The sequence below is a fragment of the uncultured Desulfovibrio sp. genome (genome assembly GCF_944324505.1).
In the GTDB taxonomy this organism is placed as follows: domain Bacteria; phylum Desulfobacterota; class Desulfovibrionia; order Desulfovibrionales; family Desulfovibrionaceae; genus Desulfovibrio.
Window position 1 is genome coordinate 1 of sequence record NZ_CALUWO010000010.1, and the last position, 57,671, is coordinate 57,671.

Here is a 57,671-nt window from a genome sequence, read left to right on the forward strand (position 1 = left end):
CAGATGCTCGCGGCCAGTTTGGCGGCGGCCTGCCAGCGGCGGTTCTGCTCGGTTTCCTTGTGCGCTTTGATGGCCCGGATGCGTTCACGCAGGGCATCCCGTTCGGCGGCGGTCAGTTCTTTTTCTGGCTTGTATGTCCATGTACCTTCATCGCCGGTGCGCCAGTTTTTCCACCAGATAGAGGCCGGAGTATCCAGAAACGCCTTGTACGCGCCGTCCTTGCGATGGGGCCGGTCCGCTGTGCCACAGCGGTGCAGGAGGCCGTCGGCCTGCACGACCTCGATCTCCAGCCCCGCTGCACGCAGACACTCGGCAAAACTGTGCAGAATGTCGGCGCTCATTATCGCTTCCTCAATTGAGGGGCGGAATCTCTGGTGTGGACGCAGCGTGACGCAAACCAGTCTTCAAGGTCTTCTATGTCGTACATGACACGGCTGCCGAGCTTGGCGTAGCGCGGGCCAACTTTTTTACAGCGCCAGCGGGCCAGTGTGCATGTCTTCACGCCGTACATGTCGGCAACTTCTTGTGGTGATAATTTTTTGGTCGCCATCAGCATCTCCCTGTATTCAGGCTGAAGTGTGTGAATCCATCCAGAAGCATCTGGAGAGAACACACCCTATGCCCAGAGGAAAACGCTGAACAGACGGGGTGTTAGCAAAGGCGAAACAAAACCTCCCTTTCTTAGACCTAAGAAAGGGAGGTTGATAATTTTTATGTTATTTTACTATGTTATAACGGGGACAAGTTGAGGGTTGCGAACCTGAGCAGGTCAGGTTTCTTGCCTTTCAGGGATTTTGAATAGGCGCTCCGCCGTGGTTGATATACTCTTTCGGCATTGCCCTGCGAAAAATTTCTATGTAATTGCCCGGAGCGTTTTCAACCCCCAACGTCTTACCAATTTCCTTGTATTGGCGCGTGATTTCGTGTTTGGCGAGTGGGTGGGTGAATTCTCTGGTAACCTTATTTGCTAATGTGACAAGAATGTGTATATGTGCTTCCATTTGTTCAATTTCGTTTTTTAATTTGCCTTCTCGTCCCGCTGCGCTGGTATATTTCTCCGTCATTTCCTTGTATTTCTTTTTCAGCTCTTCAATCTCCCTGTTGAGTTTTGCGGCATCACAGCTTGGAGCTACACTGCTTTCGCCACACCAGCGCGTCTGATTTTCCTCCACAATCGCGGAAAGTTGTGTGGCATCGCAACAATATTCGGGCGAGCCGAGAGCAAAAAACTTATTGAACCCAAAGAGCATGGGAGAAAGAAAGTTGGAAACTTCGCGGCAATCCACGCCGAGTTTTCCTCCCGCCGGGATTGCTTCATGACTTTTGAACACCCGGATACGATAATGGCGAAGCGCTTCCAACTGTTCATGGTTCGTGGAAGCATGCAGCATGAGCATGGCTTCACTCAGACGGATTGCGTGATCAACGTGATGTTTGCGCCATGTTCCCACATAAAGCGCACAAAAGGCGCAGATGCTCCAAACAGCGGCCCCGCCGATCACGACGCACCAGAGCAGTATCAGCGCTACTCCTGCAAGTGAAACGCCTTGCGTAATTTTAATAACGGTAAACATGGTTGTCAGCCATGCCATGAGAAAGGCAAGGCCACAGCCCAGAACAGCAATCAGCAGAAATTTGATAATCGAACCGTTGGGAACAAACTTCATGGGAGAATCTCCCATTGTCCGCCCTTGCTGGGACCGATGCGGCGCAAGATGCCCTTTTTCTTGAGCATGGTTGTTCTGTAAAGAATCGTGCGTCGGCTCACGTTTAGAACAGTAGCGAGTTCGGTTGTGGTTATGCGCGGATTGGCGGAGATATGCTCAAGGAGCGCAAAAAGTTCTGGTGCAATTTCCGGTGCAATATCGCGCAGAGTTGCATCAGAAAGCCCTTGTTTCTGGTGCAAATTTTGTGTTTTTGATGCAAGTTCTGGTGCAAGTACCCCAGTGTTTTCCGCAGGCCGGTGGGTTCTGCGTACAATGGCCTTGAACAGCGAACTCTCCCGATCGTCTTCAAAATCAATATCCGGCCATGCCTTAAGAGCGCGCAGAATGCCGGAGCCGATGCCGTGGTAGGGCAAAAGCCCCTTGGCGGCGTAAGAAATCAGGATGGGGTTGCGGATATTGGAATTGCCGGCTTTGATATTGGCTATGGTCAGATTGTTCGGCAACGTGCCGGGGCTGATGATTTCCACGCGGTCATCAAAAATGAAAATGCGGATGGGCGCGCTGACAAGATAATCCCTGTGTACAAGGGCGTTGACCAGCAGTTCCTCAAAAACCTGTTCCGGTATTTCCGGCGTACCCGGTGAGTTGACGCCATTCTTGCCCTGTACCTTGTGCAGGTTGCGCATGACAAAAGCCAGGGCATCCTTGAAAAGTCTGCTCAACGGGCCTTCAAAATCTTCGGTGTCATCGTAGCTGTCGGCATGAACGGCAATTCCCGGAAAGCGGACGCCTTTTGCCACGAACTGCGGAAAAATCAGCTCCGGCTGTTCGGCAAAAAGCAGCACTCCGGCCAGATTGAGATTTCCATCGCCAGCGGCGAGGTTCAGATTTTGCAGCAGGCGCAGTTGTTCTGCGTGGATATCCGGGAAGTCACTGTCATACCGCTTTTTCAAAAAATCCCGGAACAGCAGCTTGTCCAGTTTGTTAATGCCCGCCTTTGTGGGCAATTCATCGGCATGGAATTGGCTGGTATACTGAAAAAGACGGCGCAGTTCCTCTTTTGAATTGATACGTCGCTTGTCCGCCCCGGCTTTCAGCCAGATAACGCCTTTCCTGTCAAAGTAGGGTTTGTCCATTCCCGCAGGAACGGTCAGGGCGATAACCACATTTCCATTTTCAAGAAGAATGTTCTGCGTCTGCACCACAAGCGGGCTGCGGACATGCTGGCTGGCGGCGTTGCCGATCAACTGGTTCGCATCATGCAATTCTCGGGATGTTATGCCGGACAGTGTTCCATCATCCTGCACGCCGATAAATATGACGCCGCCGTTGGCATTGGCGAAGGCGGCCATTTCCGCAGCCAGAGAATCCGCATTGTCGATTCGGGACTTGAACTGGCGTGTGCTGTCCTCGCCTGCGGCGGCCTGTTCCCTGAGCGTTTGAAGTGTGAATGCCATGCCTGCTCCTTACAATACTATCTTTTTCCTCACCATGTGTACACGATAATCGGAACAGCCGCAAAAGCTACCGTTGGCCGGAGAGAATGTCCGCCGCCGCGTTGCTGGCAGCGGCCAAGGTCTCCGGCAGGAATTGGGCATACTTCTTTTTGGTGAAATCCACATTTTTGTGTGTCAGCATTTCCGAGATCATGTCCATGCTGAATTTGCCGCTGTTGGCGAGGCTTACGGCAAAGTGATGCCGCAGCCCGTGGAAGGGCCGGAACTTGGGCGGCAGGCCCGCCGCCTTGCGGAAGCGGTCAACCGCTGTGCAGTCTTTGCGCATCTCGCCGTTTTTGCCGGGAAAAACATAGGGGCTGCCGGGGAAATGCTCGTCACGCCAAGCCATTTGTTCTTGCAACAGTTCTTCCACCAGAGAACTCATGCCGATGGAGAGGGTCTTTCTGCCCTTGGGATCGCGCAAACGAATGAGCTTGAGGTCAAAGGCCACGTCCTCATCTTGCAGCTTGAACATCTCCCCGCGCCGCATACCGGTAAAAAAGGCCAGCAAGAGCATATTGCCCACATCGCGGGCTGGCCATGTGCGGGCGCAATCCAGAAAGCGGCGAGTTTCTTCCGGCGTCAGATGCTCAATAACCTCATTGTCCTTGACGGGCATTTCGATCTGAAAGGCAAGATTGGGGCAGCGGTTGGTCTTGACGCCAAAGTTAATGATGCGCCGCAGAAGCTCAAGGGCATTCCAGAGTGTGGCCGGTTTGCGTTCGCTCAGGGATTTGCGCAGCTCTTCCACCATCTGGGGCGTGATTTCCGAGACGCTTCGCTTGCCGAACAGCGGTTTGAGGTGTTTGAGGTAACGGTTGCGATCCGTGGTCAGCCCTTTGAGGGTCGGCCCCTTGATGTCAAAATATGCATCCGCAATTTCGGCAAAGGGCTTGTCTTTCTCCGCCTGTTCGCGGCGGAGTTCTTTGGCGGTTTTGACTTCTTCGCCATGTCTGATGGCCTTTATTCGATCAGCGCGAATTTCCGCCGCCACGTCCGGCCCGTATCCTTCGGAAATTTTGCCTACCTTTTCCCAAATGAGGCGGCGGCCGGATTTAAACGTGATGTAGAAACACAGGTCAGGCGCGCCATTATACATTTCTGACGTTTCGTATACATAAACGCCAGCCCACTTCTTGGGGTGGTATCGCCGTTTTTGGGTAGCCATGAACTGCCTTGGGTTGTGGTTCATACGCGGGAGCAGGTTTTAACCGGCAAAATTTTTCTAACCTATTTCTAACCACGCCGTCAATTTCTAACCATTCAGGTCAATGCGCGGCAAAGTCTTATTTTTTGATAACTTATTGAAAATAAAAATAAATCAAAGTCTATCCATCTGCGTCTAACTCTTTCAAATTCTGTCAAAAAGGGCTCATAACCCGAAGGTCGTAGGTTCAAATCCTGCCCCCGCAACCAGAAAACATCAAAGGCTTACGATGTACGTCGTAAGCCTTTTTTTGTTGGCGGAGTTTTTCAGCCGTCCTGGAGCATTTTTCGTTTGAAACGCCTTGTGTTTCAAAGCATACGGCCTGTCGTTTCGCGGAAAATCCGCGTTTTTTTCCGCTCACTTTGAACCGGGCGGGCTGGGCGCCTCGCGTTTTACCTTTTGCAAAGCCAGAACGCTCTCATGGGCTGCTGCATGCTCCTGCATCCGTCTGAAAAAACGCGCCGGGGGAAGACTCCCCCTTGCGCGCCAGCCAAGGGGGGCCTTTCCCCGAAATTCTCGATTGTTGCCGCTGTTTACTCTTTACACAAATCCTCAACACGTTGCAGGGTAATGTTCAGCTCGGAGGCTGCCGTAAACGCTTCCTTTACCTTGTCAAGCGGCACAACAAAAAACATGTATTCGTCGCCGCCTTCATCCCACAGCAGAATCGTCAGGCCATAGCGCTCATGCAAAACGGCATTGCAATCACGGAGCACATCTTCGGGATAGGCGTTTTCGTCATACGCGTTTTCATCGTCGCAGGGGGGCAGGTATTCCTTTGCCCCTGGCGGCAGAAGCGCACACAGGGAGGCAAAAACTTCTGCCGGTGCTTCCTTCCAGTCCACCCAGTCCAGGCGGTTCCGGTCTCTCAGGGCCAGACGCATCAACGTGAAATGCCAGCCGGTTTCGGGGTCGTCCTGGTAGTCGAACTCTTCACAGAGCGCGGCGCATTCTGTCGGCTTTGTGGCTGCATCGTGGATTTTGTCCGCCAGCTCTTCGGCATCGGTTACGCCGATCAGGGTAAAGAAGGCAAGCAGGGCCTGACGCGATATGGGCACGGACTCCGGTATAACGGGCTTGTTCGCGTCCTTGAACATCACCAGCGTGCGCTCCATTTTTGCTATGATGGCGGGATCAGTGACTTCGGTATCCCGTCCCACCGTCTCATGCCACGTCCTGTCCCAGCGCAGATAGCGCAGTTCCACCTCATCGCCGCAAAGCACCACAAAGTAATAGTCAAAGGCCCAGCCGGATGCGACGACTTCGCCCATACAGATGCTTTTGGGAATATAGAAGGTTCCTTTATCGCACACATATTCGGAATCCGTATTTTCCCCCATATCTATGTCGCACTTTGGAAAGGCGCCGACAGCAAGCAGCGTTGCTTCAGAGGGAATGGTGTGCGAGCGTTTCCCCTGAAAGAAGGTGAACAGGTCTTTGTTTATGATGTCGCTGTGATAGGGCTTTCCGCGCACTCCTTTTGCGGGATAATAGATACGCATGCGTCGCTCCTTTCGTTCATACTCATGATGTCGATTCCCCGCAGAGCAGAAGCGGGGATGCTTGATCCATCAAGAATGACGGGTATCTGCGGGGTAAGCAGCATGTATTCGGCCATCCTGTTTCCAGGGGCCTGTCAAATACCATCAAATGCGCCAATTCCCTCCGGGGACGGGCGGCGTTATGTCTCTGCCTCGCCTTTTCCCTTTTCAAAGGGAAAACGCTCTACATCACCAGCGCATTATCTCGTACAGACTGGATAGCGGCAAGCAGTTTCTTCTGACGTATCTGGTCAAAATCAAGCAGTTTTGCCGGTTTATCAAATGGCGCCTTTGTCAGCATGGAAATATCTTCCATATAGCCGTTCTGTTCGATGTGCATGATGACCTTCTTGACAAATGCTATCTGGCGGGAGTTCAGCGACTGATCGTTGATGAATTCCGCAAATGCGGCAAGCGCGGCCTCATGATCCATTTTGGCAATCTTGCGTATCAGCAGGCCGAAGGGCGTGCTGCCGAAGGTTTTTTCGTAATCGTCCTTGCTGCCGAGTTCCTGCGTGAAGACACGTTCGAGTTCCTCATAGTCCTTTCTGGTCAGGGGGATGTTGTGCGTAAGGTTATAGATGGCCAGAGAGTTTCTGTGTTCCTCGATGTAGCGGTTAACCTTCATCCTGTAGCTGGCAAAGGGGTCTTCGGCAGGCAGGGGCGTTCCCCCGGACGATTGCAGCACGGGGTCGGTAAGAATGGTGATGATGTCCTTGCGTTTGCTGCCTTCATCCAGAAAGCAGATGAGGGCGCGCAGTTCCTGCCGGATATGCTCCAGTTTGTGGATGTCCACAGTTTTCCAGCATTCGGGGTCGCCTATCTGCCGGATCAGCGGCAGTTTTTCCGCCACCTGCGGTATGCCGGACTTTTTTTCAAGCAGTCTGGCCGTATTGACAAGTTGCGCCAGATCGTGCCTGCTCCGCGAGCGCTGCTCCAGAACGTCCAGCATGAAGCCGTAGATAAAATTATCAAAACGCAGTGCCATGGCATCGGGGTCATCATAATGCACCAGCGGGGCCAGGTGTTCCGCCAGTTCCTGCTGGTCCAGATCGGAAAGGTGGGCAAAGGCTTCCGGGCGCTTGAATTTTTCCACATACTTCAGGGCAAGCCGCACATGAAAAAGGTCCGTATTGAGGGCGGCAATCTGGCGGCAGCAGCCTTCCGCCAATGCGTTGCGCAAGAGCTGGCCGGCGTTGTCGGACTGTGCGCCGTCCTGCAATGCCGCCATCAGGCGGAGACATTTTGTGAATATCCTTTCCGAGAGCGAGGCCGGCGCTTCGCCTTCCATGATGTTTGTGGCCTGGCGAAAAAATTCGAAATTGCCGCAGTAATCGAAGATGAGAAAACGCTTTTTGCCGGCATATTCCCTGCCTTCGCTGCTGTCGGTGCACAGCAGCTCCGGGCAGAGGCGCGTGCCGCGCCCTATCATCTGCCAGAACTTGGTTTTGGAGCGGACCTTTTTGAAGAAGACAAGATTCACACATTCCGGCACATCGATGCCGGTATCCATCATGTCCACCGAAACCACGATATACGGCGTTTTGTCGGCCACCTTGAAATTGTCGATGACGGTCTGGGCATAGCTGTCGTCGCAGATGACGCGGCTGGCCCAGGTGCCGCGGTGCTCAGGATACAGGGCATTGAAGCGCTCCAGAATGAATTCGGCATGCTTCTTGTTCTGGGCAAAAATGATGGTTTTGCCGATGCGTTCTCCGCCATTTACCTTTATGCCGCGCTCCATGAGGTCCTGAAGCACGATGTCCACGGTTTTCTGATTGAACACAAAGTCGTTCAGCGCCTGCGAGGGGACAAAATCCGGCATAACGCCGTCTTCGGTAAAGTCGTCTTCGTACCGTTCCTTGTCTTCAGCGGAAAGTTCATCGTAGCTGATGCCCTCTGAAAGGAATTTTGTTGTGACCTCGTAATTGTAGTATGGCACCAGAACGTGATCCTGCTGCACGGCGGTTTCGTAGTCATAGGCATAGGTGGGAACGCCGTTTTCCAGCTCAAAGAATTCATAGGTATTTCTGGCCACCTCGGTTTTCGGCGTGGCGGTCAGGCCGAGAAGGATGGCATCAAAGTAGGCGAAAATGGCCCGGTATTTTTTGAAGATGCTGCGGTGGCTCTCGTCAATGATGATGAGATCAAAGTGCGCGGGGGTAAACAGCATGCCGCCGTTGGCGTCTGTGGCGCGGTCGATGGCGTTCATGATGGTGGGGTAGGTGGAAAAAACGATGCGTGCGGAAGCATCATCCTTGCTGGAACACAGATTACAGAGCGACATGTCCGGCAAATAGGTTTTGAAGTCATCCTTTGCCTGCGAAACCAGCGCCGTTCTGTCCGCCAGAAAGAGCACGTTGGTGATATGGTGGCCCCGGCTCAGCACATCAACCAGACTGGCGGCGGTTCTGGTTTTGCCGGTGCCGGTAGCCATGACGAGCAGGTGCTTGCGCACGCCGCGGCTGATTTCCTCGCATACGGCGCGGATGGCCGCCTGCTGGTAGTAACGGTCGGTGATGCGGCTGCTGATGCCGATGCCTGCCAGCGGCTTTCTGGCCGTGCGGCGCTCCATGATTTTTTCCAGATCGGCCTTGCTGAAAATGCCGCTGACCTGGCGCTGGGGACCATCGGCATCATCCCAGAAAAAGGTATCAAAGCCGTTGGTGGTAAACATGACGGGGCGCTGCCCGAAACGGCGTTGGAGGCAGTCGGCATAGAGCCGGGCCTGCGTTCTTCCGGTATTGGGGTCCTTGCTGGCCTTTTTGGCTTCCACCACGGCAAGCGGCTTGCCGTCCCTGCCCCAGAGCACATAATCCACATAGCCCTTCTGACCCGGAACGCCGGCCATGCCGTCCACTTCGTATTCCTGCGCCACATCGCTGTGCGGCCCTTCCAGCTCCCAGTCCATGCTCAGGAGCATGGCATCGATATAGAGTTTTCGGGTCCTGAATTCGGAAAGGTCGTCTACGCTGAAGGTGCGGTGCTGGCGGTTGTCTTTCTTCTTGCCGGTATATGTGTCCGCCAAGGTGGCAAGCTGCTGGCGGAGTCGTGCAATCTCTGCCTCTTTTTCGCCCAGCAGGCTTTCCTGCTCCCGGATTTTCTGCCTGTGGAGGCTGACGTGCTCCCTGGGAATCAGCTGTTCGTCAAAGGTGCGGGCCTGATAGTCCTGGCCATAGGCGTAATCAACCCATTGAATGAACGCAAAGAGGCTTTTCAATGCCTGCACGGCAAAGGCAGGGGGAACGGTCCTGCCGGTATGCACGGCCATGTTGCCGAACAGGACAATGCCTGTGATGCCATTGAACAAGGCTGGCGGGAGCTGTTTTTTGAAAGAGTGCTCGTGGATGAGCGCAGAGAGATTGTCCTTATAGGGAGCCTGTATGCTCTTGTCGACGGCATAGACCCACTTCACGGCCAGTTCCAGAGCCTTGCGGCAGCCGATGACGCACATGGCCGGCGACGTGGCAAAGACCTGTTCCGCCTCCACAGCGGCAGCGGCAAACAGGGAGAACTCCTTGCGGCCGTTGAGAAAGTCGAAGTTGGGCATACAGGAACTCCTTTAGCCAAAATACTCCTGCATCAGGGATTTTTTCAGCGTTTCCAGTGTTTCAAGGCTTTGTTTTATGGATGATTTTGCTTTGTCAATCTTATGTAGAAAATTAATAAAATTTTCTTGCATAGTTATAGGTAATAAGGGGACTTTTATGTTTGAAACAATGTTTACATTTAAATTAAGCATCGTGACACCAACAGCTTTATCTTCGATAAGTTTTCTATAACCAGGAGAAGATAAAATGCTTTGTATAAAATATGACTTCATTTTTTTATATGGACGAACAATTATACTTCCAGTTCCACAAATTAAGCCCGAACACTCAGCAACAGCACAACGTCCCATTTCTCCTCTTCTACCAAGAATAATATCGTCTTTTTGAAGATGGTAGGCTTTAAGTTCAATATATTTTTCTTCTGAAATCGTAAAATTATTATCCGGGTAAATTTTCCCTTCGACTATGTGTGATGGATTAATAAGAGCATGGCCGCCATAAATATAATCTTCCTTATGAAGTAATGTGCCAAATGGGCCAATAAAAATTTGTGCAACTTCACCTAACAAGACCAAAGGCCAATTCTTTTCATTGCGAATAGGGTCTCCAAACATCTCGACAAATCGGGATTTGACGAGCTGGTCGAGTTTGGAGAGCTGCTGTTTTCGAATAAAGTATAGAGCATTTACTTTGTCTAAGATATTTGAAATTTTTTGTTGTTCTATTAAAGAAAATTTTTTTATTTCTAGATTTTCTAAAATTTCTTTTTTGATTCCTTTAATTGTAGATCCTCTGGAAACATCATTTAAATATGTTTTTTTTGTTGATATGGCATGTACTAAATATTTTTTGTTCCATGTATTTTCATCTATATCTATTAATGCAAGAATGTCCTGATTAGTCGATATTGGTGTTGTATTTATTGCAATTTTCCCGATACCGACACGGGTTCCCACTAATATAGATTGAGCCGGAACTATTTTTGCAGCAGTTTCTTTTATAGCTGTAGACGTAATCCATGCGATAGCATCTTTTTCTGAAATAGTTGATCCATTAAGTGCAATAGTGGTAATCCAAGGAATATTTCCTCCATAATAAGAGGAAATATTTTTCGATGGCGTTCCCCCAGACTGAAAGCGGCAAATATCTCCAAGTTTCACCATCACAGCATCCCCTCCAGTTCGGCCAGCCCTGCGGCAATCTGCCTTTCCAGTTCGTGCAGTTCGGTCATGAGCTGCTGCGTGGGGGGATAGTCCACCGGGGTATATTCCACCTGCTTGTACTTGTTGAGGGAAAGGTCATAGCCGTTGGCCACGATTTCTTCTTTTGGCACAAAAAAGGACTGTTCCGTGCGGGCGCGGTCCTTTTCCTTTTCCAGGTCGGCAAAGCGGGCAAGGATGTCGGGAATGTCGTTCTGCGCCACGGGTGTGCGCTTGTCGTCCAGCGAAAAGCCGTCGGCCTGCATGTCGTAGAACCAGACATTGCCTGTGCCTCCTGAGCCGGTTTTCGTAAAGACAAGCACTGCGGTGGACACACCGGCATAGGGCTTGAACACGCCGGAGGGCATGGAAATGACGGCCCGCAGCTGATGCTGCTCCACCAGTTCCCGCCGTATGGCCTGATGCGCCCGACTGCTGCCAAAGAGCACCCCGTCAGGCACGATGCAGGCGCATTGCCCGCCCTTTTTCAGCATACGCAGGAAGAGCGCCAGAAAAAGCAGCTCCGTCTTCTTGGTATTGGTCACGGCTTTCAGGGAATCGCTGATGCTTTCGGCGTCGATGCTGCCCTTGAAAGGCGGATTTGCCAGGCACATGGTGAACGCGGCTTGCACGGTGTTTTCCTTGGACACGCTGTCCCGGTAGCGGACATCCGGGTGATGGATGGCGTGAAGCATGAGGTTCATGGCCGAAATGCGCAGCATGGTGGGGTCAGTATCGTAGCCGGTAAAGGCAGGTCCGGCAAAATGTTCCCACTGCGTCGCGGTCATGCTGTTTTCATAATGCGCGCGGATGTATTCGGCGGCAGAAATGAGAAATCCCGCTGTGCCGCAGGCCGGATCACAGATGATGTCGTCGGGCGTGGGGCGCAGCAGGGCGACCATCATGTCGCGGATGTGCCTGGGCGTGCGAAACTGCCCGTTGCGGCCCGCGGTGGAGAGCTTGCCAAGCATGTATTCGTAGAGGTCACCCTGCATGTCGAGGCCGGCTATATCGTGCTCATACAGTTCATCCAGACCGGTAACCACCTTTTGCAGCACCTGCGGCGTGGGCATGAGAAAGACGGCATCCTTCATAAAGCGGGCAAAGGCCGTCTGCATGCTGGTGTCGTCACTGTCAGGCAAGGGAAGAAAGACGCCGCGCTCTTCGTCAAAGTCCGGAAGTTTTCCGCCCTTCATGCCCTTGATGGCCGGAAAGACGCGCTGGGAAACCATGTCGAACATCTGGCGCGCCTCACTGTTCTTGAACCTGCTCCAGCGCATGGCCTGACCGGCAGGCGTCTGCGGAAAGATTTTCTTCACGGGAATGCCGAGCGCTTCGTATCGCTCGTTCTCCAGCTCTTTGGCATCCAGCGCGCGGATGAACAGGAGATAGGTCAGCTGTTCAATGACCGTAAGCGGATTGGCCAGACCTGCGGAAAAGATGTCCAGCCAGATTTTATCAACCTTATTTTTGACGGCACCCGTAATCATGGATGGGCTGCTCCTGCATACTGCTGACGTTGGCCTGCCGGAACAGGCAGGGAAGCATAACAAGCAGAGTAGCCAAATTCGGAAAAAGAATAAAGGAAACAGCAATACGCTGTCTGGCTGACAGCATGGCCAGCATAGTGCCCTTTCAGGTCCACGGGCACAGCGCCGGACGCCGGAAGGCAAAGGCCGCTCCGGCAGACAGGCCGCCAGGCGCAGGGGAGGGAGCCTTTTCCCTTCCGGGGCGCTGTCCTTTCAACGGGCCGGTCAGGGGCCGGGCAGCAGGCCGGGCGCGCCCCCTTTCCTGGGCAGCGGCCATGCTGTCCGTTTGCCGGGCAAGGCTCTCTGCCTCGTTCCCTTCTTCCCTGCCTGGCCGTCATGCGCCGGGCAACTGCGCAGCGTGCCCGGCTGCGCCCGCAGCATCCCCATCCCTCCCAGTTTCGCCACGGCAACAGCACCGCCCCATCTGCCTGATGCGCACGTTACGCACACAGCAGGCACACCCAGCGCCAAGGCATACGCAGAACAACGAGGGGCCATACAGGCAGGTAACAGGAAATACACCGCGTTGTAAGAAAATTTTTCATGCTATTTCATAGGGATAGCAGAAAAATTACCAGTATGCACACACGACAGCGGCAGAAAAAGTTTCTTTTGTCGCCAACTGTGACTGCCGCACAAGGAAAAAGCCTTGTTCCCGAAGAAGATGGCCTCCAAAAATACACTATAAAATCAATATGATACCAGCGTAAGGAACAATCATAACAGCCACAAAAGGAACATCCCGCGGCGGCTCCCGCCAAGCACACGACGCCTCCAGCTCTGGCCGGAAAACCGCGCAGCCAGCACAAGGAACAGACACGGCACAACAAAGCATCATGCTACGCCAAAAAAAATCTTTTTATTTCTCTATATTATCCTACTTACGAACAAAGAAAACACCTGCTTTTGCACGGCATGTTTTCTGTACGGTCCCGGTGGCCCGTTCCTTGTCTGTTCGCTTTTTTTTCAAAAAAATCATGATGCTAGCGCATATGATGACAAAGCAACATCCAGCATTGGCAACACAGAAGCACCAGCGCCGCCTCCCCCAAAAGGAACAGAGAAAGAACAGGAAATAGCCCTGGTTACCAACAACTACGGAACACGAAAAAAGTAAGGTATTTCAGAAGAGTAACAAAGAAAGGAACATACTATTACGGCATATTCCTGTCATGAACGGCGCGAAGAGTACGGCATGCCCCGACGGCCGTGCCGCGTCATCGCCCCATGCCCGCAGCGTCTCCGCCCGGCAGGCCGGCGGCCAGTACGGCAACAGCAGTCCGCAGCACGGAACCGGACAAAAGCAAACAAGGCACAACACGGCGGGATAAGGACGCACAAGAACGCACAAGGCAGCCCGCCCTCATGCCCTGCCCTTGCCGTCCCGGCCGGAACAGCAGGCACAAAAAAAACGGATGCCATTGTTCATGACATCCGTTCATTTTGTCTGCCATCAGGGGAGGCAGGGGAAAGCCGCGCACGCCGTGCGCGCACAGGAATTTCGTGGCTGTGGCGCGTTGCGCTCCAGGTCATCCCTGCCCGCTGTCGGGCCATGCTCCCGGCGCAGCAAAGCGGCCCCGGCCGCAGCGCATCTTTCCCGAAACGCGCGCCGGAAAGGGCCGTCAGTCCGGCGGAGAGCGCCTTGCTGGCGCAGCCGGCCCGAGCCACGGCTCAGGGGCATTTTCCGCCCTCATGGCGTCATGCTGTGCGGGATGGTGCCTAGCGTCCCTTGCGGCGTGCGGGGCGCTCTTCCGCTTCGGAATCGGAGCGCAGTTCTTCCAGCTGATCGGGGGGGACAATGCTGTCGCTGGCATAGTCGGCCAGGGATTTTTCCCCTGCAAGAAAGGCTGTTTCCAGCGCCACGGTTTCCCGAAAGCGCTTCATGGACGAGGCAGAAACGGCCTTGCCGCGCGGATTGATGGCCTTGACCGGATTGACGAATTTGCCGTTCTGGCGAATGCGGAAGTCCAGATGCGGCCCGGTGGACAGACCGGTGCTGCCCACAAAGCCGATGACCTGCCCCTGCCGCACGCGCTGCCCCGTTCGAAGACCGCGGGCATAGCCGGAAAGATGGGCATACCAGGATTCCAGCCCGGCCGTGTGGCGAATGACGATCTGGTTGCCATAGCCGCCTCCCCAGCCGCGCTTGATGACCACCCCGTCGCCCACGGCCTTCACAGGCGTGCCCGTGGGCGCGCCATAGTCCACCCCCAGATGGGGCCGGCTGTAGCCCAGAATGGGATGCCGGCGGCTGTTGGTAAAGCGGGAAGTGATGCGCGTAAAGGAAAGCGGGGCCTGAAGCAGGGTTTTGCGCAGGTTTTCGCCCTTGCGGTTGTAGTACTGTGCCTTTCCCCGGCCGTCACGGAAGAGAAAGGCCTCGTACAGCTTGCCCTGATTGGTGAAGGTGGCGGCCAGGATACGCCCGTAGCCCTTGTCTTCGCCATCGCGATAACGCTTTTCCACCAGCACGCTGAAGCTGTCGCCCGGCTGAATGTCCCGCAGAAAATTGATTTCCGAACCAAAGAGTTCCGCCAGGCGGATGGCCAGCTGCGGCCCTTCGCCCACATCCGCCACGGCCTGAAAGAGATTGTCGCTTATTTCGGCTTCCACCACGGACAGCAGCAGGGTGTATTCGATGGCCTCCACCCGGGCAACGGGGTCTTCCATGCCTTCCACCACCAGGCGGCGGTTATTGTCGATTTCGTATTCAAAGCGCTTGACCTGGCCGCTGCTTCTGTCCGTCACCACCACATAGGGCTGGCCGGTGCGGAAGGCCCGCAGGGAAAAGACCTGCTTCACGGCGTCGGCATAGTGCAGGGTGCGCTGCCCGCCGGCCCCTTCCAGCACGGAACTGAGGGTATCCCCCTTTTCCACCGTGCCGTGCACCACCGCTTCATCGGGCAGGCCGTCCGCCAGGTCCTCCGGGAGCAGGCTGCTGTCTGCCCCGTCGCCGGCATCTTCCGTCCCGCCGTCCTCATCTGCCGCAAACGGCACGTCCTCCGTGGCCTCTGTGGCCGCCGGAGCCATGTCGTCAGCGCCAGGCTCCACCGCTGCCGTATCGGAAGAAACGGCGCTGTGGTCTGTCTGTTCCTGCGCAACAGGGGCAGGCTCCTGTCCGCCACGGGGAATACCCAGCTGCCGGCTGCCCAGCATCAGGACGGCAAGGATAGCCCCAAGGACGACAAGAAGAATGCAGAGGCGTTTCATGTGCGGCGTAACTCTCCAGTGCAGCCTATAACCTGCCCCGACGCGCCTTGTCCAGCCTCGGCCCGGGCGGGGCATCCGCCCTTTCCCGGCCCGGGCGCGGCCCCCAGGCACCGGGAAAGGCAAGCGGCACAGGCTTGTTTCATACCCATAAATAGGGTACATTAGTTCTTTGTTCGCGTGCGCGGGAGACAGGCGCACTCAAGGGTGGAACGGCGTGAACGGCAGGGATGTTTCTCAGTTCGCCATGCTATTGCGGCAGGATGTGGACAGAGTGCTGGAAAAATCGGAACCAGGCGTGCCGCGCCCCTGGCTGCACGGCCTTGACCTGCGCCAGGAAGATGCCTGCCTGCTGGTAACCTTTCCGCACGCTCTCTATGCCCGCTTTTTTGCACCGCACAAAACGGCCTTTGAAGCGGCCCTTGCGGCCTGCCTGCCGGAACTGACGGCCATCCGCTATCAGGTGGGCACGCCCTCCGGGGCCGAGGTGCCGGCGGCGCCGTTGGGCGGCACCCCGCTTCCGCCGCAGCAGGAGCCTGCGTGCGCCAGCCCGGCGCCGTCCCATGCCGCCGCTGCGGACAACGGCACAGGCAATGGCCCGGAACTGGAAACGTTCCTCTGCAATGCCAAGAATGCCTTTCCCCTGGCGGCGGTGCAACGTATTGCCACATCGGCCCCCGGCGGGGCCTACAGTCCGCTGGTGCTCTATGGCCGCAGCGGCACGGGCAAGACCCATCTGCTTCAGGCGCTGGCGCAGCAGCTCCAGCGCCGGGGCTGGCGTGTGCGCGTGGCTCCGGCGGCCCGCTTCTGCCGCCACGCCGCCGCCTGGGCACAGCACCCGGAACTTTTCTGGCAGCACTGCGATGCGCTGCTGCTTGATGACATGCAGGACATTCTGGAAGAAGCGGAATGGCAACATCATCTGCTTCTGCTGCTGGACAGCTGCCCCCCGGACCGGCAGTGCGTGCTGGCCCTGTCCGGCACGGCACGGCTGCTGCGCCAGCTGTCGCCCCGCCTGCTGGGACGCCTGGAAAACGGTCTGGTGACAGAACTGCTGGAACCGGACCTGGATGTGCGCCTGCGCTATTTGCAGGCCTTCTGCCGGCAGCACGGACTGACGCTGCCCCGCGAGGATCAGCTCTTTCTGGCCCGGCAGTGTCCGCAGCTGCGCCTGCTTCAGGGTATGCTGCGCAAGGTCAGCGCCTTTGCCCATCTGAAAAAGACGGCCCTGACCCGGACGGACCTGGAAAATATCGCCCGCACCGGGGGCACCCGCCCCGCTGCCGGGCATCGCGAAATTCTGGAAGAGGTGGCCCGGCATTATGCCCTGCCGCCGGAAGAAATGCTGGGCACCGGGCGGCGCCCGCAGCTGGTTCTGGCCCGGCAGATTGCCATGTATCTCTGCCGTCGCCGCCTGGGACTTTCCTATCCGGAACTGGGGCGCGTCTTTGGCGGAAGAGACCACAGTACGGTCATCCATGCGGTTAAAAAGATTCGCAAAATGCTGGTTAGCAACAAAGATGTGCAACATCTGGTGACACGACTGGAAAATACTCTTCCCTAAGGAACATGCCCGCAGCCATGCGGCCCGGAGCATGTGCCATCCGTTCCTGATAACGGGCGGGAAATGTCAGTAAAAAAATCATGAAAATCAAAGCCTTGGCCGGATTGGTAACATAAAAGCCCAACGTATTACCACAAGGATTTTCTTTATGAAACTCTCTGTAATGAAAGAGCAGATCATCGATGGCCTGCAAAAGGCCGCGGCCATCATTCCCGCCAAGGCAGGGGCGGCCTATCTGCGTTCCATCTGGCTGCGGGCCGATGCCGGCAGCCTTTCCGTCATGGCCACGGATGCCAATATCGAATTTACGGGACGCTATCCGGCAGAAGTGCAGGAAACGGGCCTCATCGGCGTGCAGGGGCGGGCCTTTGTGGACCTTGTCCGGCAGCTGCCGGCCGGCCCCCTGCAGCTGACCCTGGATGCGGAAAGCCATACCCTGCTGCTGGAACAGGGACGCCGCAGCTACAAGCTGCCCGTCAATGGCGAGGAATGGTTTCAGAATTTTTCGGCCTTTCCCGAAGGTGAGGCCGTCACCTGGTCCGGCGATTTCTTGCAGGACCTGCTGGACAGGGTGGTGTTCTGCATCAGCGATGATGACGCCATGGACGCCATTGCCTGCCTGTACATGAAGCCCACGGGCAACGGGCGTATTGATGTCTGCGGTCTCAACGGCCATCAGTTTGCCCTGGTGTCCTTTGTGCATGACGAGCTGGCCGCCCGGCTGCCCCAGGACGGCGTGCTCATCCAGAAAAAGTACCTCCAGGACCTCAAGAAGTGGCTGGGCGTGGACGAGATCGAACTGAACATCACGGACAAGCGCCTGTACCTGCGCACGCTCAACGGCGCCGAAAGCCTGAGCCTGCCCCGTGCCGGGCATCAGTATCCCGACTACAATGTCTTCATGAGCCGCCTGGAAGGGGAGGGTGCAAGCCGCCTGACGGTGGACCGTCGGGAAGCCATGGATGCCCTGGGCCGCATTCTCATCTTCAATACCGAAAGCGACCGCTGCACCTATCTGGACCTTTCGGCGCAGGAAGCCCAGCTTTCTGCCCAGGGGCAGGATACGGGATCGGCAAGCGAGAATCTGGAAGTAACGTATGATGGCAGCATCCGCCGCATTGCCTTCCCCACGCGCAACCTCATGGAAGTGCTGGGGCATTTTGTGTCCGCCTCGGTTGATCTGACGCTGACCGGCGCCGAGGGACCGTGCGGCATCCGCGGCAGTGACGATCCCGATTATACGGTCATCATCATGCCCATGAAGGTTTCCGAAACGACCTATTACAGCGAGGAAGACGTTTAATGGCTCCTGACAATGCCGCCGGCAGTTACAATGCCGCCTCCATCACCATTCTTGAGGGACTTTCCGCCGTGCGGAAGCGCCCGGCCATGTACATTGGTTCCACCGATGCGCGCGGCCTGCACCACCTGGTGTATGAAGTGGTGGACAATTCCATCGACGAAGCCATGGCCGGCTTCTGCACGCATATCACCGTCATCCTGCATGCCGACAATTCCGTCACCGTGCGTGATGACGGGCGCGGCATTCCGGTGGACATTCACCCCAAGGAAGGGGTGCCCGCCGTTCAGGTGGTCATGACCAAGCTGCATGCCGGCGGCAAGTTTGACAATAACAGCTACAAGGTTTCCGGCGGCCTGCACGGCGTGGGGGTTTCCTGCGTCAATGCCCTTTCCGAATCGCTCACCGTCACGGTGCGCCGCGACGGCAAGCGCTACCGCCAGCACTATGCCCGCGGCGTGCCCCAGGACGAATTGCAGGTCATCGGTACCCATGTGGAAGGGCACGGCACGACCGTGACCTTCAAGCCGGACGAGGAAATTTTCGAGGTTCTGGAATTCTCCTATGACACGCTGAAAAAGCGCTTCGAGGAGCTGGCTTACCTCAACCGCGGTCTGACCATCGAGTGCATTGACGAGCGCACGGGACAGAAGCATGTGTTCCTCGCCGACGGAGGCATCCGTCAGTTTGTCATGGACCTCAACGAGGGGGAAACGCCCCTGCATCCGGTCATTGACTGCGAAGGCGTGCAGGACAATGTGACCGTGGACTTTGCCATGCAGTACACGGCCGCCTACAAGGAAAACATCCATACCTTTGCCAACAATATCCGCACGGCAGAAGGGGGAACCCATCTGGTGGGCTTCCGGACGGCGCTGACCCGCGCCATCAACGGCTATGTGAAGAACCAGCCGGATATTCTCAAGAAGCTCAAGGGAACGGTGCTCTCCGGGGACGATGTGCGCGAGGGGCTGACGGCCATTGTGAGCGTCAAGCTGCCGCAGCCGCAGTTCGAGGGCCAGACCAAGACCAAGCTGGGAAACAGCGAGGTGGCCGGCCTGGTGGCCGGCATTGTCTACGACAAGCTCAATGAATATTTCGAGGAAAATCCCAAGGATATCCGCACCATTGTAGAAAAGGCCATGGATGCGGCCCGCGCCCGCGACGCTGCCCGGCGCGCCAAGGAACTGGTGCGGCGCAAGGGGGCGCTGTCGGACAATGCCCTGCCCGGCAAGCTGGCTGACTGCCAGAGCAAGGACCCTGCGGAGTCGGAACTGTTCATCGTGGAAGGGGACTCGGCAGGCGGTTCGGCCAAGCAGGGGCGCAATCCCCGCAATCAGGCCATTCTGCCCCTGCGGGGCAAGATTCTCAATACGGAGCGCACCCGCTTTGACAAGATGCTGGCCAACAAGGAGGTCAAGAACCTCATCACGGCCATGGGCGCGGGCATCGGCGCCGAAGATACGGACCTGGACAAGCTGCGCTACCACAAGATCATCATCATGACCGATGCTGACGTGGATGGCGCCCATATCCGCACCCTGCTGCTGACCTTCTTTTTCCGCCAGTATCAGGAAATGGTGGAAAAGGGTTATGTCTACATTGCCCAGCCGCCCCTTTACCGGGCGCACAATGCCCGCTTTGAAAAGTTCATCAAGGATGATGCGGAACTCAATGACTTTCTGCTGCATCGCGTGAGCGAGGATGTGACCATCGTGGCGGAGAACGGCCGAAGCTATACCGGTCAGGACCTGCTGGACCTCATGCGCCGCATCGAAAAGCTGGAAGTCCGGGTGAACGATGCGGAAAATACCGGCATGCCGCGCGACCTCTTCCTGGCGCTGGTCATGTATGACCGCCCCGTGGACGCGGAGCTGGTGCAGTCCGGCAGCGAGGACCTGCTGCAATGGCTCAACGGGCATGGCTATCTGCTGACCCTGGAACGGGAAGCCAGCGAGGAAGGGGAAGAACGTGTCTTTGCCGTTTTCGAGAGCACGGGCAGTCACCATACCCGGCGGGGCATGGAATTCTTTGCCTCCCGGCTCTACCGGCAGAGCTGGCAGCTCTTTGACGCCCTGCGTACGGAATGCGGCGGCTTCAGCTTTACCCTGCGCCGCCGGGATGGCGAAGCCAAGGCCGACAGCATCTTCAGCCTCATGCAGATGACGCTGGACGAGGCCCGGCGCGGCATCAACATCCAGCGGTACAAGGGCCTGGGCGAAATGAACCCCGAACAGCTCTGGGTAACCACCATGAATCCCGAAAACCGCGTGCTGTTCCAGGTTTCGGTGGAAGATGCCAACGAGGCGTCGGATGCCTTCGAGGAACTCATGGGAGATCGTGTGGGGCCGCGCCGGGAATTCATCGAGCGCAATGCCCTGAGCGTGCAGGACCTGGATATCTAGGCATGTCCGCGGCGGCCCGGAGAGCCGCGGCACGGACCATGCGTGCCGCGCTGTGCCGGCTGCCTGGGCGGCTTCTGCCTGTTCCCCTGTCAGCAGGCGGGGTGCCGCAGCGGCCTGACAGGGCTGCGTCCTTCGGGAACGCCATCATGCGGGAACGCCATCATGTGACGGGCCACAGGCCCCTGATACTTCATCAACGAGGCAAACGTGTCTGAACAAGCCAAAATCGATATCGAGCGGGAACTGCGCAAATCCTATCTGGAGTATTCGCTGTCGGTCATCATCGGGCGTGCCATTCCCGATGCCCGCGACGGCCTGAAGCCCGTGCACAGGCGCATCCTCTTTGCGCAGTCCGAGCTGGCCAATACCTATAACAGGCCGCACAAGAAGTCCGCCCGCATTGTGGGTGACGTCATCGGTAAATATCATCCGCATGGCGATTCGGCCGTCTATGATGCCCTGGTGCGCATGGCGCAGGATTTTTCCATGCGCGATCCGCTGGTGGACGGGCAGGGCAACTTCGGTTCCATAGACGGCGACTCGCCGGCAGCCATGCGGTATACCGAAGTGCGCATGTCCCGCCTGGCAGGGGAATTTCTGGGTGATCTGGACAAGGACACCGTGGATTTCCGCCCCAATTACGACAATACCCTTCAGGAACCGTCGGTTCTGCCCACCAAGGTGCCCAATCTGCTGCTCAACGGCTCGTCGGGCATTGCCGTGGGCATGGCCACCAATATTCCGCCGCACAATCTCGGGGAACTGTGCGATGCCCTGCAGATGCTGCTGGACAATCCGCAGGCCAGCGTGGATGACCTCATGGAGGTGGTCAAGGGACCGGACTTCCCCACGCGCGGCTTTGTCTATGCCGGCAAGGGGCTGTACGATGCCTACCACACCGGGCGCGGTACCGTGAAGGTGCGCGGCCGCGTGGAGGTGGAGGAGCGCAAAAAGGGCCTTCAGGCCGTGGTCATCCGCGAAATTCCCTTTGGCCTCAACAAGTCCGTGCTGGTGGAAAAGATTGCGGCCCTCATCAATGACCACAAGATAGACGGCATTGCCGACCTGCGGGACGAATCGGACCGCAAGGGCATCCGCGTGGTCATTGACCTCAAGCGCGGCACCATACCGGACATTGTCATCAATGCCCTGTACAAGTACACGCCGCTGGAATCCAGCTTTGGCATCAATATGCTGGCCGTGGTGGACAACCGGCCCGTGCTGCTCAATCTGCGCACGGCCCTCACCTGCTTTGTGGATCATCGCCGCGAGGTGGTCATCCGCCGCACGCGGCACGATCTGGCCAGGGCCGAGGCCCGCGCCCACATTCTGGAGGGCCTGCGCATTGCCATTGACCATATTGACGAGGTGGTGGCCCTTATCCGGGCTTCTGCCAGTCCGGACGAGGCCCGCACCGGCCTCATGGCCCGTTTCGAGCTTTCCGAAATTCAGGCCAGGGCCATTCTGGACATGCGCCTGCAGCGCCTCACTGGTCTCCAGCGCGAGGAACTGCTGGCCGAATACCGCGACCTGCTGCAAAAGATCGAATTCTACCATTCCGTGCTGGAAAATACCGAGGTCCTGCGCGGGGAACTCAAGCGCGAAATCGCCGAAATCCGCGATACCTATGCCACGCCCCGCCGTACCGAAGTGCTGGCCGAGGCCCTTACCGGCATCGAGATCGAGGACCTCATTCCCGATGACGAGGTGGTCATCACCCTGTCCCGTCGTGGCTACATCAAGCGTACCAATCTGGAAAACTACCAGCAGCAGAAGCGCGGCGGCAAGGGCATTGCGGCCCTGCACACCTCGGAAGACGATTATGTGCAGGACTTCTTGACCACCACCAATCATCAGTACCTCTGCCTCTTTACCAACAGGGGCCGCATGCACCAGCTCAAGGTGCATCAGGTGCCCGAAGGCAGCCGCACGGCCAAGGGCGTGCACATAAACAACCTGCTGCCCATGGAAGAAGGCGAATGGGTGACCACGGTGCTGGCCCTGCGCGAATTTGCGGAGGACAAGTATTTCCTCTTTGTGACGCGGCGGGGCATGGTCAAGCGCTCTTCGGCATCGCTCTATGCGCGCTGCCGCAAAAGCGGTCTCATTGCCGTGGGCCTGCGCGAGGATGACGAACTGGTGGTGGTGCGTCCCATCCGCGACGACAGCCACGTGGTGCTGGCCACGGCAGAGGGCTATGCCATTCGGTTCAGCTGCCGGGATGTACGGCCCATGGGCCGGGGCGCCACGGGCGTCAAGGGCATTGCCCTGCGTCGTCAGGATGTGGTGGTGGCCGGTGTCATGCTCAAGGAATATGATCAGACAACGGAAATCATGTCCATATCCGCCAATGGCTACGGCAAGCGCACCCGCGTGGACCTGTACCGCATGCAGACCCGGGGCGGAAAGGGCATCATCAACTTCAAGGTGACGGCCAAGACCGGTCCCGTGGTGGGTGCCATGCCCGTGCGGGACAATGACGGCCTCATCATGCTGACCTCGGCCAACAAGATTGTGCGCATCGGCGTGGATGACGTGCGCAGCAAGGGCCGGGCCACCATGGGCGTCATGCTGGTGCGTCTGGATGAGGGCGCCCGCGTGGTGGGCTTTGACCGTCTGGACGAAGGCGGGCAGAGTGGCCATCGTCTGGACAGTGATGACGAGGACACGGCGGTCCAGACGCCGGAGAGCAGCCCGGCAGAAGCGCAGACCCCTGATCAAACCCCGTCCGGCAACTGAGCTGCCGGCAGAAAGAGCGGGCGGCACGTTGACGACGGGCCGCCCGTCGTATAGGCCTAGAGGCCGTTGCCGCGCTGTGACGTGGCGCATGCGCCTTGACGAAAACTGAACCCCTTGTGCCCTTGCAGCGGGCCGGACCGTCTTGGGCCGGGGGAAAAGAGGATAACGGATGATTCGTCACGAATGTGGTCTTTTCGGCATTTACGGGCATGAGGATGCGGCCCGACTTACCTATTTCGGCCTGTATGCCCAGCAGCATCGCGGCCAGGAAAGCGCGGGCATAGTGACCTGGGACGGCAGCACCCTGCATGACTACAAGGGCATGGGCCTGGTTCCCGATGTGTTCTCGGAATCCGTGCTCAGGGACCTGGAAGGGGACGTGGCCATCGGCCATGTGCGCTATTCCACCACGGGGCGTTCGCAGATGCGCAATGCCCAGCCCTTTGTGGCCCATTTTCGCGGGCAGGACATTGCCGTGGCCCACAACGGCAATCTGGTAAATACGGTGGAGCTGCGCGAGGAACTGGAAAGCGACGGGGCCATTTTCAGCACCACCAATGATACCGAAGTCTTTGTGCACCTGCTGGTGCGCGCCCTGCGCACCAAGAATCTGGTGGATGCCGTGCGTGACACCTGTGCGCGGGTGCGCGGCGCCTACTGCCTGCTGGTCATGTGCGGCAATACGCTGGTTGCCGTGCGCGATCCGCACGGCATGCACCCCCTGGCCCTGGGCCGTCTGGACAACAGCCCGGTTTTTGCGTCCGAAACCTGCGCCTTTGATCTGCTGGAAGCGGATTACGAACGCCCCATCGCCGCCGGCGAAGTCTATGTGGTGGACGAAAACGGCGAACGCAGCCTGCGCCTGCACGGACCGTTTCCGGAAAAGCCGCGCCAGTGCATCTTTGAGCTGGTCTACTTTGCCCGTCCGGATTCCTTTGTTTTCGGCGAGCAGGTCTATCAGTGCCGCAAGCAGATGGGCTGGCAGCTGGCGCACGAATCCACACCCGATGTGGACTTCATCATGCCGTTTCCGGATTCGGGCGTCTATTCGGCCGTGGGCTTTGCCCAGTGTGCCGAACTGCCCTACGAGCATGCCATGATCCGCAATCACTATGTGGGGCGTACCTTCATCCAGCCCACTCAGAGCATGCGCAACTTCGGCGTGCGTGTGAAGATCAATCCCGTGCGTTCCATGATCGAGGGCAAGCGCATCTGCATTGTGGATGATTCCATCGTGCGCGGCACCACCATGCGCACCCGCGTCAAGAAACTGCGCGAGCTGGGCGCCAAGGAAGTCCACATCCGCATCAGCTCTCCGCCGGTGAAGTTTCCCTGCTTCTACGGCATCGACTTTCCCTCGCGTTCGGAGCTGGTGGCTGCCGGCATGAGCCTTGAGGACATCGTGAAGGAACTGGATGTGGATTCCCTGCATTATCTGTCCATCGACGGCCTGCTGCGGTCAGTCATGCATTCCGACAGTTACTGCCTGGCCTGCTTCAACGGGGACTATCCCATTCCCTGTGCCGAAGTGGAGAGGCTTCGTCTTGAAAATCCCTGCGTGAAGAGCAACTGCTGAGGGGGACCAATGGCAGCTCATGTAACCCGCATCAAGGGGTTTGCGGACATGTTTCCGCCGGACTCCGATGCCTTTACCTTTATGGAAGCCACGGCGCGCCGCGTGTTCGGCCGCTGCGGCTTTGTGGAACTGCGCACGCCGGTGCTGGAATTTACCGATCTGTTCCGGCGTTCCATCGGTGAGGAAACCGATGTGGTGCAGAAGGAAATGTTCACCTTTCCCGACCGTAACGACCGCCTCATGACCCTGCGGCCGGAAGCCACGGCCGGTGTCATGCGGGCCTATATCGAGGATGCCCGGCATACCCGCGAAAGCGTGAGCCGCCTGTTCACCACCGGTCCCATGTTTCGCTATGAGCGCCCGCAGAAGGGGCGCATGCGCCAGTTCCATCAGATCAACTGCGAATGCCTTGGCTCGCACAGCCCCTATGCCGATGCGGACATGATCGTCATGCTCATGCGCTTTCTGCGCGAAATCGGCCTGACGGACCTGAGCCTCAAGATCAATTCCCTGGGCTGCGCCACCTGCCGTCCGGTCTTCAAGAAAGCCCTGGTGGACTATCTGAGCGGTCTGGCAGGGCAGGGGCAGCTTTGCGAGGACTGTACGCGCCGCATGCAGACCAATCCCCTGCGCGTGCTGGACTGCAAGCAGGAAAGCTGCCGCAGCCTCACGGACAAGGCGCCGCATCTGCTGGACTATACCTGCCCGGACTGCCGCCAGCATTTTGAAACGGTGCTGCGCCTGCTGGATGCCGAAAAGGTGGACTATACGGTGGATCACCGTCTGGTGCGCGGCCTGGACTACTATTGCCGCACCACCTTTGAGGTGGTAAGCGGAAACATCGGTTCGCAATCCGCCGTGGCGGGCGGCGGGCGCTATGACGGCCTGGTCAAAAGCCTGGGCGGTCCCGATGTGCCCGGCGTGGGCTTTGCCTGCGGCATGGAGCGCCTGGCTCTGCTGCTGCCGCAACGGACGGCCCCGCGCCCCTGTTTTTACATGGTGGGCATGGACGATGCCGCCCGCGAGGTCTGCTTCGGGCTGACCCAGCGCCTGCGCGAGGCAGGGCTGCACGGCGAAATGCACATCGGCGAGGGCGGCTTCAAGAGCAGCATGCGTCAGGCCGGCAAGTCCGGCGCGCGCTTCTGTCTCATCATCGGCCCCGATGAACTGGCGGCCGGTACGGTGGTGGTGAAGAATATGGACAGCGGTGAACAGCAGGCCATGCCGCAGTCCAGCGTGGTAGAACATCTGGCCTCTTTCCCCGGCGGTGGCGAGCATGAGTGAGCAGACCCAGAATCAGGACCTTCAGCTGGAGCATCAGAAGTATATTGAAGACGTGGGCGACTGGACCCGCACCCATTCCTGCGGGCAGCTGACCCTGGCCGATGACGGGGCCGAGGTCTGCCTCATGGGCTGGGCGCAGTACCGCCGCGACCACGGCGGTCTCATCTTTGTGGACCTGCGCGACCGTGACGGCCTCACGCAGGTGGTTTTCAGTCCCGAAGTGTCGGCGGCAGCCCACGAAAGCGCCCACATTCTGCGCTCCGAATATGTGCTGGCCATCCGGGGCAGGGTGCGTCCCCGCCCCGAAGGCATGACCAATCCCAACCTGGTCACCGGCGGCATCGAGGTGGTGGTGACGGAATGGAAGCTGCTCAATACCTCCAAGACGCCCCCCTTCCCCATTGAAGACCGCACCGATGCCGGCGAAAATCTGCGCCTGACCTGGCGCTATCTGGACCTGCGCCGGCCGCGCATGCAGGCCAACCTGCGCCTGCGCCACCGGGTGGCCCAGTCCATCCGCCGCTATCTGGATGAAGGCGGTTTTCTGGAGGTGGAAACCCCCATTCTTACCAAGTCCACCCCCGAGGGCGCCCGCGACTTTCTGGTGCCCAGCCGCCTGAACAATGGCGAATTCTACGCCCTGCCGCAGTCGCCGCAGCTTTTCAAGCAGCTGCTCATGGTGGGCGGACTGGACCGCTATTTCCAGATTGTGCGCTGCTTCCGTGACGAAGACCTGCGGGCCGACCGTCAGCCGGAATTCACGCAGGTAGATATCGAGATGAGCTTTGTGGATGAGGAAAAGGTCATGACCATGGCCGAAGGCCTCATGGTGCGCGTCTTCAAGGAAGTCATGGGCATGGATATTCCCCATCCCTTCCCGCGCATGAAGTATGAAGAAGCCATGGCCCGCTTTGGCGTGGACAAGCCGGATACCCGCTTCGGTCTGGAACTGCACGATATCACGGACATTGTGCGCGGTTCGGGCTTCAAGCTCTTTGCTGCGGCCAGGCTGGTCAAGGCCATGAAGGTTCCCGGCGGCGAAAGCATGACCCGCAAGGAAATTGACGCCTATACCGATTTCGTCAAGATTTACGGCGCCCAGGGACTGGCCTGGATCAAGATCAGGGAAAACGAATGGCAGTCGCCCATTGCCAAGTTCCTTTCCGACGAAGAGCGCAAGGGCATAGCCGCCGCGCTGGACCTGAAGGTGGGAGACATCGTCTTCTTCCAGGCCGGCGAACCGGCCATGGTCAATGCCGCGCTGGGCAACCTGCGCGTGCATCTGGGCAATCAGCTGGGTCTCATTCCCGAAGGCAGCTTTAATTTCCTCTGGGTTACCGAGTTTCCGCTCTTTGAATACGACGAGGAAGAAAAGCGCTACGTGGCCTGCCACCATCCCTTTACCTCGCCGGCACCCGGACATCTGGAACTCATGCGCAGCGATCCGGCCCATACCCGTGCCCGCGCCTATGACATGGTGCTCAACGGCAATGAAGTGGGCGGCGGTTCCATCCGCATTCATTCGGCCGAGGTGCAGCGCCGCATGTTCGAGGCCCTGGGCTTCACGCCGGAACTGGCCGAGGAGCAGTTCGGCTTTCTCATCAATGCCCTGGAGCAGGGCGCGCCGCCGCACGGCGGCCTGGCCTTCGGCCTGGACCGCCTGGTCATGCTGCTGGCCGGCGCCCAGAGCATTCGCGATGTCATTGCCTTCCCCAAGACCCAGAAGGCCACCTGCCTCATGACGCAGGCGCCCTCGCCCGTATCGGCCAAGCAGCTGCGTGAGCTGGGACTGCGCCTGCGGGAAACGGACAAGCCCGCTGATGCCGCAGCGCAGCAGTAAGGCTGCGGGCCACTGACCATTTGAACGGAAGAGGGAAGGGACCCTGTTGCAACGGTCCCTTCCCTTCTCTTTTTTGCTCTTGGCGCGGCCGGACGCGCGGCAAAAATCCATGGGAGGGAGACGCGTGACATCCACGCGAGCGGCCCTTGTGGCCATGCATCTGGCAACGGTGCTTTTTGGCATATCCGGTGTTTTCGGGCGGCTGACGCAGTGCAGTGCTGCCATGATTGTTTTTGGGCGCACGGTTTTTGCCCTGGGCCTGCTCTGGCTGCTGCTGCAATGGCGCGGGCAACGTCCCTGGCAGGGCCTGAACAGGCGGCAGCTGGGCGGTCTTGCCTGTTCCGGTGTGCTGCTGGCCCTGCACTGGTATACCTTTTTTCAGGGGATCAAGGTGGGGGGCGTGGCCGTGGGCACCCTGGGCTTTGCCTGCTTTCCCGCCTTTGTGGCCCTGTTTGAGCACATGTTCTTTCACGAGCGCATTACTCGTGTGGAAAAGGCCCTCATGCTGGCCGTGACCCTGGGGCTGATCCTGGTGACGCCGCGCTTTGACCTGCGTGACGGCGGTACGGCGGGCCTGCTGTGGGGCATTGCTTCCGGGGCCATCTATGCCCTCAATGCCATTGCCAACCGCTTTTTTGTGCACCGCATCAGTGGCGAACAGGCCTGCTGGGTGCAGTATGCCGTCATTGCGCCCCTGACGCTCTGCATTGTGGCCGGCGAGCTGCCGCGGGTCACGGCCATGGACTGGCTGTGGATAGCCTGCCTGGGGCTGCTGTGCAGCGGACTGGCCTATACCCTGTATGTCAACAGCCTGCGCGTGCTGACGGCCCGTCTGGCGGCCATCATCATTGCGCTGGAACCGGTCTATGCCATTCTGGTCAGCTGGCTTTTGCTGCACGAAACGCCGTCCCTGCGCATGCTGTGCGGCGGGGTCATCATTCTGGGGGCCGTGGTGCTGGCAGGACTGCGCCGGCAGCGGGCCTGAGGCTGACAGCCGGCAGCGGGCAGCAACTATTGCGGCTGTGCGGGCCTTCCTGTATGCTCATACGTCAAGCCGGCGCCGTGGCGCCGTTTTTTCGAGATTGCCATGATTCTTGATATTGTCACCTATCCTGATCCCCGCCTCAAGGAAGTCTGCGTGCCCGTGCAGGACATTACGGAAGAAATCCGCCAGCTGGCCGCCGACATGCTGGAAACCATGTATGACGCGCCCGGCGTGGGGCTTGCCGCGCCGCAGGTGGGGCGCAATATCCGCATGCTGGTCATGGACGCCGGCGTGCAGGAAGACAAGAAGCAGCCCCGTGTGCTCATCAATCCCCAGCTGACCCTGGAAGGGGAAAAGATCATCAGCAAGCAGGAGGGCTGCCTTTCCGTCCCGTACAACTACCGGGCCGATGTGCCGCGCTACGAGCGTGTGCACCTGCGGGCGCTGGACCTTGACGGCAATGTCATCGACGAGGAGCTGTCCGATTTTGCGGCCATCATTGTTCAGCATGAGTGTGATCATCTGGATGGTCTGCTGTTCATTGACCACATCGGCCGTCTGCGCCGCAGCCTGTATGACAACAAGGTGAAGAAATGCCTGAAGCGCAAGCATGCCGAATAGTCTTCATGGGCACGCCGGAGCTGGCAGCCGTGGTGCTGCGCCGGCTGCTGGGCTGGCCCCGCGGGCAGGTGGTGGCCGTCTATACCCAGCCGGACAGACCGGCTGGCCGGGGGCACAGGCTGCGGCCCAGCCCGGTGAAGGAACTGGCCCTGGCGGAAGGGCTGCCCGTGGTGCAGCCGCTCAATTTTCGCAGCGAGGCGGCGGTGCAGGCACTGGCCGCCCTGCGGCCCGATGTGCTCGTGGTGGCGGCCTATGGCCTTATTTTGCCGCAGGCCGTGCTGGACATTCCCCGTCTGGCGCCTGTCAATGTGCATACCTCGCTGCTGCCGCGTTACCGGGGGGCTGCGCCCATTCAGCGGGCCATCATGGAAAACTGGCAGGACGACGCGGAAAGCGGCGTTTCCATCATGCGCATGGAAGCCGGCCTGGACACGGGGCCGGTCTATGCCCAGCGGCGTATTCCCCTGGCCGGACAGACGGCGGGCAGTCTGCACGATGCGCTGGCTGATCTGGGGGCCGAGGCGCTGCTGGAGGTGCTTGGCGACCTGCTGGACGGCAGGGCCGTGCCCCAGGCACAGGATGAGCGCCTGGCCAGCTATGCGGCCAAGGTTTTCAAGGAAGACGGCTATGTGGACTGGGATGCCCCCCTGGCCCAGGTGCATGCCCGCATTCGCGGGGTGACGCCCTTTCCCGGGGCGCGTACGGAGCTGGAGGCTGCCTGCCTGGACGCTCCCCTGGTTCTGCAATTGCAGCCGGGAGAGGGAGAGGCCTTTGCCCCGGGCGAAGCTCCGGCCTGCGGCAGCGTGCGCCGTGACCGCCGGGGCCTGAGCATCGCCTGCCGTGACGGCTGGTACAGGCTGACGCGCCTGCGTCCGCCTGCCCGGCAGGAAATGGAGGCCGTGGCCCTGTGCAACGGCATGCTGCGTCAGGCGGAGCAGGGCATCTTCGGCATGGCCCGCAAGCCGCAGGCGCAGTAGCGGGGCTGCCCCGCGCCGGCATGCCTGTCGCTTCCCCGTCCGGGGCGGCGCGGGCAAAAAAGACGGCTTTCTCCATGTCCATTTTGCGGCCGTTTTTTTGTTGTTCAGGGCATATCCTTCATGTTCAGGCCATTTTGTCAGCACACGCCGTCTGAGCGCCAAAATTCCCCATGGTCCCTTTTTTGGAGATTGCGCATGGCCCTTTTACGAAAATCTCCCTTTTCCCTGCCGGCATCGCAATATGGCGGAGCGCGCAAGCGGGTCTTCATCGGCATGATGCTGGCCTCCTGTCTGGCGGTCTGCCTGTGCATCGCCTTTTTCATCATTCTGCCATGGTCCGGCCTGGGGCAAACCAGCTGGCTGTCTGCTGCCATTCGCGGTCTGGGCTGGGGGCTGGTCATTGTCATCTGCTGGATGTGCCTCACACTGGTGTTTCACATCTACACAGGGCGGCTGCTGCCCGGTCTGCGCAATATCCGGCAGGTCATCATCCGCTTTTTCTTTCCGCTCATGGAAATGCTCACCCGGCTCATGCGGGTGGACAAGCCCCTGTTGCGCCGTTCCTTCATCAAGGTCAATAACGAACTGGTCCTTGCCGACCGCCGGCCCGTGGGGCCGGACGAACTGCTGCTGCTCATGCCGCACTGCATACAGCGCAGCCTGTGCCCGCATCGCCTGAGCTATCATGTGGATCATTGCCGCCGCTGCGGCCTGTGTCCCGTGGGCGGCCTGCTGGCCCTGCGGGATGCCTATGGCGTGCACCTGGCCATTGCCACGGGCGGTACCCTTGCCCGGCGCATTGTCGTCCGCAGCAAACCACGATTCATTATTGCCGTGGCCTGCGAGCGGGACCTGACCTCCGGCATCCAGGATTGCTATCCGCTGCCGGTCTTCGGCATTCTCAATGAACGGCCCAATGGTCCCTGCCTGGATACCTTTGTTCCCCTGGACAAGGTGGAGGAGGCCATCCGCCTCTTTCTCAACACGCCGGCCTCCCAGCCCCTGGTCATCAACGGGCCACCGCACCCTGTCATACTGCCGGCAGCGGCGCATGCCGGGCAGCAGCCCGCTTCATAACCGTTTCGGGAGGCCGGAGGAGCATGGGCTTTTTTCGTCGCGCCTGATGTGAGCCAGGCACTTCCGGAGGAAAAACGACCGTCCTCCGGCAGGGTCCTCTCCATCGGGAAGAACGCGCCGGGGAGAAGAGAGAAGGGGAAGCCCTCTGTCAGTCAGGAGGGGTTCCCCTTTTTGTCCACCAAGCACCTGCCGCGCAAATGGCCCTGACGTCTGGGGGCGCAGGCGCATTTCCTGCCCAGGCGTTGCGGCAGGGGAAAGAGGTCACATGAACGTATCTTGCCCAAAGAGTTTACCGTCGTCTCTTGCCGAGACGGCTGCCCTGCGTGCGCTGGGGACGCAGCCCCTGGCGCTGGCTCTGCGCGCACTGTGCCTGCTGGACAGGCACTTTGCCGCCGGCTGCACGGTGCAGGCTGCCTTGCAGCAGCTGCTGGGCAGTCTTCCTCATGCGGCGCATGCGGCACAGCACCGGGCGCTGACCAGCGAACTGACCTATGGCACCCTGCGGCAGGAACGCCGCCTGGGCAGCATGCTCGGCCGGCTGGTGAAGAGGCCGCAGGGCCTGCCCCTGCCCCTGCGGCGTCTGCTGGCCGTGTCAGCCTATGGCTTGTTCTTTCTGGATCGCCTGCCGGATCATGCGCTGCTGCATACGGCGGTGGACATGGCCCGTGCTCTGTACGGCAGCAGGCTTGCCGGTCTGGTTAATGCCACGCTGCGTTCCCTGCAACGTCTGGGGGATGCCCCGCGGGACCCGGCCTTTTATGCCGGGGCGCCCACGGATAATTTTTTTGCCCGCAGGCCGGGACAGGGCAGCGATGCCTGCCTTGCTCCGGCGTTGCGTCAGCTGGCGCGCTATTACGCCCTGCCGCCGCACATGGCCCTGTGGCTGAATGAAGAGGCGGAGAATGACCCGCAGCGCCGGGAGGCCCTGTTCCGGCGCAGTGCGGCCCGCCCGTGGAGTGCCTGGCGGGTCAATGCCGGGCATCCGCAGGCCGCAGCCCTGCGGGCGGCCCTGCTGGAAGCCGGTACCGCCAAAGAAACGGTGGCGGCCGTGGGGCGCTGGGGCGTGGCCTTTGCGCCGGGCTGCCAGCCGGAGAACATCGGCGGCAAAGCCCTGTCGCACTGGCAGGAAGAGGGCGCCCTGGCCCCGCAGGCTGCCGGATCGCAGATCATCATGGAAAAGCTGGGGCTGTTTGCCTGGTGTGATGCCGGTCTGCCTGTCTGGGATGCCTGTGCCGGGCAGGGCGGCAAGGCCGTGCAACTTCTGGAGCAGGGGGGGAGGGTGCGCCTGTGTACGGATACGTCGCTGAGCCGCCTGCGTCAGGCCGGACGGCATCTTGCCCTGCCGGGGCGGGTTCCGCCGCTGCTGGCGCTGGCCGACGGACGCCGTCCCTGTGTGCCTGCGTCCTCCTGGGCCGGCGGCATTCTGGCGGATGTTCCCTGCAGCGGCCTGGGCGTGCTGGCCCGTCGTCCTGACATTCGCCGCCGTTCCGTGCAGGAACAGCAGGCGCTCTTTCCCCTGCAACGGCAGATAGCCGGCGCGCTGCTACGCTGCCTGGCTCCCGGCGGGGAGCTGGTCTACATGACCTGTACCCTGCACCGGCAGGAAAACGAGGCCGTGCTGGAACAGCTGCTGCGTCAGGCCCCGTTTGCTCTGGATGTGGTGGCCAGCTGGAAAACGCCCTGGGACCACCCGTGGTGCGAGGGCATGTTCGGCGTGCGCCTGCGGCGCGTCTGAGGCTGTGCCGCAGCGGTGTCTTATCGCAGGGAAGCCGTTGCCCTGCGGCAGACGGGCGCGTAGGCATGCTCTCCGGCGGGTACCGTCGGCGATGGCGGAGAGGAGAGGACCCGGGCAGGCAGCGCGTCATGCTGCCCGCAGAATGGACCTGCCGCCTGCCGCTGTGCTGCCACAGCAGCCGTGTGGGTATCGGGCAGGCAGGGAGATGGCGGCCCGGCATGTTCCGCTGCTGCGGGCAAGGCTGGACCGTGCCCCGCAGCCGGGGCGGCAACACATGGGCGCGCCAGCGCTTTCCCGGCATACTGGGGGGAAACATCTGTTGGGGTGTTTCCCCTTTTTGTTGCGCCTATTCCTCCCAGGTGCAGTTGAGGCGCTGGAGAAGCTGCCGCAACTCGTCGGGGCTGGTATAGGAAATGGTCAGGCGTCCGCTTTCCAGATTGCCGCTGACGCGGGTCTTGCAGGACAGTTCCCGGCTGAGAACCTCCTGGAGCGAACGCAGCAGCGGGTCCTTCTTGCGCTTGCCGGGAGCGGGCTGCCGGGCGGGGGCAGGCTGCGCCGTCGGGCTGGCCTCCGGGGCCGCAGGGCTTTCCCCGTCCCAGGGAAAGCGGCCATGCGTCCGCCAGAAGGCTACGGCATCTTCCGTGTCGCGCACGGTGAGGCTGTGCTCGATGATGCGCAGGCGCAGGGTCTCGGCCGCGGCGGCATCACTTTCCAGGGAAAGCAGGCAACGGGCATGCCCGGCACTCATGCGGCCCTGTTCCACATCATCCTGTGCGGCCAGGCTCAGCCGCATAAGGCGCATGGCATTGGCAATGGCCGGCCGGCTCTTGCCCAGGCGGGTGGCCAGGCCATCCTGGGTAAGACCCAGGGCTTCCTGCAAGCGGGCCAGGGCGCGGGCCTCCTCCATGGGATTGAGGTCCTCGCGTTGCAGATTTTCAATGAGGGCAATGGCCATCACCTCTTTGTCATCCATCGTGCGGATGATCACCGGCACCTGATGCAGGCCCGCCATGCGGGCGGCCCGCCAGCGTCGTTCCCCGGCCACCAGCTGATAGCTGTCCTGCCAGGGGCGGACCAGAAGGGGTTGCAGCACGCCCTGCCGCTTGATGGAATCCGCCAGCTCCTGCAGGGCCTGCGGGTCAAAGACATGGCGGGGCTGGTCGGGATTGGGAATGATGGACGACAGGGGCAGGTGCGTAGGGGGAACATCCCCGGCCGGGCTTGCGGCGCGGGGCGGGGTATCGCCAAAAAGGGCGTTGAGGCCGCGGCCAAGACCTTTGTTCATGCTCATGGATTCCTCGATATGCTGAACGATGAAGAGGCGCCGGTACGCTGCGGCGGGCCGCCCATGGGCATGGCAGGGCGTCGGGCGGGGCAGCGATGCAGCGGCAGCTACTGGATGACAGATGCCTTGCGGGAGGGCTTTCTGAGGACCACTTCCTTGGCCAGGCTGAGATAGGCTTCTGCCCCCTTGGATTTTACGTCATAGTGGATGATGGACTTGCCGTGGCTGGGCGCCTCGGACAGGCGCACATTGCGGGGAACCACGGTTTCAAAAAGATGGTCGGGAAAGCAGCGGCGCACCTCGTCCCGCACATCGCGGGCCAGGCGGTTGCGCGAATCGTACATGGTCAGGACCACGCCCAGCAGCTGAAGGCCGGGATTCAGACGCTTCTTGACCTGCTCAAAGGTTTGCAGCAGCTTGACAATGCCTTCAAGGGCAAAGAATTCGCACTGCAAGGGAATGAGCAGTTCTTTGGCCGCGCACAGGGCATTGAGGGTGAGCAGTCCCAGGGAGGGCGGGCAGTCCAGAATCACATATTCATAGCTGTCGCTCACGGTCTTGAGGCAGTCATCCAGGTAGTATTCACGGGCCATGCGTTCCACCAGTTCCAGTTCCACCGCCACCAGGTTGGTGCTGGCGGGCAGCATGTCCAGAAAGGGCGTGCGCGTCTGGCAGATGCTCTGCCGGGTTTTTTCCGGCGTATAGAAGGTGGAGTAGAGGTCCTGCTCCAGGCTTTCCTGCTCGATGCCGCAACCGCTGGTGGAATTGGCCTGCGGATCGCAGTCCACCAGCAGCACGCGTTTTTCCATGACAGCCAGGGCCGCCGCCAGGTTTATGGCCGTGGTTGTCTTGCCGACGCCGCCTTTCTGGTTGGCAATGGCGATAATTCTGCTCACGCGTCCATCCTCCATGGGGTCAAGTTTCACATGAAACATTCACTATGCTGACAGGGCTTAAAGTTTCACATGAAACGCCCCGGCAAAAAATAGACAATGCCGCCGCAAAGCGCAAGCCCTCCGGGCAGGATGACCAGCTGGCAAACCGCGCATGCCCGGCCAGCGGGGCGGCCTGAGAGCGATTGACATTCTTTCCGGCATGCGAAACAGTAGGCCAAAAAAGAAGGAAGCCCCTCATGCGTTGTGGAAAAACATTGCTCATGGGCTGCGCGGTGGCATTGCTGCTGTCGCTGCCCCAGTGCCCGCAGGCCGCCATTCCGGTGACGGATGCCAACCTGCGCGCCATGCTGGAAAAGGTTCTGCGGGAAAATCCCGATCTGGTGCTGGATGTGCTGCGACAGAACAGCGAAACCGTTCTGGACATTGCGCAGCAGGGGTCCAACCTGCGGCGCAAGCATGCCCTGCAACAGCAGTGGCAGAAGGACATGACCGTGCCCAAGAGTGTGCGCTGCGAGGATCGCCCGCTGCTGGGCAGGGCCGATGCCCCGGTGCGCATTGTGGCCTTTTCGGACTTTACCTGCCATTTCTGTCAGAAAGCGTCGGAGACCCTTTCCCGGCTCATGGCACAGTATGGTGACAAGGTGTGTCTGATCTTCAAATCTCTGCCGCAGGACAAGGACGGCCCCAGCGCCACGGCGGCCAGCTATTTCGTGGCTCTGGCCCAGCAGGACCAGGCCAAGGCCTGGAAGTTCTACGGCATACTCTTTGCCAATCGCGACAAGGTGATTACCGAAGGCAATGACTTTATCCGCAGTGCGGCCCGCAGCGTGGAGGCGGACATGCGCCGCCTTGACCGGGACCGCAACAGCCGGAAGGTGCGCGACATTATCCGCGAGGACCTGGAAGATGCCGAAAAGCTGGGTGTGGACGGCACGCCTCATTTTCTGGTCAATGATCTGGTGGTGCGGGGAGCGCTGCCCGATGATCTGTTCCGCGCAGCCATTGATACGGCGCTGAAGCCGCAGGCGGCGCCAAGCTCCCGGTAAGGTAGACAAGGTGCGCAATGCAGGCGGGCAGGATTTCCTGCCCGTCATTTTTTTTTGCGGGAAGAAAAACGCGGAAGGGGTGCAGGGGGCCCTTGAGGCTGCGGCCGCTGGCGGCGCAGCGGATCGGGCCGCATGCCAGGCCGGCGGCATGCGGGAAACCGGCCGGGAAGAGTCTGACTCAGGCCGGCACGGGGATAGCGGGAAAACAAAAAAGGCGCGGCCTAGGCCGCGCCCGGTACGTTTCCTGCGGGGGGACACATATCAGCGAGAAACCCGCCGCACGCCGATGAGTTTCCGGCGCCAGTAGGGAATGTCCATGCTTTCCACTTCAATGCGTCTGCCGGCGCGCGGGCTGTGGATGAAGGTATTCTTGCCGGCGTACAGGCCCGTGTGCAGGCTGGTCAGCCCTGTGCGAAAAACCAGGATATCGCCCGGGCGGGCCTGGCTGCGGCTGATGCCACGGCCAATGCGGGCCTGTTCCCGGGTGATGCGGGGCATGTCCAGGCCGTTCTTGCGATAGGCCCAGTAGACAAGGCCGGAACAGTCAAAGCCGCGGGACGGTGTGGTGCCGCCATACCGGTATTTTTTGCCCACCTGCGAATAGGCATCCTTCAGCACGCGTTGCCCCTGGGCTGGCGTGATGTCGTCTTCCGGAGAGGGCGCCTTGCCGCCGCAGGCAGACAGCAGGCAGGCAGCCAGCAGACTTGCTGTCAACAAAAAGGGAATGCGCCAGTTCATAAACAGACCACCTGTGAGAAAAACACCCTATGCTGTTTGCAGAAACGAGACAGCAGAAAAGAAAATAAGAGGGATCATGGCCATACGGCCATTGTGTTTTCTTTTATACTATCTCGAAAAGGCGGAAGTGCAAGAGATTTTTTGCCCGTACAGTTCTAGAAAAATGCTTGATAAAGCCTAAATCCTGTGTGCTATGCAAACGTTCGAGTTGCAGGCGCGTTGCCGTACTCTTTCTGCCAAAACGAGCGTCTTTTGCCCTGTGGCCAGGGCCTGGGGTCTTGCCTGGTGGCAGCAAGACAGCGTATGAAAATGCTGGCACTACGCCAAATCCCTTGAACAGGTTTGACGGATCATGATGAGCAAGGAACTGATCACCGTCCGCGGCTATGTGGCCTCCGTGCCGCGTGGAACGGACGGACGGCAGGCCCGTGTTGCCGTGGTACAGGATGATGTGGAATACCGTATTGTGCCCCGTGGCGCCGGTGTGGATCTGGATGACGAGGTGAGCGTGCCCGTGGAAGTGACGGGACATCTGGACAGGGGCGAGGAGACGCTCTATCTGACAGTTCGCGAATACCGCATTCTGGAAGACGACTCCTGGCTGGAAGAATAGGCGTTTTTCCATTGCCTGCATGACCGGGGCCGTTCCCCTTGCGGCCTGCGTGGTTTTTTGCCGTACAGCTCTGCACCGGCAGGGCTGGTCTGGGCGCTTTGTCCTGTGTGCGGCAGATGGCGGAGTATCCCCCCGGGGATTCTCCGCCATCTGCGTTCAGGACAGCAGGGAAAGGTGCTGCTGCGTGGTTTTGACGTGCCGGCGCAGGGTGGACTGGCGGAAATAGTCCCGCAGCAGTGCCACAAAGGGGGAGGGGGCCAGGCTCAGCTGGTGGCCGTAGAGCTGACGCCGGGCGCAATGGCTGGCAAAGACCGCCTGCGAGGCCCGCGTAATTCCCACGTAGAGCAGGCGGCGTTCTTCCTCTTCCTGCTGGTGCAGGACCTGGCTGTCGTGTTGTTCCGGCTGCCCGGTGAGCAGGTTTCGGCGCAGGGGCAGCAGGCCGTCTTCCAGACCGGGCAGAAAGACGGCGCGGAATTCCAGCCCCTTGGACGCATGCAGCGTCATGATCTGCACCTGTTCGGCGCGGGCGCGCAGGCGCTCGGCCTCGTCTTCCCAGACCAGCGCCTGGAGAACGTCGGGCCAGTGCTGCTGTTCCTGCCACAGGCGCAACAGGGTGCGCCAGGACGGACTGTGCCATTCCAGTGCATCCTGCGTGGCGGAGCGGTGCAGACAGCGGGACAGCTGCCTGCCCAGGGCCTCGGGGGGCAGCGGCGTACCGGGGGCGCTGGTCAGGTGCTCTTCCAGCCACGACATATCCTGCATCCGGGGGTCGGCGGCCGTTTCTTCCGCCCAGGAGGGGGGCAGCATGTCCGCCAGGCCGCAGATGCGGGCTGCGGCCAGCAGAAGGCCGCGGCAGAAGGGGCTGTCGGTCACATGTTCGCCGGAAGGCGCACTACAGGGAATGCCCTGGGCTTCCAGGGCCTGACGCAGCAGGGGAATCTGTGCCCGTACCCGCACCAGGACGGCAATGTCGCCCGGTGTCAGGGTGCCGTCCAGGGGGGTCTGTTCGTCGTTTTTCTGCTGGTCCAGCAGGCTGTGGGCCGTGGCCCCCAGCAGATGCCCCACCCGGCGGGCCACCCAGCGCGCCTCGGCTGCGGCATCCGGGGCGGCAAAAAGGTGCAGGACCGTGGGCAGAGGCTGCGCCGCCGTGAGCGGGCCGCACTGGCCCTGGTCCTGCAACAGGCGGCGGGCAGAGTCCAGAATGGGCTGGCCGGCGCGGTAGCTGCGCCCCAGACGAAAGACCTGAAGGGCCGGCCAGAGCCGGCGCACACTGGCTTCACTCTGCCCGGACACCCCGCGAAAGCCGTAGATGGCCTGATCCGGATCGCCGATGCCGAAAAAGCCGCAGCCGTCTCCGGGCAGCAGGGCCTGCACCACGGCCAGCTGCTTGGGGGAAAGGTCCTGAATTTCATCCACCAGCACGTGGCGGTACTGGCCTTCATGGGTACGGGCATGCCGCAGCAGGGCATCCAGCAGGTCCGCATAGTCATAGAGGCGGGGCTGATGCTGCTGCTTGCGCCTGGTATAGCGCCGGGCATCGGCCAGCCAGACATGGGGCGACGGCCCCAGCAGGGGCAGTTCGTCGGCATCGGGGGGCAGGGCGCGCCCGTGCACTTCCTGTTCGCGCCACAGGCTGTAGGCGGCTTCCCGCGCCTGGGCCTCGGCCGCGGAGAGGTGGGGATTTTCCTGCCGGAACAGCTCGCGGGCCGCCTGTTCCGTGAGCAGAACGGCCTGCGGCTCTGCCTGACGCACCATCTCCCAGGCCAGGGCGTGCAGGGTATCGCAGGCAGGCAGGGCCGTCTGCTGCCCGCAGCTTTCCCGCAGGCGCTGGCGCAGCTCGCTGGCGGCCCGGCGGGTGAAGGTCACGGCCAGCAGGCTGGCAGGGTCCAGGCCCTGGGCCATGAGATGCTGCAGGCGGCCGATGAGCACGCGCGTCTTGCCTGCCCCCGGACCGGCAAGGACCAGAACCGGTTCCGGCCCGGCGCGCAGGGCGGCTTCCTGTTCTTCGGAAAGGCCGGGCAGGTCCGGCGCCTGCCGGGGCGCCGGCTGGGCGTCATGGGCCTGCCTGAAGGCCCGCAGGGCCGCCGTGCCCTCCGTGGCTGGCGTGCCTGCCGCTGAGGGCTGTGCTGTCGGAGCGGCCTCCGTGGTGGTCGGCCGTTCTGGCAGCAGGGAAAGATTCTGCCGGGAAGGACGGCCCCGGCGGGACGTTCCGCGCGGATTTCTGCCGTGAATCTGTTCGGCCTCGTCCGGGGAAAAAACGCGGACGACGCCGTATTCACCGTCATAGCCGCCCTGGCGGAAAACCTGGCCGCGCCGCATGCGGGACACGGCTTCGCCCAGCAGGTCCCAGTGCTGGCGTATGGCGTCTTCGGGCAGGCGGCAGAGAATGTCCAGGTCCGGCCCCAGCTCCGTGAGCAGGCGGGCATAGCGTTCCTGCACCCGGCGGGAGGACGCACCGGCGCCCAGCAGCTCGCCCACCACTTCCGGCAGGGGAATGAGCGGGCGGGGGCGCGGTTCACGGGGCAGCTCGGGGGGCGTTTCCCGGTCCGCCAGTTCCCAGACGCGGTGCAGCACGCCGATGGTCAGGGGCTTGCCGCAGACCGGGCAGATATTGTTGCAGGCCAGGGCCTCGCGCGGTTCCATGACCACCTGGCAGGCACGGTGTCCGTCCAGATGATACTTGCCTTCTTCGGGATAGAATTCCAGTGTTCCCAGAAAGCGGCAGTCCAGCCCGTCCTGCGGCTCACGTCTGGCCGTGGCGCGCAGGGCCGCGAACAGGGCGTCATAGCCGGGCTGCCCGTCAAAGAGATTGGCCTCCCGCCCCAGATTGGCCCCGGAATGGGCATCGGAATTGGAGATGAGGGCATAGCCGTCCAGGCGGCTGACCAGGCGGTTCATGGCCGGGTCAGAGGAAAGACCCGTTTCCAGGGCAAAGATGTGGGAGGAAAGATCGTCAAAGCAGTCTTCCAGCCGGTCAAAGCCGGATTTGGAGCCGAACAGGGCAAACCACGGCGTCCAGACATGAGCCGGCACCAGGACGGCGCGCGGGCAGACATCCAGGCAGAGCTCCAGCAGATCGCGCGAGTCCAGTCCCAGAATGGGCCGGCCGTCGGAATGCAGATTGCCGATGTTCTCCAGCCGGGCGGACAGGCGGTCGGCATCTTCCAGCGTGGGCACAAAGACAAGGTTGTGCACCTTGCGTACCCGGCCATGCCGTTTGTAAATGGAGCTGATTTCCGTTTGCAGCAGAAAGAGCGGTCCGTCACCCTGTCCGGGAACGGCGCCGCCCAGAAAATCCAGGGCTTCGGGCGCGTCCTTCAGGCGGTACAGGCCGCTGGTGTCGTCGCGCACCAGCATGTCCCGCAGTTCCTGACGCCACTGGGGATGTGTGAAGTCGCCGGTTCCCAGCACATGAATGCCCTTGCAGCGCGCCCAGGCCGCCAGATGGCGCGGATTCAGCTGCTTGCTGGTGGCTCGGGAAAAGCGGGAGTGGATGTGCAGGTCGGCAATAAAGGTCATGGCAGGCTCCGGCGTAGGCAATGGATGTTCAGTCTGACCCCAAGCGGGCCGTTTGTCACCCCCTGTCGGCAGGATTCCGGCTGCCGGCCAGCCAGGGGCAGAAGTCCAGGGCTTCCCGGCTCCAGGTCGTGTGTTCTCCGTGGTGCGCATGCAGGCAGAGCGGCGGCAGCAGGCGGCAGTCAGGGGCGGCATCCTTGCTGGCTTCCACCAGCAGGCGCAGGGCCGGTTCGTGCGCTCTGGCCTGTACGGGCAGCAGCTGGCGCAGCCCCAGGCGGGCATCCTGCAGGGCCAGCAGCAGGCGGGCCATGTGGGCGGCGGGAAATATGGCCAGAAAGCGGCCATGGTGCCGCAGCAGGGCTGCTCCCGCCCGGCAGAAGGCCGGCAGACTGCCCTGATCCTGTTGCAGGGCCTGGCGCCGCAGGCCGCTGGACGTTGCCCGGCCGTGCCCCGTGAGGCCGTAGGGCGGATTGCAGAGCACCAGGTGCCGGCCCGGGGCACTGCCCTGCACGATGCCGCGCACAAAGGTGTTGTCCCTCAGGTCTCCCTGACGGAAGCGGCAGGCGTCCAGCCCCAGGGCACGGGCATTGCGCGTGGCGGCGTCCACAAGGGCGGGCTGCTGTTCCAGGCCCGTGGCCCGCAGCTTCCGGCGGACAGCAAGGGGGTGCAGCAGCAGGGCAAAGAGGGCTGCCCCGCAGCCGCAGCCCAGATCGGCCACGTCAAGTTCCTGCGGGTACTGCGCCGGCGGCAGGCAGCGGGCTGCCCAGGCCCCCAGCAGCAGGGCATCGCTGCCGAAGCGATAGCTCCCCGGCGGCTGTTCCAGACCAGCGGGAAAGCGGGCGCGTGCGTGGAGAGAAGAAGCGTCCATACGGAAAAACCTGGGGTGTGACGGGCCGGGGGCCTGTCCGCCGGCAGAAGAAGAGTGCCATCCTTGCGTGTTTTGGGCAATAATTTGCCGGAAGATTCCCTGTTTTCCTGCTGTGGTGCGCGCTAGTGTGCACGCATACGTACCGGGGGAGCCGTCCTGCCGCGCATCGCCCCGCCGCAGACCGGTCAGTCACGGCTGACCCCGGAGCGGCAGGGCTGGCCGGACCACCTGCCGGAAAAACGACAGGAGGAAACATGACCACCGCGAGGAAAGATACCCGATATGCTCTTGGCAGCCTCTGCCTGCTGCTCATGCTGGCGCTGCTGCCGGATGTCTGTGCCGCGGCTGCGGCGGAACCTGGTACTTCCAGAGGAGAAACGACCATGAACAGAACGAATGATGCCTTGCAGAACAGACAGCGCTTCCTGGGGGACCGCCCTGCGCCGCTGGCAGAGACGGACCCCGAATTTGCGGCGCTGCGGGACAGACTGCTGTATGGCGAGATCGTGGCAAGGGGAGTGCTGGACCAGCGGCAGCAGATGCTGGTGGCCCTGGTGTCCCTGGTGGCCGTGGATGCGCAGGACAGCCTGGAAGAGCAGGCGGAAGCGGCCCTGCGTCTGGGCATTCTGCCGCAGGAAATCCGGGAGGCCATCTATCAGTGTGCGCCCTATGTGGGCATTCCCCGCACGGAAGCAGCCCTGCGGCGCATAAACGCGGTCTTTTCCCGTGCGGGCATTGCCCTTCCGCTGCCGGAACAGGGCACCGTGACGGAGGAGGACCGCTTCCGTGCAGGCTGTGCCGTGCAGAAGCGCATTTTTGGCGACACGGCCATTGATTCCATGCATGCCGCAGCGCCCGACGGGCAGAAGGACATTATGGTCAACTATCTTTCGGCCTACTGCTTTGGCGATATCTATACGCGCAAGGGCCTTGACCTGAAGCTGCGCGAGCTGCTGACCTTTGCCATGGTGAGCAGCCTTGGCGGCTGCGAGGCTCAGGTGAAGGCGCATGTGCGCGGCTGCGCCAATATGGGCAACAGCAAGCAGGAACTGGTGGATGCCCTGGCCCGCATCCTGCCATATATCGGCTTTCCCCGTACCCTGAATGCCCTTGGCTGCGTCAACGAGGTTCTGCCCCAGTAATCCGCCTGCCGCCGCGCGTGGCGCCGCTCCCCTGTGCGGGCCTGCGCGGCCGGTGCACCGACAGACCATAAGGAGGTTTCCGTGTCATTCACCATGCAGCACAGGAAAAGAGGAATGCCCTGTGAGGGATTTTCGCCTGTCCGGCGCCGCCTGCTGAAGCTCGCGGCAGTCAGTCCCCTTTTTTGGCTTGCCGGCAACATGACGGCCGCCCGGGCGGCCGCTTCAGGAGAACAGACCATGCTTGTTCTGTATTTTTCGCGCACGGGCAATACGCGCACCGTGGCCCGCATGATTCATGAGCGCGTGGGGGGCGATCTGGTGGAACTGGATACCGTGACTCCCTATCCGCAGGCGTATGAAACGCTTCTGGATGTTTCCCGGGAGGAACAGCGGCGTGATGCCCGGCCTGCCATCCGGGTGGAGCTTCCCCGCTGGGAGCAGTACCAGACCATTTTTGTGGGCTTTCCCAACTGGTGGGGCAGCATGCCCATGCCTTTCTTTACCTTTTTTACGCAGTATGCGGCAGGGCGGCGCAATGTGGCCCCGTTCTGCACCCACGGTGGCAGCGGCCTGGGCCACAGCCAGAAGGATTTGCGGCGCCTTTGCCCGGAGGCGAACCTGCTGGAAGGGCTGGCCATCCGCGGCACGGCGGCTTCCGGGGCACAGCCGGAGGTGGATCGCTGGCTGCGCCGGCTGGGTTACGCGCGCTAGGTTCGTCCGTCATGGGCACGCCAGCAGGGGACGTCAGGCACAGGAGGTCTCCTGCCGGCCTGTGCAGGCATGCTGCCTGCGCTGAATGTCCCGATGCGGCGGCTCGCCGAACATGCGTTTGTATTCCCGGTTGAACTGGGTAACGCTTTCATAGCCCACGGCAAAGGCTGCCGTGGCGGCCCGTTCATTTTCCATGAGCATTTTGCGCCGGGCTTCATACAGGCGCAGCTGCTTGCGGTACTGCAGGGGGCTGAAGCCGGTGAGACGTCTGAAATGACGGTTGAGGCTGGACAGGGACATGCCCACCTGTCTGGCCAGCTCCTCCATGCGCAGGGGGGCACCAAGGCCGTTGCGCAAAAGGGCAATGGCCCGGATGATCTGGCTGTTGCGCGAGCCATGGGCATAGAGACGTTTCAGCACATGGCCCTGCGGCCCCGTGAGCAGCAGGTAGTGCAGTTCCCGCAGAATCATGGGCGCGAGCACGGCAATCTGATCGGGTTTGTCCAGCAGGCGGGCCAGGCGCAGCAGCGCTTCCATGAAATCGGGGTCTGCCTCGGCAATGGAAAGGCTGCCTTCTTCCGGCGGGGGCGGCGTGCTGTCCGGCGGCATGTCCAGCAGCAGATCCGTGAGAATCTGCTGGTCCAGCGAAAAGAATATGGCCAGAAAGGGGTGCCGTGCCGAGGCATCCAGAAAGGACGATACACTGGGTATGTCCACACCGGATACAAGGCACTGATTTTCCTTGAAATAATATTCCTGTGTACCGAGGACGCTGCGCTTGCTGCCCTGGAGAATGAGCGAGGCGAGAGGCCGCTCGAAGCACCTGTCCGAGCTGCTGCTGTCTTCCCGCCGCACAAGGTACAGGCCGTCAATGGCCGAGGGGCGGACATCCGGCACATCAAGGTGACGCAGCAGAATGTTCCTAAGGGCGGCATTGGCTTCGGCAACGCGGCGGAGTTCGGATGGCGTCATGGTATCCCCCGGAGGCGGTGAAAATGGTCTCTGTGGTCATTCTGCCACAACGGGCCGCGGCTGAACAGATACGCCGGCGGGACTTTTTCCGAAAACGACTGCCTGTGAGGGCGCGCTGCCGGAGGGGCAGCACAAGGCACGCGCCGGGCAGGCGTTGATGCGATAATGAGCGGAAAAGGCAATTTTTTGTCCAGATCGGCCCTTCTGGCAAGGCGCCAGACAGGGTAGTGCTCATGTATACGCGGAGGAAAGCTCGTATGATGAAGCACACACTGCTTATGGTCATGGCTGCCATGCTGCTTCTGGGAGGAGCCGTGGCATCCGCCGTGGCCGCCAATCAGAAGGAGACTGCCATGGATACGGAACAGAGAGGCCCCTTTGCCCGTGGCGGGGCCAATACGGCCTATGCCCAGTATTTCACGGGAAACAGCTATCTGAACATGCTTTCGCAGGAAGGCGTGGTCATTGGCAATGTGACCTTTGAACCCGGCTGCCGCAATAACTGGCATGTGCATCACGCCAGCCGTGGCGGCGGCCAGATACTGCTCTGTACATCCGGGCGGGGCTGGTATCAGGAATGGGGTAAGCCCGCCCGCGCCCTTCAGGCCGGCGACGTGGTGCACATTCCGGCCGGGGTCAAGCACTGGCACGGCGCTGCCAGGGACAGCTGGTTTGTGCACCTGGCCGTGGAAGTGCCCGGCGACAACAGCCGCAATGAATGGCTGGAACCTGTCAGCGACGAGGAATATGCCCGCCTGCCCTAGGGGCAGGACGTATTATTTCCAAATCTTCAAGAAGGGTAGGCAGAGAGACAGACGTTTCCATGCCTACTCTTTTTTATCTTTCTGGTGCTCGGATAGACGGCATCCGCCGTTTTTTTCGCACGTAAGGGGGGCAGAGTTAATGAGCACGGGATTATCCGTGGCAGTAGCTCTGCCTCTATCCTCAGGTTTGACCGTCAATGGCAGGATTCCCGCAAAGAATACGAACCTTATAAAATTGTTTATAACTGTTTTTTCAGATAGCGCACAATGAGAGTTTTCAAAAAGACTTTTATGACGCTTTCCGTAACTATTCAGGATAAATATCTCTCTCATTATTCCAGATGCCATCTTCTGCAAGTTCACAGGTCTGCTGCAAGTCTGTAAAAAAGGGATTTTCCCCGATGTATCAGACGCACAAAAGGAGCAGTGAACGCTAGATGACGTGTGTCGGCAGCGTCTCAGGGCGTCCGACGGAACCTTGCTGACAGCCGGATTCGCCAGTGAGTATATCGATGTGGCATGTCTGTTGCCAGCGCTGCCTTCAATTCAGATACTTTTTGCCGACAGGGAACATGACACGGAGGAATTTCGCAGTTTTTGGCAAACAAAATCTGTGTTTCCTGCATTCCACCTTGAAAAAATACAAAAAGTCAGAAATATTATGACTCCAAAATATAGTAAGGAAGCGGCTAAAACGACTTGCTTCCCTTGTATATGTCTTGATATATTGTTTATTACTATTTACAGATGCAAAGGAGGATTACCATGAAACATATAATTACTGTTCTGATTGTCTGTTTTTTTACGGTAACTTTTCAAACAAAATCATATTCTTTGGCAGAGAATGAATATAATGAATTGCTAAAGATTCCCTATTTCAAACAGGCAGATAAAGAACTTTCAGCTGTTTGGAAAGAAGTATATAATAGCCTTCACGGCGATTATAAAAAACAGATATTGGATAGTCAGCGGCAATGGCTGAAGTCTGGCCGCGACAAGAGTGCAAAAGCCTTGATCGAGGAGGAAGGGTTTTCCATAGAGGATGCCTATACCATAGCTGTTTATCTGAGAATAGGGGATTTGTATGTTATTCAGCATAATAATTCCCTGTCTCCCGATCAATATGGCAGCGCAAAAGCTGATGGCTATTACGATGATATGATGTATGAAAAAGCTGTTGATATCATAAAAAAGCATAAAAATTCTGACAATCAAATTCTGGCAATCAAAAGTACACAAGGAAAATATCTTGGCTTTATGGAAGAAGAAGGCATGATGGTCGGATTTAGCATTCAGAAGCCAAGCTATGCTCAGGTTTTTATCAGCTGTTCAAAAGAGAAAACGCTTGAATTTTTTGGTTCTCTCTCGGCTGGTGGTATGGTAGAGGCGACATACCAGATCACGTATGTGGAGGAAGGACCTGACGGCCCAGAAGTATATCTTTCATGCAAGGCTGGCAGAAGACTGGCAGACTAAACCACGCCATCAACTGGTGATGCGTCCTGAGGCCTGGAGGCTGCGGGGAATGACGGTGCGGCAGCACAGGGCGCAAGGGGTGGAGTATACGTGCCAGGCGCACAGACAGAGAGGGCATCTTCATCATGAAGATGCCCTCTCTGTCTGTGGGGAGAAAAGCGAAAAGAAACTAGAGCAGCGCCCCTTCCCAGTTGAACAGACTCTGCCGTCGGGCTTCGGGCAGGGTGGGGGGCACATGTTCTTCCAGCCGGGCAAAGAAGCTGTAGCCGGCGGCCTGGAGTTCCTGCCGCCGGGAGGAGAGGTCCAGCGGCCAGCCGGGATAGATCCACACATTGCCGCCGTAGGTGCGTGCCCAGAAGACCTCGCCCTTGGGACTCATGAACGGCTCATTGGGCTTGATGCCCAGCAGGCCGAAGCGGCTTATGCCCACGGGCCAGAAGCCGGAAAGCACCACGCCCAGCGGCAGGGGACTCTGCCGGGGCAGGGCCAGGAAGTCCTCGCGGGGCAGTTCGGGGCTGACGTAGGCCGCGGTAAAACCCATGCGGGCCAGCTGCCCCAGGGCGACGGCATTGGCCGTATTGCAGAAGGGGCCGGCCACCAGGTCCAGACTGTCGCCGGGCAGGTCTGCGGGAAAAAGGTCCTTCTGCCACGGGGCATTGCACACAAAATGCCGGGCGCCTTCACGGCAGAGCTGCCGCAGGCGGCGGCAGATGCCCTCTTCCTCCTCGGGCCAGATGACGGGCGGCAGCCACCAGCTGATGCGCGGTGCCACGGTGCGGGAAATGTCCGCCGTGCGCGGCGAGAGCCACAGGCCCATGTGCTGCTGCCGGCTGCCGCGGGTTTCGCGGCCCTGTGGCAGGGATGCCCGCACCACCACGTCCGGACGCGGCGCCGGTCTGACGGGCTGCGGCAGGCGCGGTGCGCTTTCCACGGCGCGGCTTTCCCGCACGGGCATGCTCTGCAGGCGGTTCTGCCAGGCGCGGAGCAGCTGCATGAGTTCCGGTTCCCGCCGGTCAATGAGAAAGACCGGCGTGCCGGCGCGGGGGGTCTTGTGTTTGGGCAGGCGCAGCAGCAGGGTGCCGGCCTTGGGGATGCGGCGCGTGACGGGCAGGGTGGCGTGCCAGCGTTCGTCCTCCACACCCACGCGCAGATAGTCCTGCGGCAGCAGCTCGAAATGGGGCTTGAGGGTGACGCGGCCGTCCTGCTCGATGCGCACCTTGCCCGCCAGCAGGCCGGAGCTGGTCTGGCCGGATGGCGAGGTGGGGATGGTATTGTCCTTCTGGGGCAGGAAGCGGGCGCGGGTGGCGGGCCGGCCCAGGGCCATTTCCAGAATTTCCTCGGCATCGCGGCGGGCATGGGCATCGCCGGGATTGTCGCGCAGCATACGGTAGGCCGTGACCACGTGGTAGACGTAGTGTGGCCCCTTCTTGCGGCCCTCGATCTTCCACGAGACCAGATGCGGGATGTGCAGCAGGGTCTTGGCCAGCACGTCCAGCGAAAGGTCCAGGCAGGAGAAGAAGCGCCCTTCGCGTCCCTTGCCGGCGCTGCGCTGGCGTTCGGGGCGCTCGTTGTGACGCTCGCGCAGGGGGTGGCCCTTCTGCCGGGCTTCCTCGCGGGCGGCCTGCTGTTCGCTCTGGCGGAGCATGGCCTGGGCCGCGGCGCCGCCCTGACGGTAGACGCGGCGGCAGGGCTGCACACAGCGGCCGCGCAGGCCGCTTTTGCCGCCCATATAGCTGGACCAGTAGCAGCGGCCGGAAACGCAGTAGCACAGCGCCCCGTGGATGAAGCATTCCAGGTCCAGCCCGTCCGGGCAGGCTTCGCCCATGAGGCGGATTTCGTCAATGGACAGTTCCCTGGGCAGGACCACGCGGTCGGCCCCCAGGGCCTTTGCCGTGTGCAGGTTGCGGGGGCTGGTCACATTGGCCAGGGTGGACAGGGAAAGCCCGCCCTCGTAGCCGGCCTGCCGGGCCAGGTCCAGATAGGCCAGGTCCTGCACAATGAGGCCGTCGGGATTGACCTGCCGGGCCAGACGGCGGATGAGCCGGTAGGCCGCCGCCGGTTCGCCGGGCTTGATCAGGGTATTCATGGCCACATAGACCCGGGCCTGTTCGCTGTGGGCCAGGTCCGTCAGGCGGGAAAGTTCGGCCAGGCTGAAGTTTTCGGCCTGCATGCGGGCGGAAAAGTTCTTGAGGCCCAGATAAATGGCATCGGCGCCGGCGGTCAGGGCAGCCAGAAAGCAGGCTTCATCCCCGGCCGGGGCCAGAATTTCCGGCCGTTCCGGGGTGGGCAGGGGCAGATCAGGCATAGCGGTAATACTCCTTGAACCAGCGCACGAAGCGGGCCATGCCCTCGCGCAGAGGGGTCACGGGCGCAAAGCCGGTGGCGGCGGTGAGGTCGTCGATATCGGCCCAGGTTGCCTTGACATCGCCGGGCTGCATGGGCAGCAGCTCGCGGATGGCCTTCTTGCCCAGGGCCTCTTCCAGCGCGGCAATGAAGTCATTGAGTTCCACGGTCTGATTGTTCCCGATATTGTAGATGCGCCACGGCGCACAGCTTGTGGCCGGGTCGGGGCTGGAGGCATCCCAGCCGGGGTCGGGCTGCGCCGGATGGTCAAGCAGGCGCACCACGCCTTCCACAATGTCGTCAATATAGGTGAAGTCGCGGCGCATGCGTCCTTCATTGAAGACCTTGATGGCCTCGCCGCGCATGATGGCATGGGCAAAGAGTTGCAGGGCCATGTCCGGCCGGCCCCACGGGCCGTAGACCGTGAAGAAGCGCAGCCCCGTACAGGGCAGGCCGTAGAGGTGGGCATAGGCATGGGCCATGAGTTCATTGCTTTTCTTGGTGGCGGCGTACAGGCTCACCGGGTGATTGACCGGATGGTGCTCCGAATAGGGCTGGGCGGCATTGAGGCCGTAGACCGAGGAGGACGAGGCAAAGACCAGATGCTGCACCCCGTGGTGACGGCAGCCTTCCAGCACATTGCCGAAGCCCACAAGATTGGCCTGAATGTAGGAGGCCGGATTGATGAGGCTGTAGCGCACGCCGGCCTGGGCGGCCAGATTGACCACGTGGCTGAAGCCTTCGGCGGCAAAGAGCGCCAGCATGGCGTCGGTCTGGGCCAGGTCCAGCAGCTGAAAGCGGAAGCCGGGCCGCCCCTCCAGCCGGGCCAGGCGGTCCTTCTTGAGCTGCACGTCGTAGTAATCGTTGCAGTTGTCGATGCCCACAACGGTATGCCCGTCGTCAAGCAGTCGCTGGGACAGATGATAGCCGATGAAGCCTGCGGCGCCGGTGACAAGAACATGCATGGGGTGGCCCTCCACGGGGCAGCCTATGACAGATGCCCTGCGGGAGCAAGCCTCTTGCCGCTTCCGCTTTCCTTCTGGTAAGCAAGCGGCATGAAAGACACCATGAACGCACAGGGATCGCACTGGTCGGAAAGCCGGCATCGCGATGCCATCATATATCTGCTTATTGCCATTTTTCTGCTGGAACTGGCCGTGGGAGGCGTGGCGGTCATCTACGGCATCATTCATTCCGAGCCGCTGGTGCCCGGCGGGCCGCCCATGGCCCGCTTTCCGTGGCTGGGCTGGGCCATGGCTGCCCTGCTCATGCCCGTGGGCCTGCTGCTGGTGCTGCATCTTTCCGGCCTGCTGGTGGCCCGTACCCTGGACCGGCAGGCAGACGGCGGCGGCAGCCAGGCGGAGGGCGCCGCGCAGGAAGCGGCTGCCGCGGAAGCGCTGCCGCAGCGCGTGGACCTGTTTTACCGGGTGGTGCGCCATGCGCCCACGGTGGTCATCCTGCTGGCGCTGCTGGTGCTGGGGGGTCTGCTGCTCTTTGTGGACGGTCTGGTGGAGGCGCTGGCCCGTGCCGGCGGGGCGCTTCTGCCCTATCTGCCCTGGATTGCGGGCAGTGCGGCCGTTTTTCTGACGGTCTGCTATGTGGTGCGCCAGTACTTTCTGTACCGGCATCACAAGATGGAGCGGGAATTTGCCTTCCGGCATGCCGTGCTGGAGCGTACCGGTGTGGTGCTGCTGCCCGACGGCAAGACGCCCTTGCCGCTGCCGGGGACAGCCCCGGGCGCGCTGCCGCCCGCGGCTTCCGGGACACCGGACAGCGGCCCGGCGGGGCAGGGGCCGTCCGGCGGACAGGAGCCTGCCGGCGAGGATATTGTGGAGGCGGACATTGCCGATGACGGCGGGTCGGCCTCTGGACCGGCTTCGGGGCGAAAGGCCTGAGCACGGTGCCCGGCCGTGCGGGCCCGCCACAGGGCGCGCTGTCAGGGCCGCCAGCGGTTGATGCCGCCGGTCTGTTCCGTCTGGTCATCCAGCCAGCGGCGGAAGGCCGGCCAGGTGCGTATGCCGTGGGCGATGACCGCCTCGTAGACGCGCAGGGCGGGAATATTCTCGTGCCGCGGCAGGTGAAACTTGATGTGCAGGATGGCCTGCCGGCGTTCCGGCGTAAGCACGGCCAGCAGGCGCCGGCCGAAATCCTCCGCAAAGCCGTCATAGGCCGAGCCGGCCCGCAGGTGGATGATGTCCAGCTGCCATTCCCGGCCTGACGGGCCGGTGCACCAGAGGTGCCATTCCACGCAGGCTTCGTCGGTGGCAATGCTGTTGCGGCAGGTCATGCGCCGCACGGCGGCATGGCCCAGCACCGGCGCCATGAGGGCCACGCTGCCGGCCAGGGTCAGGTCCGGCGTGTAGACATGCAGATCAATGTCCAGGTGGGCGGCCAGCAGGCCCGTGGCCAGGGAACCCACCACAGCGCAGCGCGTGTCGGCCTGTTCCCACAGCGCGGGCAGGCCTAGCATGGCCAGCACCTGCCGGGCCTCGGCGGCATGGGCGGCGGAGCGCTGCTTGCAGGGATCGAAAGCGGGGAGCAGGGTATTCATCGGCCTCCCTCGGAAGGTTTCTGTGCAAAGCGGTTCAGTGCCCAGACCAGCGCCAGCACATAGAAGCCCGCAAACAGGCTGATGGCCGTATCCAGCGGGGCCGTGGCAGACAGGCCCAGCCGCATCATGAGCGTCCCCAGCACATAGCCGGAATTGCGGAAAACGGCCTGAAAGGTGGGCATGTAGCGCTGGGCAATGAGCACCAGGGTAATATCGGCAAAGATGAGTACCGTATAGATAGTTTCAAAGAAGTGCTGCCCTTCCCCGGTGAACCAGAAAAGCATGACATCGCGGATGCTGATGCCCAGGACCATGAGCAGCAGCATGAGCGAAAGGAGCTTCTTGCTCAGGACATAGCGCATGCGCATGTCCGGCCGGGTGATGTAGTGCCGGTGCCGGATGCTGCGCAGGAAGAGGCGCATGAGAATGAAGATGCCCAGGGCGCCGCTGGCGTAGATGGCAATGTGCATCACCGGCTGCCACTGTCCGGCCACGGTGATGGGTTCGGCAAGATGCCCCAGTTCCTTGAAGGCATTGCGCAGCAGAATGAGGGCCATGATTTCCAGCTGTTTGCCCACGGCACGGGAAAAGGAACTGGAAATGCTGAAGATCAGCCCCATGACTTCCATGCACAGAATGATGGTGAAGGCCAGATGGATGGCCCAGATGTGGCTGTCGGGCGTGAGACGGGCCAGCTGCGGCGGCAGCAGGCCCAGACGTTTGGCCTCGATGACCAGCAGGGCGCCCAGATAGGCCAGCAGGGTCATGGCGGCTACCAGGCGCTGGGTGGACGGCCGCTCCCACCAGTTGTGGAAGAGGTCGTAGATGTCGGTAAGTACCTGTAGCCGGTCCCAGAAAGTCATGTCTGTCTCGCAGAAAAAAGAGAAGCACAGGAGCTGCCAGAGTATACCCCCGCCCGGGGGAAAGTCAAAATGTCCACCCTGTCCGGTGCATGCGGCTTGCCAAGCGCCTTGCTTGAACGTATATAAATTGTTTCCGATACAGGACGGAACGTGCGTCGTTCTGCCGTCCGCCCTCGGTCCGTTGTGCGCGGACGTCTGCCTGCCGCACACTCCCGACAGCCGCAAGGAAGGTTTTACTCATGGCCCACAAGGGACCCCATATTTCCATTTCTCCCGACTATGTTGTCAATCGCATCCTGCGCATCAATATCAATGATTTCGAGGAATGGCCCGAATCCGTGCGTCATCTGGCCATTGCCATTGCCGAGGAACTTTTCCTCGTTGCCTACAATCCCTTCATCGATGCGGATACGGTGCGCGCCAGCGTGCGCGAGCGCCTGGAACGCGAGGCGCTCTCCCTGGCACATTACTACGCCACGGCCCTCAGCGAGGGCATTACCATGTTCTGGTCGGCCCACGAGGCCGAAATGGATTTTCGCCGCAAGCTGACGGAAACCCTGCGCGAGATTCTGCCGGACGAGTGCATCCTCACGGACCCCGGCTCGCTCATCGGCGCGGCCACGGACGCCACGGACCTGCGCATGGAACTGCCCCTGCTGGTGGTGGAACCGGACAATACCGAGCAGGTATCGGCCCTGATCCGTCTGGCCAATGAAATGAAGTTTGCCCTCATTCCCCGCGGGGGCGGCTCGGGCATGACCGGGGGCGCCGTGCCGGCCCGGCGGCGCACGGTCATCGTGAGCCTTGCCCGGCTCACGCACATCGGCCCCATTGACCTTGAGGCCATGACCGTCACCTGCCAGGCCGGGGCCAATACGCAGGCCGTCATTACGGCCGTGGCCGAAAAGGGTGCCCTGTTCTCCGTGGACCCGGCCTCCAAGCAGGCAGCCTCCATCGGCGGCAATGTTTCGGAAAATGCGGGCGGCCCCATGGCCTTTGAATACGGCACCACCCTGGACAATCTGCTCTGGTGGCGCATGGTCACGCCCACGGGTGAAATCATCACCGTGGAGCGGGAAAATCACCCCCGCCACAAGATTCTGCCGGAAGAAATCGCCGTTTTTGTGGTGCGCGACGTGAGCGGCGGCGTGCGCAACGTCATTCACCTGCGCGGCGATGAAATCCGCCTGCCCGGTCTGGGCAAGGACGTGACCAACAAGGCCCTGGGCGGCCTGCCGGGCATGCAGAAGGAAGGCGTGGACGGCATCATTACCGAGGCCTGCTTCATCCTGCATCCCAAGCCGCGCTACAAGCGCGTCATGGTGCTGGAATTCTTCGGCCGCTCCATGCACCCCGCGGCCGTGGTGGTGCGCGAGCTGGTGGCCCTGCGCAACCGCATCCGCGAGGAGGGCGACTACGCCCACCTGTCCGCGCTGGAAGAATTCAACGCCAAGTACGTGCAGGCCATCGACTACAAGCGCAAGTCCCAGAAATATTCGGACCTGCCCATTTCCGTCATCATCCTGCAGGTGGATGGCGATGATCCCTACCTGCTGGACAAGTGCGTGGGCGACATTGTTTCCGTGGTGGAAGAGCAGGAAAACGTGGACATCATCGTGGCCCAGGACGACAAGGAGGCCGAACGCTTCTGGGAAGACCGGCACCGCCTGTCGGCCATTGCCAAGCGCACGTCCGGCTTCAAGCTCAACGAGGACGTGGTCATTCCCATGGACCGCATCCCGGACTTTGCCCTTTTCCTGGAACAGCTCAACCTGGAATGCACGGCGCAGGCCTATCGCTTTGCCCTGCAGGAAACGGGGCGTCTGCCGGGCTTTCCCATGGAGGACAAGGAATTCAACCGGGAATTCTCCTTTGCGTCCAAGGTGGCTGCCGGTGACGTGCCGGCTGCGGAGCTTTCCGATGTGGAGTACTGGAAGCGCGCGCAGGACTACATGGCCGCGCTGGCGGAAAAATATCCCCATCTGGCCAAGAAGATGGTCAAGATTCGCGACTACATGGAGGCCGGCCGTATTGTGGTGGCCAGCCACATGCACGCCGGCGACGGCAACTGCCACGTCAATATTCCGGTGAACTCCAATGACCACCGCATGCTGGAGGAGGCCGAGGAAACGGCGGCCCGCGTCATGGCCGAGTGCCAGGAAATGGGCGGCGAGGTTTCCGGCGAGCACGGCATCGGCATCACCAAGATTGCCTTTTTCAGCAAGGAAAAGATGGATGCCCTGCGTGCCTTCAAGGAACGGGTGGACCCGCGCGATGTCATGAATCCGGCCAAGCTGGTCTATCGCGAGCTGCCGGTGCGCCCCTTCACCTTCTCCTTCAATCACCTGATCCGCGACCTCAACGAAAGCGGCCTGCCGGACAAGGAGCGCCTCACCGATCTGCTTTCGGCCGTGCAGGTCTGCACGCGCTGCGGCAAGTGCAAGCATGTCTGCCCCATGAACTACCCCGAGCGCAGCATGCAGTACCACCCGCGCAACAAGAACATGGTGCTGGGCATGCTCATCGAGGCCGTCTACTACTCGCAGGTGAACAAGGGCAGCATTGACGAAAATCTGCTCTACTGGCTGCGCGATCTGGTGGAGCACTGCACGGCCTGCGGCCGCTGCCAGGCCAACTGCCCGGTCAAGATTCCTTCCGGCGATGTGGCCCTTTCGCTGCGCGCCCTGCTGGAGCATGAAAATGCGGGCGGGCATCCCCTCAAGAAACGGGCGCTGGACTGGCTGGTGCAGGATGTGGAGCATCGCGTGCCCAAGGCGGCCAAGATGGCCTCGCTGGGCCAGAAGATGCAGAACCGCCTGCTGGGCTTTGTGCCGGAATTCTGGAAACGGCGCATGCACAGCCCGCTCTTTTCCGGTCGGGGTCCCAAGACGGGCTATACCAATCTGTACGAGGCCCTGCGTCTGCATCGCGGATCGGTCTTTTCGCCCACGGAGATCATTCAGGGAACGCCCTGCGTGATCTATTTCCCCGGCTGCGGGGGGGCGCTTTTCTATGACCGCATCGGCATTTCCAGCATCATGCTGCTGCTGCGGGCCGGTTTTGCCGTGGCCGTGCCGCCCCGGCATCTCTGCTGCGGCTATCCCCTGCTGGCTGCCGGCATGGATACGGAATTCGAGGACAATCTGGCCATGAACCGCCAGTATCTGGCATCCATGGTGCGCGCGCTGAGCAAGCAGGGCTTTGAGGTTTCCCACCTGGTGACCTCCTGCGGCACCTGCCTGGAAGGGCTGGCCCGCACAGGGCTGACGGAGCAGTTCCCCGGCCTGGGCCAGCGGGATATCATGCAGCTGGTGCTGCCCCTGCTCAGCAAGGATCAGCTGGAACATACCCTGCCGCCGGATTCGACCCTTATCTATCATGGCTCGTGTCACAGCGAATGGGCGGGCATTCCCGCAGCCAAGGGACAGAAGCAGGTGGTGTCTGCCCTGTCCACCTTCTCCGGGGCCAAGATCGTGCTCAATGGCGGCTGCTGCGGTGAATCGGGCATGGGGGCCATGACTTCGCCCGACATCTACAATCTGCTGCGCGTGCGCAAGGAAAAGGCCCTGCAACAGGCCATTGCCGAAATCGACAAGCCCGAGAGCGGCCTCAAGACGGCCAACCAGCCGCCGGTGCTGGTGAGCTGCCCGTCCTGCAAGATCGGCATTGCCCGCTGCCTCATCAACATGCATGACAAGCGGCCCGTGCTGCACGTGGCCGAATGGGTGGCCGGCATGATCGATGGTGAAGACCGTCGCCAGAGCTTCCGCCGTCGTCTCAACGAGACCAAGGGCGACGTGCGCGTGGTGGAGGGATAGCCCCCGTGCGTGCCCCCGCCGTGGTGGTGCGGCCGGAAGAACTCTTCCGGCCGTCCCGCCTGGTCTGCATGCTGGCGCTGCTGCTGTTTGTGCCGTGCTGCTGGGGGCTGGCCTTTCTGTTTCCGCGCGGGGATGACTTTGAGCTGGTCACCCGCGCCATGTTCTTTCTGGATCTGCCCGGCGCGCTCTACGAAACGGGCCGGCAGTGGCTGCTGTCCGGCGGGGAATACAGCCTGCATTTCTTGCAGGTTTTTCTGGGCAAGGCGCCCGAATCCCTGTTGCTGTGCGGTCTGGTCTGCGGCCTGGTGCTGAGTCTTTACGGCCTGGCCTTTTACGGCCTGGCCCGAACGCTGTCACCCGCCCTGCCGCACCGGCTGGGCCTGTTCTGCGGTCTGCTGGCCATGCTGGGGCTGTGCTGCTGCCATGCGCGGTTCTGGCAGTTCTATGCCTTTTCCCAAAGTCTGCGCAGCGCGCTGCCGCCCGCCCTGTGGTGCCTTCTGCTGCTCCTGCTCTGCCGTCTCTGGCTGGCGGATCCTCCCGACCGGCCCGGACGCCGGCGCCGGGCCATGCTG

At 60.7% G+C, this 57,671-nt stretch carries 40 protein-coding genes and 1 pseudogene (1 of these 41 running past the window's edge); 21 read left to right on the forward strand and 20 right to left on the reverse strand.

The features are described from left to right. The 10 genes and pseudogenes from Q0J57_RS09345 to Q0J57_RS09390 form a co-directional block, all read right to left on the reverse strand. Positions 1 to 341, reverse strand: a pseudogene (locus Q0J57_RS09345) (hypothetical protein); the annotation flags it as partial. Beyond that, positions 341 to 550, reverse strand: a complete 210-nt coding sequence (locus Q0J57_RS09350) for a helix-turn-helix domain-containing protein (protein ID WP_072335615.1) — start codon at positions 548 to 550, stop codon at positions 341 to 343. The pseudogene Q0J57_RS09345 and the gene Q0J57_RS09350, both read right to left, overlap by 1 nt. Before the next feature lie 235 nt (positions 551 to 785). Beyond that, the gene (locus Q0J57_RS09355) at positions 786 to 1,667 is read right to left on the reverse strand and encodes a hypothetical protein (RefSeq protein WP_297219570.1); all 882 of its coding nucleotides are present in this window, start codon (positions 1,665 to 1,667) and stop codon (positions 786 to 788) included. Next, a complete protein-coding gene (locus tag Q0J57_RS09360) occupies positions 1,664 to 3,124 on the reverse strand; it encodes an RNA-binding domain-containing protein (protein ID WP_297219571.1) in 1,461 nt (486 codons plus the stop codon). Before Q0J57_RS09360 ends, Q0J57_RS09355 begins: the two co-directional genes overlap by 4 nt. 67 nt (positions 3,125 to 3,191) lie before the next feature. After that, positions 3,192 to 4,331 carry a site-specific integrase gene (locus Q0J57_RS09365; RefSeq protein WP_297219573.1) on the reverse strand — a complete coding sequence of 380 codons (1,140 nt, stop codon included), beginning with the start codon at positions 4,329 to 4,331 and terminating at the stop codon, positions 3,192 to 3,194. 572 nt (positions 4,332 to 4,903) lie between these two features. Next, complete coding sequence (locus tag Q0J57_RS09370; RefSeq protein WP_297219576.1) at positions 4,904 to 5,872, reverse strand: hypothetical protein; 969 nt, start codon at positions 5,870 to 5,872, stop codon at positions 4,904 to 4,906. A 223-nt stretch (positions 5,873 to 6,095) separates the two neighbouring features. Next, a complete protein-coding gene (locus Q0J57_RS09375) occupies positions 6,096 to 9,461 on the reverse strand; it encodes a DEAD/DEAH box helicase family protein (RefSeq protein ID WP_297219577.1) in 3,366 nt (1,121 codons plus the stop codon). 12 nt (positions 9,462 to 9,473) lie between these two features. Continuing rightward, positions 9,474 to 10,625 (reverse strand): restriction endonuclease subunit S, encoded by a 1,152-nt coding sequence (locus Q0J57_RS09380; protein WP_297219673.1) that lies wholly within the window; start codon positions 10,623 to 10,625, stop codon positions 9,474 to 9,476. Further along, positions 10,625 to 12,151, reverse strand: coding sequence for a class I SAM-dependent DNA methyltransferase (locus tag Q0J57_RS09385; protein WP_297219579.1), 1,527 nt, complete (start codon positions 12,149 to 12,151; stop codon positions 10,625 to 10,627). The genes Q0J57_RS09380 and Q0J57_RS09385 overlap by 1 nt, the downstream gene beginning before the upstream one ends. Positions 12,152 to 13,909: 1,758 nt before the next feature. Next, positions 13,910 to 15,397, reverse strand: a complete 1,488-nt coding sequence (locus Q0J57_RS09390; RefSeq protein WP_297219581.1) for a M23 family metallopeptidase — start codon at positions 15,395 to 15,397, stop codon at positions 13,910 to 13,912. 244 nt (positions 15,398 to 15,641) lie between these two features. Here Q0J57_RS09390 and Q0J57_RS09395 point away from each other — a divergent pair, with 244 nt between their 5' ends. The 12 genes from Q0J57_RS09395 (at position 15,642) to Q0J57_RS09450 (ending at position 33,497) form a co-directional block, all read left to right on the forward strand. Then, positions 15,642 to 16,958, forward strand: coding sequence for a DnaA/Hda family protein (locus Q0J57_RS09395; protein ID WP_297219583.1), 1,317 nt, complete (start codon positions 15,642 to 15,644; stop codon positions 16,956 to 16,958). A 148-nt stretch (positions 16,959 to 17,106) separates the two neighbouring features. Then, positions 17,107 to 18,261 carry a DNA polymerase III subunit beta gene (dnaN, locus tag Q0J57_RS09400; protein ID WP_297219585.1) on the forward strand — a complete coding sequence of 385 codons (1,155 nt, stop codon included), beginning with the start codon at positions 17,107 to 17,109 and terminating at the stop codon, positions 18,259 to 18,261. Further along, on the forward strand, positions 18,261 to 20,663 hold the full coding sequence (gyrB, locus tag Q0J57_RS09405) for a DNA topoisomerase (ATP-hydrolyzing) subunit B (protein ID WP_297219587.1): 2,403 nt from the start codon (positions 18,261 to 18,263) through the stop codon (positions 20,661 to 20,663). The genes dnaN and gyrB overlap by 1 nt, the downstream gene beginning before the upstream one ends. Before the next feature lie 207 nt (positions 20,664 to 20,870). After that, on the forward strand, positions 20,871 to 23,402 hold the full coding sequence (gene gyrA, locus Q0J57_RS09410; RefSeq protein ID WP_297219589.1) for a DNA gyrase subunit A: 2,532 nt from the start codon (positions 20,871 to 20,873) through the stop codon (positions 23,400 to 23,402). 169 nt (positions 23,403 to 23,571) lie between these two features. Continuing rightward, complete coding sequence (gene purF / locus Q0J57_RS09415; protein ID WP_297219591.1) at positions 23,572 to 24,978, forward strand: amidophosphoribosyltransferase; 1,407 nt, start codon at positions 23,572 to 23,574, stop codon at positions 24,976 to 24,978. A gap of 9 nt (positions 24,979 to 24,987) precedes the next feature. After that, positions 24,988 to 26,262 (forward strand): histidine--tRNA ligase, encoded by a 1,275-nt coding sequence (hisS, locus tag Q0J57_RS09420; RefSeq protein WP_297219593.1) that lies wholly within the window; start codon positions 24,988 to 24,990, stop codon positions 26,260 to 26,262. Then, positions 26,255 to 28,102, forward strand: a complete 1,848-nt coding sequence (aspS, locus tag Q0J57_RS09425; RefSeq protein WP_297219595.1) for an aspartate--tRNA ligase — start codon at positions 26,255 to 26,257, stop codon at positions 28,100 to 28,102. The genes hisS and aspS overlap by 8 nt, the downstream gene beginning before the upstream one ends. A 124-nt stretch (positions 28,103 to 28,226) precedes the next feature. Further along, complete coding sequence (locus tag Q0J57_RS09430; RefSeq protein WP_297219597.1) at positions 28,227 to 29,087, forward strand: DMT family transporter; 861 nt, start codon at positions 28,227 to 28,229, stop codon at positions 29,085 to 29,087. A 102-nt stretch (positions 29,088 to 29,189) separates the two neighbouring features. After that, complete coding sequence (gene def / locus Q0J57_RS09435) at positions 29,190 to 29,708, forward strand: peptide deformylase (RefSeq protein ID WP_297219599.1); 519 nt, start codon at positions 29,190 to 29,192, stop codon at positions 29,706 to 29,708. Then, entirely contained in the window at positions 29,681 to 30,685 is a 1,005-nt protein-coding gene (gene fmt, locus Q0J57_RS09440) for a methionyl-tRNA formyltransferase (RefSeq protein WP_297219600.1), read from the forward strand. The genes def and fmt overlap by 28 nt, the downstream gene beginning before the upstream one ends. Before the next feature lie 195 nt (positions 30,686 to 30,880). Beyond that, complete coding sequence (locus tag Q0J57_RS09445) at positions 30,881 to 31,762, forward strand: DUF116 domain-containing protein (RefSeq protein WP_297219602.1); 882 nt, start codon at positions 30,881 to 30,883, stop codon at positions 31,760 to 31,762. Positions 31,763 to 32,027: 265 nt separating this feature from the next. After that, positions 32,028 to 33,497: a transcription antitermination factor NusB gene (locus tag Q0J57_RS09450; protein WP_297219604.1), complete on the forward strand. Its 1,470-nt coding sequence runs from the start codon at positions 32,028 to 32,030 to the stop codon at positions 33,495 to 33,497. Between the two features lie 346 nt (positions 33,498 to 33,843). Here the strand turns inward: Q0J57_RS09450 and Q0J57_RS09455 are convergent, their stop codons facing one another. Continuing rightward, complete coding sequence (locus Q0J57_RS09455) at positions 33,844 to 34,782, reverse strand: ParB/RepB/Spo0J family partition protein (RefSeq protein WP_363315473.1); 939 nt, start codon at positions 34,780 to 34,782, stop codon at positions 33,844 to 33,846. A gap of 107 nt (positions 34,783 to 34,889) precedes the next feature. Further along, positions 34,890 to 35,678, reverse strand: a complete 789-nt coding sequence (locus Q0J57_RS09460; protein WP_297219608.1) for an AAA family ATPase — start codon at positions 35,676 to 35,678, stop codon at positions 34,890 to 34,892. Between the two features lie 236 nt (positions 35,679 to 35,914). On the opposite strand from Q0J57_RS09460, the gene Q0J57_RS09465 reads away from it, so the two are divergent. After that, on the forward strand, positions 35,915 to 36,724 hold the full coding sequence (locus Q0J57_RS09465) for a thioredoxin domain-containing protein (RefSeq protein WP_297219610.1): 810 nt from the start codon (positions 35,915 to 35,917) through the stop codon (positions 36,722 to 36,724). Positions 36,725 to 36,985: 261 nt separating this feature from the next. Here the strand turns inward: Q0J57_RS09465 and Q0J57_RS09470 are convergent, their stop codons facing one another. After that, positions 36,986 to 37,462, reverse strand: coding sequence for a C40 family peptidase (locus tag Q0J57_RS09470; RefSeq protein WP_297219612.1), 477 nt, complete (start codon positions 37,460 to 37,462; stop codon positions 36,986 to 36,988). 352 nt (positions 37,463 to 37,814) lie between these two features. Here Q0J57_RS09470 and Q0J57_RS09475 point away from each other — a divergent pair, with 352 nt between their 5' ends. Continuing rightward, positions 37,815 to 38,075 (forward strand): hypothetical protein, encoded by a 261-nt coding sequence (locus Q0J57_RS09475; RefSeq protein ID WP_297219614.1) that lies wholly within the window; start codon positions 37,815 to 37,817, stop codon positions 38,073 to 38,075. Positions 38,076 to 38,231: 156 nt separating this feature from the next. On the opposite strand, the gene Q0J57_RS09480 is transcribed toward Q0J57_RS09475, so the two are convergent. Further along, the gene (locus Q0J57_RS09480; protein WP_297219616.1) at positions 38,232 to 41,594 is read right to left on the reverse strand and encodes a UvrD-helicase domain-containing protein; all 3,363 of its coding nucleotides are present in this window, start codon (positions 41,592 to 41,594) and stop codon (positions 38,232 to 38,234) included. Positions 41,595 to 41,649: 55 nt separating this feature from the next. After that, positions 41,650 to 42,459 (reverse strand): methyltransferase domain-containing protein, encoded by an 810-nt coding sequence (locus Q0J57_RS09485; RefSeq protein ID WP_297219618.1) that lies wholly within the window; start codon positions 42,457 to 42,459, stop codon positions 41,650 to 41,652. 254 nt (positions 42,460 to 42,713) lie between these two features. On the opposite strand from Q0J57_RS09485, the gene Q0J57_RS09490 reads away from it, so the two are divergent. Next, complete coding sequence (locus Q0J57_RS09490; RefSeq protein ID WP_297219620.1) at positions 42,714 to 43,601, forward strand: carboxymuconolactone decarboxylase family protein; 888 nt, start codon at positions 42,714 to 42,716, stop codon at positions 43,599 to 43,601. A gap of 237 nt (positions 43,602 to 43,838) precedes the next feature. Beyond that, positions 43,839 to 44,312, forward strand: a complete 474-nt coding sequence (locus Q0J57_RS09495) for a flavodoxin (protein ID WP_297219622.1) — start codon at positions 43,839 to 43,841, stop codon at positions 44,310 to 44,312. A gap of 33 nt (positions 44,313 to 44,345) precedes the next feature. On the opposite strand, the gene Q0J57_RS09500 is transcribed toward Q0J57_RS09495, so the two are convergent. After that, entirely contained in the window at positions 44,346 to 45,284 is a 939-nt protein-coding gene (locus tag Q0J57_RS09500) for an AraC family transcriptional regulator (RefSeq protein ID WP_297219624.1), read from the reverse strand. A 353-nt stretch (positions 45,285 to 45,637) separates the two neighbouring features. Between Q0J57_RS09500 and Q0J57_RS09505 the strand changes: the two genes are divergently transcribed. Both Q0J57_RS09505 and Q0J57_RS09510 read left to right on the forward strand, forming a co-directional pair. Beyond that, a complete protein-coding gene (locus Q0J57_RS09505) occupies positions 45,638 to 46,048 on the forward strand; it encodes a cupin domain-containing protein (RefSeq protein ID WP_297219675.1) in 411 nt (136 codons plus the stop codon). A gap of 765 nt (positions 46,049 to 46,813) precedes the next feature. Next, on the forward strand, positions 46,814 to 47,524 hold the full coding sequence (locus Q0J57_RS09510) for a lysozyme inhibitor LprI family protein (protein ID WP_297219626.1): 711 nt from the start codon (positions 46,814 to 46,816) through the stop codon (positions 47,522 to 47,524). A 169-nt stretch (positions 47,525 to 47,693) separates the two neighbouring features. On the opposite strand, the gene Q0J57_RS09515 is transcribed toward Q0J57_RS09510, so the two are convergent. Both Q0J57_RS09515 and Q0J57_RS09520 read right to left on the reverse strand, forming a co-directional pair. After that, entirely contained in the window at positions 47,694 to 49,829 is a 2,136-nt protein-coding gene (locus Q0J57_RS09515; protein ID WP_297219628.1) for a peptidase U32 family protein, read from the reverse strand. Next, positions 49,822 to 50,832: an NAD-dependent epimerase gene (locus Q0J57_RS09520; protein ID WP_297219630.1), complete on the reverse strand. Its 1,011-nt coding sequence runs from the start codon at positions 50,830 to 50,832 to the stop codon at positions 49,822 to 49,824. The genes Q0J57_RS09515 and Q0J57_RS09520 overlap by 8 nt, the downstream gene beginning before the upstream one ends. Before the next feature lie 90 nt (positions 50,833 to 50,922). Between Q0J57_RS09520 and Q0J57_RS09525 the strand changes: the two genes are divergently transcribed. Next, entirely contained in the window at positions 50,923 to 51,762 is an 840-nt protein-coding gene (locus Q0J57_RS09525) for a hypothetical protein (RefSeq protein WP_297219632.1), read from the forward strand. Positions 51,763 to 51,803: 41 nt separating this feature from the next. Here the strand turns inward: Q0J57_RS09525 and Q0J57_RS09530 are convergent, their stop codons facing one another. Further along, on the reverse strand, positions 51,804 to 52,418 hold the full coding sequence (locus Q0J57_RS09530) for a hypothetical protein (RefSeq protein ID WP_297219634.1): 615 nt from the start codon (positions 52,416 to 52,418) through the stop codon (positions 51,804 to 51,806). Further along, on the reverse strand, positions 52,415 to 53,281 hold the full coding sequence (locus Q0J57_RS09535; RefSeq protein ID WP_297219636.1) for a hypothetical protein: 867 nt from the start codon (positions 53,279 to 53,281) through the stop codon (positions 52,415 to 52,417). Before Q0J57_RS09535 ends, Q0J57_RS09530 begins: the two co-directional genes overlap by 4 nt. A gap of 239 nt (positions 53,282 to 53,520) precedes the next feature. Here Q0J57_RS09535 and Q0J57_RS09540 point away from each other — a divergent pair, with 239 nt between their 5' ends. Together Q0J57_RS09540 and Q0J57_RS09545 are read left to right on the forward strand one after the other, a co-directional pair. Beyond that, positions 53,521 to 57,099: an FAD-binding and (Fe-S)-binding domain-containing protein gene (locus Q0J57_RS09540; RefSeq protein WP_297219638.1), complete on the forward strand. Its 3,579-nt coding sequence runs from the start codon at positions 53,521 to 53,523 to the stop codon at positions 57,097 to 57,099. A gap of 5 nt (positions 57,100 to 57,104) precedes the next feature. Beyond that, positions 57,105 to 57,671, forward strand: the 5' portion of a protein-coding gene (locus Q0J57_RS09545) for a hypothetical protein (protein ID WP_297219640.1). 1,494 nt of this gene lie beyond the right edge of the window; only the first 567 of its 2,061 coding nucleotides appear in the window; its start codon is at positions 57,105 to 57,107; its stop codon lies off the right edge, out of view.

Coding starts and splice junctions, on each gene's coding strand:
- Q0J57_RS09540 (WP_297219638.1), top strand. CDS start 53,521: ATGGCCCACAAGGGACCCCATATTTCCATTTCTCCCGACTATGTTGTC.
- Q0J57_RS09370 (WP_297219576.1), bottom strand. CDS start 5,872: ATGCGTATCTATTATCCCGCAAAAGGAGTGCGCGGAAAGCCCTATCAC.
- Q0J57_RS09525 (WP_297219632.1), top strand. CDS start 50,923: ATGAAAGACACCATGAACGCACAGGGATCGCACTGGTCGGAAAGCCGG.
- dnaN (WP_297219585.1), top strand. CDS start 17,107: ATGAAACTCTCTGTAATGAAAGAGCAGATCATCGATGGCCTGCAAAAG.
- Q0J57_RS09485 (WP_297219618.1), bottom strand. CDS start 42,459: ATGGACGCTTCTTCTCTCCACGCACGCGCCCGCTTTCCCGCTGGTCTG.
- Q0J57_RS09465 (WP_297219610.1), top strand. CDS start 35,915: ATGCGTTGTGGAAAAACATTGCTCATGGGCTGCGCGGTGGCATTGCTG.
- Q0J57_RS09395 (WP_297219583.1), top strand. CDS start 15,642: ATGCTATTGCGGCAGGATGTGGACAGAGTGCTGGAAAAATCGGAACCA.
- Q0J57_RS09360 (WP_297219571.1), bottom strand. CDS start 3,124: ATGGCATTCACACTTCAAACGCTCAGGGAACAGGCCGCCGCAGGCGAG.
- Q0J57_RS09520 (WP_297219630.1), bottom strand. CDS start 50,832: ATGCATGTTCTTGTCACCGGCGCCGCAGGCTTCATCGGCTATCATCTG.
- def (WP_297219599.1), top strand. CDS start 29,190: ATGATTCTTGATATTGTCACCTATCCTGATCCCCGCCTCAAGGAAGTC.
- Q0J57_RS09500 (WP_297219624.1), bottom strand. CDS start 45,284: ATGACGCCATCCGAACTCCGCCGCGTTGCCGAAGCCAATGCCGCCCTT.
- purF (WP_297219591.1), top strand. CDS start 23,572: ATGATTCGTCACGAATGTGGTCTTTTCGGCATTTACGGGCATGAGGAT.
- Q0J57_RS09495 (WP_297219622.1), top strand. CDS start 43,839: ATGCTTGTTCTGTATTTTTCGCGCACGGGCAATACGCGCACCGTGGCC.
- Q0J57_RS09455 (WP_363315473.1), bottom strand. CDS start 34,782: ATGAACAAAGGTCTTGGCCGCGGCCTCAACGCCCTTTTTGGCGATACC.
- Q0J57_RS09385 (WP_297219579.1), bottom strand. CDS start 12,151: ATGATTACGGGTGCCGTCAAAAATAAGGTTGATAAAATCTGGCTGGAC.
- Q0J57_RS09445 (WP_297219602.1), top strand. CDS start 30,881: ATGGCCCTTTTACGAAAATCTCCCTTTTCCCTGCCGGCATCGCAATAT.
- hisS (WP_297219593.1), top strand. CDS start 24,988: ATGGCAGCTCATGTAACCCGCATCAAGGGGTTTGCGGACATGTTTCCG.
- Q0J57_RS09365 (WP_297219573.1), bottom strand. CDS start 4,331: ATGGCTACCCAAAAACGGCGATACCACCCCAAGAAGTGGGCTGGCGTT.
- Q0J57_RS09390 (WP_297219581.1), bottom strand. CDS start 15,397: ATGAAACGCCTCTGCATTCTTCTTGTCGTCCTTGGGGCTATCCTTGCC.
- Q0J57_RS09450 (WP_297219604.1), top strand. CDS start 32,028: ATGAACGTATCTTGCCCAAAGAGTTTACCGTCGTCTCTTGCCGAGACG.
- Q0J57_RS09380 (WP_297219673.1), bottom strand. CDS start 10,625: ATGGTGAAACTTGGAGATATTTGCCGCTTTCAGTCTGGGGGAACGCCA.
- Q0J57_RS09480 (WP_297219616.1), bottom strand. CDS start 41,594: ATGACCTTTATTGCCGACCTGCACATCCACTCCCGCTTTTCCCGAGCC.
- Q0J57_RS09505 (WP_297219675.1), top strand. CDS start 45,638: ATGGATACGGAACAGAGAGGCCCCTTTGCCCGTGGCGGGGCCAATACG.
- gyrB (WP_297219587.1), top strand. CDS start 18,261: ATGGCTCCTGACAATGCCGCCGGCAGTTACAATGCCGCCTCCATCACC.
- fmt (WP_297219600.1), top strand. CDS start 29,681: ATGCCTGAAGCGCAAGCATGCCGAATAGTCTTCATGGGCACGCCGGAG.
- Q0J57_RS09375 (WP_297219577.1), bottom strand. CDS start 9,461: ATGCCCAACTTCGACTTTCTCAACGGCCGCAAGGAGTTCTCCCTGTTT.
- Q0J57_RS09535 (WP_297219636.1), bottom strand. CDS start 53,281: ATGACTTTCTGGGACCGGCTACAGGTACTTACCGACATCTACGACCTC.
- Q0J57_RS09510 (WP_297219626.1), top strand. CDS start 46,814: ATGAAACATATAATTACTGTTCTGATTGTCTGTTTTTTTACGGTAACT.
- aspS (WP_297219595.1), top strand. CDS start 26,255: ATGAGTGAGCAGACCCAGAATCAGGACCTTCAGCTGGAGCATCAGAAG.
- Q0J57_RS09355 (WP_297219570.1), bottom strand. CDS start 1,667: ATGAAGTTTGTTCCCAACGGTTCGATTATCAAATTTCTGCTGATTGCT.
- Q0J57_RS09490 (WP_297219620.1), top strand. CDS start 42,714: ATGACCACCGCGAGGAAAGATACCCGATATGCTCTTGGCAGCCTCTGC.
- Q0J57_RS09515 (WP_297219628.1), bottom strand. CDS start 49,829: ATGCCTGATCTGCCCCTGCCCACCCCGGAACGGCCGGAAATTCTGGCC.
- Q0J57_RS09475 (WP_297219614.1), top strand. CDS start 37,815: ATGATGAGCAAGGAACTGATCACCGTCCGCGGCTATGTGGCCTCCGTG.
- Q0J57_RS09350 (WP_072335615.1), bottom strand. CDS start 550: ATGGCGACCAAAAAATTATCACCACAAGAAGTTGCCGACATGTACGGC.
- Q0J57_RS09470 (WP_297219612.1), bottom strand. CDS start 37,462: ATGAACTGGCGCATTCCCTTTTTGTTGACAGCAAGTCTGCTGGCTGCC.
- Q0J57_RS09530 (WP_297219634.1), bottom strand. CDS start 52,418: ATGAATACCCTGCTCCCCGCTTTCGATCCCTGCAAGCAGCGCTCCGCC.